This window comes from Enterobacter sp. SENG-6 (genome assembly GCF_001605945.1).
GTDB lineage: Bacteria > Pseudomonadota > Gammaproteobacteria > Enterobacterales > Enterobacteriaceae > Enterobacter > Enterobacter cloacae.
Genome location: NZ_LOMM01000003.1, coordinates 1 through 57,671, shown reverse-complemented (window position 1 = coordinate 57,671; position 57,671 = coordinate 1). Strand labels below are relative to the sequence as shown.

The 57,671-nt window shown below is 52.9% G+C and carries 45 protein-coding genes, 1 rRNA gene and 1 pseudogene (1 of these 47 running past the window's edge); 19 read left to right on the top strand and 28 right to left on the bottom strand.

The window, feature by feature from the left end; translation table 11 throughout:
* The 3 genes from silS to copM all read left to right on the top strand — a co-directional run.
* Positions 1-130: the end of a copper/silver sensor histidine kinase SilS gene (gene silS / locus AX755_RS01835; RefSeq protein ID WP_000555736.1), read on the top strand. Its footprint begins 1,352 nt before the window's first position; the window shows 130 of its 1,482 coding nt (coding positions 1,353-1,482); its start codon lies off the left edge, out of view; its stop codon occupies positions 128-130.
* Between the two features lie 244 nt (positions 131-374).
* Positions 375-806 (top strand): silver-binding protein SilE, encoded by a 432-nt coding sequence (gene silE, locus AX755_RS01830; protein ID WP_000790485.1) that lies wholly within the window; start codon positions 375-377, stop codon positions 804-806.
* Between the two features lie 147 nt (positions 807-953).
* On the top strand, positions 954-1,304 hold the full coding sequence (gene copM / locus AX755_RS01825; protein ID WP_000647571.1) for a CopM family metallochaperone: 351 nt from the start codon (positions 954-956) through the stop codon (positions 1,302-1,304).
* Between the two features lie 168 nt (positions 1,305-1,472).
* Here the strand turns inward: copM and AX755_RS01820 are convergent, their stop codons facing one another.
* The 8 genes from AX755_RS01820 to AX755_RS01780 form a co-directional block, all read right to left on the bottom strand.
* Positions 1,473-3,299, bottom strand: a complete 1,827-nt coding sequence (locus tag AX755_RS01820; RefSeq protein ID WP_062856191.1) for an AAA family ATPase — start codon at positions 3,297-3,299, stop codon at positions 1,473-1,475.
* 563 nt (positions 3,300-3,862) lie between these two features.
* Positions 3,863-4,162 carry a helix-turn-helix domain-containing protein gene (locus tag AX755_RS01810; RefSeq protein WP_001097216.1) on the bottom strand — a complete coding sequence of 100 codons (300 nt, stop codon included), beginning with the start codon at positions 4,160-4,162 and terminating at the stop codon, positions 3,863-3,865.
* Between the two features lie 352 nt (positions 4,163-4,514).
* Positions 4,515-5,441, bottom strand: coding sequence for a hypothetical protein (locus AX755_RS01805; protein WP_062856190.1), 927 nt, complete (start codon positions 5,439-5,441; stop codon positions 4,515-4,517).
* An 11-nt stretch (positions 5,442-5,452) separates the two neighbouring features.
* On the bottom strand, positions 5,453-7,009 hold the full coding sequence (locus AX755_RS01800) for a TnsD family Tn7-like transposition protein (RefSeq protein WP_001324699.1): 1,557 nt from the start codon (positions 7,007-7,009) through the stop codon (positions 5,453-5,455).
* A gap of 40 nt (positions 7,010-7,049) precedes the next feature.
* The gene (locus tag AX755_RS01795; RefSeq protein WP_001049180.1) at positions 7,050-8,498 is read right to left on the bottom strand and encodes an ATP-binding protein; all 1,449 of its coding nucleotides are present in this window, start codon (positions 8,496-8,498) and stop codon (positions 7,050-7,052) included.
* The gene (locus tag AX755_RS01790; RefSeq protein ID WP_000351437.1) at positions 8,498-10,621 is read right to left on the bottom strand and encodes a transposase; all 2,124 of its coding nucleotides are present in this window, start codon (positions 10,619-10,621) and stop codon (positions 8,498-8,500) included. Before AX755_RS01790 ends, AX755_RS01795 begins: the two co-directional genes overlap by 1 nt.
* Positions 10,608-11,450: a TnsA endonuclease N-terminal domain-containing protein gene (locus tag AX755_RS01785; protein ID WP_000090707.1), complete on the bottom strand. Its 843-nt coding sequence runs from the start codon at positions 11,448-11,450 to the stop codon at positions 10,608-10,610. Before AX755_RS01785 ends, AX755_RS01790 begins: the two co-directional genes overlap by 14 nt.
* Positions 11,451-11,592: 142 nt before the next feature.
* Positions 11,593-12,795 carry an NAD(P)/FAD-dependent oxidoreductase gene (locus tag AX755_RS01780; RefSeq protein ID WP_044159598.1) on the bottom strand — a complete coding sequence of 401 codons (1,203 nt, stop codon included), beginning with the start codon at positions 12,793-12,795 and terminating at the stop codon, positions 11,593-11,595.
* Positions 12,796-13,023: 228 nt separating this feature from the next.
* Here AX755_RS01780 and pitA point away from each other — a divergent pair, with 228 nt between their 5' ends.
* From pitA to AX755_RS01765, 3 genes are all read left to right on the top strand, one after another.
* Positions 13,024-14,523 (top strand): inorganic phosphate transporter PitA, encoded by a 1,500-nt coding sequence (gene pitA, locus AX755_RS01775; protein ID WP_013099193.1) that lies wholly within the window; start codon positions 13,024-13,026, stop codon positions 14,521-14,523.
* Between the two features lie 175 nt (positions 14,524-14,698).
* Positions 14,699-15,088 (top strand): polymorphic toxin type 44 domain-containing protein, encoded by a 390-nt coding sequence (locus AX755_RS01770; protein WP_048972534.1) that lies wholly within the window; start codon positions 14,699-14,701, stop codon positions 15,086-15,088.
* Positions 15,066-15,473 (top strand): hypothetical protein, encoded by a 408-nt coding sequence (locus AX755_RS01765; RefSeq protein ID WP_062856189.1) that lies wholly within the window; start codon positions 15,066-15,068, stop codon positions 15,471-15,473. The genes AX755_RS01770 and AX755_RS01765 overlap by 23 nt, the downstream gene beginning before the upstream one ends.
* 43 nt (positions 15,474-15,516) lie before the next feature.
* Here the strand turns inward: AX755_RS01765 and uspB are convergent, their stop codons facing one another.
* The gene (gene uspB / locus AX755_RS01760) at positions 15,517-15,852 is read right to left on the bottom strand and encodes a universal stress protein UspB (protein ID WP_003861224.1); all 336 of its coding nucleotides are present in this window, start codon (positions 15,850-15,852) and stop codon (positions 15,517-15,519) included.
* Between the two features lie 282 nt (positions 15,853-16,134).
* Here uspB and uspA point away from each other — a divergent pair, with 282 nt between their 5' ends.
* On the top strand, positions 16,135-16,572 hold the full coding sequence (gene uspA, locus AX755_RS01755) for a universal stress protein UspA (protein ID WP_003861223.1): 438 nt from the start codon (positions 16,135-16,137) through the stop codon (positions 16,570-16,572).
* 91 nt (positions 16,573-16,663) lie between these two features.
* Here uspA and rsmJ read toward each other — a convergent pair whose 3' ends face one another.
* On the bottom strand, positions 16,664-17,416 hold the full coding sequence (rsmJ, locus tag AX755_RS01750; RefSeq protein ID WP_044159163.1) for a 16S rRNA (guanine(1516)-N(2))-methyltransferase RsmJ: 753 nt from the start codon (positions 17,414-17,416) through the stop codon (positions 16,664-16,666).
* Positions 17,417-17,423: 7 nt separating this feature from the next.
* Positions 17,424-19,466, bottom strand: coding sequence for an oligopeptidase A (gene prlC / locus AX755_RS01745; RefSeq protein WP_013099196.1), 2,043 nt, complete (start codon positions 19,464-19,466; stop codon positions 17,424-17,426).
* A 213-nt stretch (positions 19,467-19,679) separates the two neighbouring features.
* Here prlC and AX755_RS01740 point away from each other — a divergent pair, with 213 nt between their 5' ends.
* The 3 genes from AX755_RS01740 (at position 19,680) to AX755_RS01730 (ending at position 23,779) form a co-directional block, all read left to right on the top strand.
* Positions 19,680-20,522 (top strand): 23S rRNA (adenine(2030)-N(6))-methyltransferase RlmJ, encoded by an 843-nt coding sequence (locus tag AX755_RS01740; protein ID WP_029883697.1) that lies wholly within the window; start codon positions 19,680-19,682, stop codon positions 20,520-20,522.
* A 71-nt stretch (positions 20,523-20,593) separates the two neighbouring features.
* Positions 20,594-21,946 carry a glutathione-disulfide reductase gene (gene gorA, locus AX755_RS01735; RefSeq protein WP_020687710.1) on the top strand — a complete coding sequence of 451 codons (1,353 nt, stop codon included), beginning with the start codon at positions 20,594-20,596 and terminating at the stop codon, positions 21,944-21,946.
* Between the two features lie 183 nt (positions 21,947-22,129).
* Positions 22,130-23,779, top strand: coding sequence for an alpha,alpha-trehalase (locus AX755_RS01730; RefSeq protein WP_013099199.1), 1,650 nt, complete (start codon positions 22,130-22,132; stop codon positions 23,777-23,779).
* A gap of 58 nt (positions 23,780-23,837) precedes the next feature.
* On the opposite strand, the gene AX755_RS01725 is transcribed toward AX755_RS01730, so the two are convergent.
* Complete coding sequence (locus AX755_RS01725) at positions 23,838-25,427, bottom strand: STY4199 family HEPN domain-containing protein (protein ID WP_013099200.1); 1,590 nt, start codon at positions 25,425-25,427, stop codon at positions 23,838-23,840.
* Positions 25,428-25,575: 148 nt separating this feature from the next.
* Between AX755_RS01725 and AX755_RS01720 the strand changes: the two genes are divergently transcribed.
* Together AX755_RS01720 and AX755_RS01715 are read left to right on the top strand one after the other, a co-directional pair.
* Positions 25,576-26,115 (top strand): GNAT family N-acetyltransferase, encoded by a 540-nt coding sequence (locus tag AX755_RS01720; protein WP_013099201.1) that lies wholly within the window; start codon positions 25,576-25,578, stop codon positions 26,113-26,115.
* Positions 26,116-26,186: 71 nt separating this feature from the next.
* Positions 26,187-26,513: a lysozyme gene (locus tag AX755_RS01715; protein WP_013099202.1), complete on the top strand. Its 327-nt coding sequence runs from the start codon at positions 26,187-26,189 to the stop codon at positions 26,511-26,513.
* Here the strand turns inward: AX755_RS01715 and AX755_RS01710 are convergent.
* Together AX755_RS01710 and AX755_RS01705 are read right to left on the bottom strand one after the other, a co-directional pair.
* Entirely contained in the window at positions 26,492-27,094 is a 603-nt protein-coding gene (locus AX755_RS01710) for a helix-turn-helix transcriptional regulator (protein WP_038420781.1), read from the bottom strand. The genes AX755_RS01715 and AX755_RS01710 overlap by 22 nt on opposite strands.
* A 173-nt stretch (positions 27,095-27,267) precedes the next feature.
* Positions 27,268-28,026, bottom strand: a complete 759-nt coding sequence (locus AX755_RS01705) for an SDR family NAD(P)-dependent oxidoreductase (RefSeq protein ID WP_062856188.1) — start codon at positions 28,024-28,026, stop codon at positions 27,268-27,270.
* 119 nt (positions 28,027-28,145) lie between these two features.
* Between AX755_RS01705 and AX755_RS01700 the strand changes: the two genes are divergently transcribed.
* The 3 genes from AX755_RS01700 (at position 28,146) to AX755_RS01690 (ending at position 31,707) form a co-directional block, all read left to right on the top strand.
* Positions 28,146-29,045 (top strand): LysR family transcriptional regulator, encoded by a 900-nt coding sequence (locus AX755_RS01700; protein WP_020686106.1) that lies wholly within the window; start codon positions 28,146-28,148, stop codon positions 29,043-29,045.
* A 50-nt stretch (positions 29,046-29,095) separates the two neighbouring features.
* Positions 29,096-30,121 carry an inner membrane protein YhjD gene (gene yhjD / locus AX755_RS01695; protein ID WP_013099206.1) on the top strand — a complete coding sequence of 342 codons (1,026 nt, stop codon included), beginning with the start codon at positions 29,096-29,098 and terminating at the stop codon, positions 30,119-30,121.
* 263 nt (positions 30,122-30,384) lie between these two features.
* The gene (locus tag AX755_RS01690; protein WP_013099207.1) at positions 30,385-31,707 is read left to right on the top strand and encodes an MFS transporter; all 1,323 of its coding nucleotides are present in this window, start codon (positions 30,385-30,387) and stop codon (positions 31,705-31,707) included.
* Positions 31,708-31,800: 93 nt separating this feature from the next.
* Here the strand turns inward: AX755_RS01690 and AX755_RS01685 are convergent, their stop codons facing one another.
* Both AX755_RS01685 and pdeH read right to left on the bottom strand, forming a co-directional pair.
* Complete coding sequence (locus AX755_RS01685) at positions 31,801-33,843, bottom strand: AsmA family protein (protein ID WP_058679116.1); 2,043 nt, start codon at positions 33,841-33,843, stop codon at positions 31,801-31,803.
* Positions 33,844-33,909: 66 nt separating this feature from the next.
* Positions 33,910-34,683: a cyclic-guanylate-specific phosphodiesterase gene (pdeH, locus tag AX755_RS01680; RefSeq protein ID WP_013099209.1), complete on the bottom strand. Its 774-nt coding sequence runs from the start codon at positions 34,681-34,683 to the stop codon at positions 33,910-33,912.
* 229 nt (positions 34,684-34,912) lie between these two features.
* Here pdeH and AX755_RS01675 point away from each other — a divergent pair, with 229 nt between their 5' ends.
* Positions 34,913-35,842 (top strand): sugar kinase, encoded by a 930-nt coding sequence (locus AX755_RS01675; RefSeq protein ID WP_013099211.1) that lies wholly within the window; start codon positions 34,913-34,915, stop codon positions 35,840-35,842.
* Positions 35,843-35,904: 62 nt separating this feature from the next.
* On the opposite strand, the gene AX755_RS01670 is transcribed toward AX755_RS01675, so the two are convergent.
* The 9 genes from AX755_RS01670 to bcsR all read right to left on the bottom strand — a co-directional run bounded on the left by AX755_RS01670 (position 35,905) and on the right by bcsR (position 51,769).
* The gene (locus tag AX755_RS01670; protein WP_023620051.1) at positions 35,905-37,398 is read right to left on the bottom strand and encodes a M16 family metallopeptidase; all 1,494 of its coding nucleotides are present in this window, start codon (positions 37,396-37,398) and stop codon (positions 35,905-35,907) included.
* Between the two features lie 226 nt (positions 37,399-37,624).
* Positions 37,625-38,911, bottom strand: a complete 1,287-nt coding sequence (locus AX755_RS01665) for a dicarboxylate/amino acid:cation symporter (protein WP_013099213.1) — start codon at positions 38,909-38,911, stop codon at positions 37,625-37,627.
* 159 nt (positions 38,912-39,070) lie between these two features.
* Positions 39,071-41,077: a biofilm formation regulator HmsP gene (gene hmsP, locus AX755_RS01660; protein WP_013099214.1), complete on the bottom strand. Its 2,007-nt coding sequence runs from the start codon at positions 41,075-41,077 to the stop codon at positions 39,071-39,073.
* Between the two features lie 119 nt (positions 41,078-41,196).
* Positions 41,197-44,679, bottom strand: a complete 3,483-nt coding sequence (gene bcsC / locus AX755_RS01655; protein WP_062856187.1) for a cellulose synthase complex outer membrane protein BcsC — start codon at positions 44,677-44,679, stop codon at positions 41,197-41,199.
* The gene (bcsZ, locus tag AX755_RS01650) at positions 44,661-45,764 is read right to left on the bottom strand and encodes a cellulose synthase complex periplasmic endoglucanase BcsZ (RefSeq protein WP_062856186.1); all 1,104 of its coding nucleotides are present in this window, start codon (positions 45,762-45,764) and stop codon (positions 44,661-44,663) included. The genes bcsC and bcsZ overlap by 19 nt, the downstream gene beginning before the upstream one ends.
* A gap of 6 nt (positions 45,765-45,770) precedes the next feature.
* Positions 45,771-48,194 carry a cellulose biosynthesis cyclic di-GMP-binding regulatory protein BcsB gene (bcsB, locus tag AX755_RS01645; RefSeq protein WP_062856185.1) on the bottom strand — a complete coding sequence of 808 codons (2,424 nt, stop codon included), beginning with the start codon at positions 48,192-48,194 and terminating at the stop codon, positions 45,771-45,773.
* A gap of 10 nt (positions 48,195-48,204) precedes the next feature.
* Entirely contained in the window at positions 48,205-50,820 is a 2,616-nt protein-coding gene (bcsA, locus tag AX755_RS01640; protein WP_029883686.1) for a UDP-forming cellulose synthase catalytic subunit, read from the bottom strand.
* The gene (gene bcsQ, locus AX755_RS01635; protein WP_013099219.1) at positions 50,817-51,569 is read right to left on the bottom strand and encodes a cellulose biosynthesis protein BcsQ; all 753 of its coding nucleotides are present in this window, start codon (positions 51,567-51,569) and stop codon (positions 50,817-50,819) included. Before bcsQ ends, bcsA begins: the two co-directional genes overlap by 4 nt.
* An 11-nt stretch (positions 51,570-51,580) precedes the next feature.
* Positions 51,581-51,769 (bottom strand): cellulose biosynthesis protein BcsR, encoded by a 189-nt coding sequence (gene bcsR / locus AX755_RS01630; RefSeq protein ID WP_013099220.1) that lies wholly within the window; start codon positions 51,767-51,769, stop codon positions 51,581-51,583.
* 173 nt (positions 51,770-51,942) lie between these two features.
* Between bcsR and bcsE the strand changes: the two are divergent.
* The 3 genes and pseudogenes from bcsE (at position 51,943) to bcsG (ending at position 55,368) form a co-directional block, all read left to right on the top strand.
* Positions 51,943-53,505: pseudogene (gene bcsE / locus AX755_RS01625) on the top strand (cellulose biosynthesis c-di-GMP-binding protein BcsE).
* Complete coding sequence (gene bcsF, locus AX755_RS01620; RefSeq protein ID WP_028027931.1) at positions 53,499-53,696, top strand: cellulose biosynthesis protein BcsF; 198 nt, start codon at positions 53,499-53,501, stop codon at positions 53,694-53,696. The pseudogene bcsE and the gene bcsF overlap by 7 nt, the downstream one beginning before the upstream one ends.
* A complete protein-coding gene (gene bcsG / locus AX755_RS01615; RefSeq protein WP_013099223.1) occupies positions 53,689-55,368 on the top strand; it encodes a cellulose biosynthesis protein BcsG in 1,680 nt (559 codons plus the stop codon). The genes bcsF and bcsG overlap by 8 nt, the downstream gene beginning before the upstream one ends.
* Positions 55,369-55,483: 115 nt before the next feature.
* On the opposite strand, the gene birA is transcribed toward bcsG, so the two are convergent.
* The 3 genes from birA to rrf all read right to left on the bottom strand — a co-directional run.
* Entirely contained in the window at positions 55,484-56,446 is a 963-nt protein-coding gene (gene birA, locus AX755_RS01610; RefSeq protein ID WP_013099224.1) for a bifunctional biotin--[acetyl-CoA-carboxylase] ligase/biotin operon repressor BirA, read from the bottom strand.
* On the bottom strand, positions 56,443-57,471 hold the full coding sequence (murB, locus tag AX755_RS01605) for a UDP-N-acetylmuramate dehydrogenase (protein WP_062856184.1): 1,029 nt from the start codon (positions 57,469-57,471) through the stop codon (positions 56,443-56,445). The genes birA and murB overlap by 4 nt, the downstream gene beginning before the upstream one ends.
* A 126-nt stretch (positions 57,472-57,597) precedes the next feature.
* A 5S ribosomal RNA gene (gene rrf / locus AX755_RS25990) occupies positions 57,598-57,671 on the bottom strand; the annotation flags it as partial.

Genomic DNA, 57,671 nt, shown 5'->3' with positions numbered 1-57,671 from the left:
GATTGTGAAGTCAATCGTGGAAGCACATCACGGAAGAGTGCAGGTGGAATCGGACGTACACTCAACGCGTTTTATCTTATCCGTGCCCAGACTGGAGAAAATGATTCCGGACACCCAGTGCTGGGAATAAAGATTTAAATGACAAAGATGTCATTAGCCTGTCATGCAGCAAACAGAAGCCATTCGATATAATTAGTGCAACTTATCAGGAAGGCTGGATTGCTTTATCAATATCCGGCGTCAGTGGACGCCAGGAAATGAATATCCAGTCCCCTCCCGGAGAAATAAACACTTCCGAACCTGTTTCAGTTATGGAACTGAAAACACCGGTTGTACTCCCCCGGACATCACTAATTAAGAAATGGAGAGTTATCATGAAAAATATCGTATTAGCATCCTTGCTGGGCTTTGGCTTAATTTCTTCGGCCTGGGCCACTGAAACCGTGAATATCCATGAGCGGGTCAACAATGCACAGGCACCTGCTCACCAGATGCAGTCTGCTGCGGCTCCTGTCGGGATCCAGGGGACTGCACCTCGTATGGCCGGTATGGACCAGCATGAACAGGCCATTATTGCTCATGAAACCATGACGAACGGGTCGGCGGATGCGCACCAGAAAATGGTGGAAAGTCATCAGAGGATGATGGGAAGTCAGACCGTTTCCCCTACCGGGCCGTCGAAGTCATTAGCGGCAATGAATGAGCATGAAAGAGCTGCAGTTGCCCATGAATTTATGAATAACGGTCAGTCTGGCCCACATCAGGCCATGGCCGAAGCGCATCGTCGCATGCTCAGTGCAGGCTGACGGCGAGGGAAGTATCTGTGCTGTCCTTATTTCCTTGATAGATTTTTCCGTAACCGGATATATGGCAACATCTTTGCCCCCTACAGGGGGCATTTTTATCAGATTCTGCTACAGTTAACGGGCATCAACGCTAAAAGGATATTTTTTATGAAAGCCAGAAACACTTTATTTGCAGTATTAATGTTATCCCTGCCAGCGATTTCAGCAGAACATTCAGAAATGAAAATGACTGATATGTCTACCTCGGCTTCGTCACAGGAATATATGGCTGGCATGAAAGACATGCATGACAAAATGATGGCTGCCGTAAATGAGTCCGATCCCGACAAGGCTTTTGCGAAAGGCATGGTAGCGCACCATGAAGGGGCAATAGCAATGGCTGAGACCGAGCTCAAATACGGAAAAGATCCGAAAATGAGAAAGCTCGCGCAGGACATCATTAAAGCTCAAAAAGGTGAAATTGAGCAGATGAATAAATGGCTTGATAGTCAAAAGTAAACATTGTAGAAATGTCACGACAAGCGTGATTTTACATCGTTCCTGGGCGCGGGAGTCGGTTAATCTTTATATAATTCAAACCCGATTAATTTCGGGTTTTTACTACTCTGTACTCCGGTCCTTTGTTGAGGACCGGAATATATGCACCTGAGATGCTTATTTAATACATTATCTCGTCATGGATACAATGTCGCTCAGGATCTCAACCAGCTCGCTTCTCTCCTGCGTTCCGTCATGATAGGTTGATCTTGAGATGATTCTTTCTGATGTCATCTGAGGCCAGAATTTATCTAGTACATTATCGGGTTTCATTCCCACAGCCCGGCCGATTATTTTTTTAGCGTCACAGGTGTCCGTAAACGTGACGGCTACACCAGTAATTTCCTCGATAAGATCCGGGCACAGATAGTTTTCTATCTCACGTTTGCGCGTAGCGAAAAATACCTTACCGGCCTCCTCTACTTCTTTTTTACGCTTCTGGATGGACAGAACCTGTGCAGGGTCTCCCCCAATATCGGAGTCCAGAAATACGCACCAGGGAAGCCCCAGATCTTTGGCCAGATTCAATGTAACCCAGTGTTTGACGCTACCACACCCTCCTATGAGGACTGGCACTATTTTCACGTCCTCCAGAGAGGCTGGCAGCGCACCTGACTGTTTTAATGAACTGGCCGCATGCCTCAGGAAAGTAACATCCGACTTTCCCTCTACCAGAACAATCCCCTGCGCCCTTTCCATACCGGTCTCTGGCAGCACCCCCAGGCTTTCAGTGGCTTCCTTCAGCACTGCGTCATCCGGCATTTTTACTACGGGTTCACCCGCCTCATTTCGGGTAACATAACGTACGCCTTCGACAGGGATTAATCCGGCCAGCGCCGGGACATGGGTGGTGACGATAATCTGACGGTGCGGCTGGCCTGCCAGTGCCAGTAACGCTTTCATCAGCATCATCTGATAGTTCGGATGCTGTGACGTTTCAGGCTCCTCTATGGCATAAATCACATTTCTGGGCGTCCCCGCGACATTCTTTTCAGCCTCAGCCCGAAAAAAATTCAACAGGATAAGCCTCCTTATCCCGCTGCCGCGCTTATTGATGGGGATGCCATTTTCCCCGTCCAGGGTGAAATTGAAGGTCCACTTGGGTTTCTCCTTAAATCGTGGAGTCAGTTCACTGGCGAGTTCGGGGGCCATTTCACGTAATTTATCCAGCGTTCTCTGTGCGACATCCAGGACGCTGTCCTGAATCTCATTTTCCAGCGCTGTAATTTTGTCCTGCAGCGCAGCCTGAGCGTCTTTTACGGCCTGCTGTAAGGGGTTTTTAGCTTCGGAATCCCCGTCGCTGCTTTCCCTGTCGGCTTTGAAAATCGCATACGTGGGCAGCAAATCGAGGATCTTACCCCATAATGATTTTGTGTCGGTTCCGAACTCTTTATCGACATCCAGCATAATTTCCGAACAGGTATAGGGGGCTGCGGCTTCCCTGATGGCCTGACGCCATAACGATGCAGTGCGTTTATCCGCCACATTTTTTTCAACTTCTTTTCCCACCGCCTTGAGCTCAGAAATTTTCATGCCCAGTAAATTTCTCAGGGGCTCCTCATCCGGGTGGATGCAGCGGATGCAGGTCTGCTCCGGTTTTCCTGAGGTCGTTGCTTTAAACGTTTTGACGATTTCAAAATTGCCGTCCTCATTCAGCAGATGTTCTGAGGCGAGCGTGGTCTGCACCCTGTCGTCGATCATGATAAAATCGGGCAGGTCATCAAATTCACAGGCTATTTCAAAACGGCCGACCCCTTCTCTTAGGCTGAAACAGTTCATGTCATTCTTGTCAGCCTTCATTCCTTCTGTTTCAAAAAAAATAGCCAGCGCTTCCAGAAGCGTTGATTTCCCAAAGTCATTACGACCGACAATACCCGTCATGCTTTCATCAATAATGATTTCAGTAGAGTTTCTGTAGCCTCTGAAGTTTTTCAGTTTTAATTTTCTGAGCCGCATATGAAGTCCTGTGTGTAAGAAAGCGTTTTGCTGCAACCTGAATACAAAATATATTTTCAAATGCCTGCCAACAAGCAGGGATAACCGTTATTCAGAATATCTTAACGACATTTCGGGATTATGATCTGGTCGCGCTTTCAGAACTTTACTGCCCCTCAAAACACCGGAAACTAACTTGTGGTTGGTTACATGGCAAAGTTAAAACTCCAGAATCACGGGTAATGATTTCAATGCTTATTATATTTTTTGGAATTGACTCATGAGCTTTATAATTTAAATGATAATAATAACCATTCTTTTATGCGTAATATTTGCTACTGACACTGATGAATTTAAAAGAAGATAGATTTTCATTTACGGATTATTTCCTAAATTCATCGATAATGTGATCGACATAAAATTTTCACTGAAGAATGAAGAGATAATTTAAGGCCGAGCGAAATAGCTCAAAATGGTGTATTTAACATAACAGAAGAAATGAAAGGCTCTATCGCAACCTGATACTTCAGGCCGCTAAGGGGTTAATCTTGTTGAAGAAAAATTAGACCGGGAAGCGCCAGGCGTCACCATTTCTCCCGCCTGGCTGGAAGTGAAGAATAATTGTGCATAGCTCCGTATTCGGGCTTTGCATCTGACAATGGTTCCCTGGATGAAAGTACGATCTCCACTCCAAGGACGCTGAACACCCTAAACAAACGCTCAAAACCCGCACTTGCAGGGTTGGCCTCTAGTCGGGCATAAGTTTGCTGTGTTATACCCAAACGTTCAGAAACATCTTTTTGCGTCAGTCCATTGGCTTTGCGAAAGCCGATTAAAACAGGACGTAACTGATTCAAAGTCTTCAAAGCGTATTGAGTGTTCATAAGTGACCTTCCGTATCGACGAGTTAACAAGCATAACGCAGGGATTTACAGCATATAGGCTGTAATGCTCATTAACAGACTATAGGCTGTAATACGAATCCTGCCAAGATGCGGCATCTTTCAAATACAAGGCCGTATTGGGTAAGCAGTACACCGTTATATAGCACCCCTTGCCCCTTTGCTGGAGAGGGACCCACGTGATCGCAGGTCTTTTAGACGTTGTTGCTAACCGGCATCATACACAGGTGGTAACCCCCAGGGAAACTCTATGAGTGATAATTTATTCCTGCCCCAGTCAAAATATAAAACCTTATCTAACTAGCTTTCTTAGTATTTTATAAATGAAGTGAAATTAGCGAAGAAGTTTTACATAGTAAAGTGAGCAAAAATATTTACCATTCAACTGGCAAAATTTACAATCTGCAGCCCTTAGCCTGAGAAAATGCACATTAACAGAATAATCATCAAGTCCGATAGAGGCATAACTTACGTCCTCAAAAATATCAGAAATAAATGAGTTGAAATTACAAAAATTAACTTCACTTAACATCTTGAACACCGCAGAAATATATCTATCATGCATTATCTTGACTTCGATAACCTTAGATAAACTTGAATGCGACTTACATTTGAAGAGATCAAAGAGAAAGTAAATCAGCATATTTTTATTGTCCGAAATCCATTTTAAAATTTTATTACGTGCACATGGTAATATATACACTGGATTTTTGAAAGGGTTTGAAACGTCAACCACAAGGGAACAATAACCATGAGGATTTATTCCACTTATAATTAAGTCACTAAGTCCTTTCACTGCATTCAAATAGTTATCAAAACAAACCTCATATAAACTGGTACTATGAACTGCACATTTAGATTCAAACAACCATCTATGACGCAGATAACCAATGCCTTTAGAGTGTATATCTTCAACAATACATTTGTGACAGTAACGAATGTTTGAGATGTTTACCAATGGATATGAATTAGTTATGTGAAAATTTTTCCGACAGGCATCTTCAACAGCGTTAAAATACCCGTAAACACCAGAAGATAACGACACTATATTGGAAGTTAGTATATAACCATTTCTAGTGGCAAGAATGTCATATATATCCTGCAAGCTATGCAATTTGTACATATCAATCAGTTCGAAACGAGGAAAGGCATCGTACCTTAGTGCGCCATGCTTTGATATTATGTTCCTGCAATTGGATAAGTTATACATTATCTGTGAACGCAGAAGAAAACTGTGCCACAATTCATTTTCGTAAACCATATAACTCCCTCTTATTTAATTAGTTCCATTTTTCTGAGAAGTATCATTGTCATTGGTAGTTTATCTCTGTATTTCAAAAGCCAGCCATGCCCTCCCAGTAAAGCATCTAGACTTGTAAGTGACATCGAGTACTGCCCCTGAGATAAAACATCATTTATTAATGATGATGAGATAATATCTCTCTCGCTCCAGTCTACTCTTTTATTTTTATAGCATCGTATTGTTTTAGGAAGACAGGAATTAAGCCAGTCACATTCATGTTTATTTAGCCAATAGAAACTTGCATAACAACTTTCTTTGACTAACTTTCGTGTTATAGAAACGGATTGATTATGTATAAATCTTAATATTTTCTGCTTATGACGCCGTCTTAAAGAATCTTTTTTACATTTTTTACGCCATGAGCATAAACCGTAACAAGATGAAATTACAGAGGATACAGCTCCTTCCGATAATGAGTTTTTCTCAGCTATGGATGCCAGACTAAACCCCCTTACAGCCATAGACTTGATAAGCAATTCAGTGAATATATTAATTTTTGTGTTTCGCTTAAACGCCCTCAGGTATTTTTTATAAATAAGTGTTTTAATGTAACATCTGCTGCGACTAAATTCCTTCCCAAGGTTGCTAACACTAGTATTATTTTCAACTATATGAAAACTGTATTTCTTATGACTTTTAAAGATTTCTTTCTTTTTATTAGTACGACTTCCTGCATACGTTGGCCAGCAAGTATTTAACAAACAATAACAAAGCAAAAGATGCTTTGTGGGATGCTGACAACATTTGTCTTTGAGTATAGGCTCCCAGTAATGATAATCAGTTAGGGATGTTGGTATAAGTCCCGATGAACCCTCCCCAAATAACTGGCACTTAGCATAAACATGTGCGTAGAATACATTTTTCTTTAAATTTCCATCCAATGATAATAAATTCAACTTTTTAAGTACATCCATGTAATTGGGGTGTGTAATATCTTTTCTTCTGATTATATTTAGGGACTCATAACAAAACTTAGCAAAATCGAAGTCTATCTCATTGCTAAGTTGTTCTGTATACGAAACAGGAGGCATCAGTCCAATACGTATGTGCGGTGAAGAAGGGACATGGATGCTTTCAAGCGCTACCGGATGCCGATGGCAGGTTGTAACCCCATGAAGCTGATGCGCCAGATGCCAATAAGTAACACCATAATGAAAAGTATCTTCACGAGCGCAAACCGGGCAAAACTTCAATAGTGTGCGCTGCCCTAGTGAAAAATTACTAAGGCGGCACAATCGATTAAGCCTGGCAGGGGTCGTGTTGAAATCCATAATTTCATTACGACTGATTGGTAGTGCCCAGGCAAAAAGAGGGAGTAAAGTCTGTTCATGCCAGAGCTGATCTGCACTTTCGGATGTATGAAGAGAAATAGCCTTTAATCCTGAATTGAGAATTGGATGGACGTTCATATCAGGTTTGTTGAAAATGATCGTTAACAGAGAAGATGGGGACATACCGTACACGGTAGTTGTCCGACAAAACCGGCTGAACAAGGATTCATCAGGCAAAACAGGCAACATTCTCATTTCCCACACCTCTCTTTGACCGTTACGAACTGTTACCTCATTACAATTTATTAAGTGGATCTATATTTATAAGCCCGCAACGCTGAAGAGCATCGTAGGTATTTTTCTTTTCAGCTGTTCTGTTGATAACAAGATCGTGGTCAAGAGACAGTATTTTCTCGTCGAAATTGCGCAAAACCTCGTCTATTTTTCCTACGAATTCCTTGTGCTGTGGCCTGTCTATATCCCCAGGGATCAAAGACTTTAGGGACTTCTCTGCCATGATTTTAGCCGAAGCATCACCCTCATTAGATGCAGAGAGCCATTTAGCTTCCTCATCTTCAGTCGCGGCCCCCGGGAGTGGAGTATCCTTATATTCCTCCGTATGACTCACGAGTACCGGTACAGAGGCCGACAAGACTGCGCCAGTGATGATTTCATTGCCGCTACCGATAACCTTTAATTGTGCCCCCCGATAAATCATCTGAGCCAATCCAATATTGCCTTTAGATAAAATGAATAATTTTTCGTTTAACTCATCATTTAATGGAGTTTCAACATTTGTCCATTGTAATGGCCATAAATAATGAATAAACGATTGCCAGTCTTGTGAATCGTATCTAACATTCTTAATTTTCATGTAACCACCAGACTCTGCCCGCCTGGCAATTCTCATTTTCTTTGTCAGCGTCTCGTCAAAAGGATGATTTCCACAAAAAACCATAGATACCCCCATGGAATCTACAATTTCATGTAAAAAATCAATCAACTTACTCTCACCCCCGGTTCTTGAAAATTTAAGCCTCTGCATTTCATCAATAACAAGGATACCCAAAAATGATGATTTAATTCTTTGTGCAATCTGGCGAGCCAGAGCACCATTTCTAATCTCAGGTGTAGTTCGTTCAATACCAATTGCATCATCTAATTTTTGTAAAATCTCTTCACAAAGGTCTCTCACACTTGAATTGTATGGACAATTAATCTTTACCCATACAATTTGCTTACTGAAGCCGGGAAAAACTCCTTTATAGCTGCTGTGTTCTATAATCTGAGGGAAATGATCCATGACTTGCTCAATCATGGTAGTTTTTCCAGAACCACTCATTCCAACTATCGTAATAGTTTCAGCCTGGGATTTAAAATATCCACTTTCTGGCTCAATATCAGGACGCTCATTTCCATAGTAATGAAGATATTGAATTGTTCCGCTTTTTAAAGGATTACGAGCTGCATAGCTTTCCCTAAGTGCCCGTAAGATCATCTTATAAGCCTGGATAAGATTGGTTTGAGGGCAACGGAATTTCTTTATACGTTCGACATACTGCTCTCTAACATTCGCCGGGGCAGTCCAGCGGATTTTTTCGTCAATTTCGGGGAAATAACTCATTTCCAGAAGTACTTCATCTTCCGTAAGCGCTTCAGGAAGTGCTTCAATTAAGGGATTGCCACGATACTCAGGTAACTCCTGTTCTTTATATATCGCTGAAACGCGCCGTATAAGATTCATTATTCTGCGTCCTCAGTCTTCTTCTTACCTTTTAACCATCTTTGTTTCTCCTCCCGGCCAGGCAAAAGCAGAACATTACTGGATGAAGGAAGTAGGGGTTCAGATCTTCCATTAGCAACATGAGTTCGCCCTAATGAATCAAGTTCATTTTTCCTGTTCTTTTTAATATCTTTACCATGTACCCGGCGAGATTCGTATATTTCATTTAATCTTTCGTTACCTTTCCTGTTAAATTCATCTTTATTATTGATATTGCTGAGCGAATCCAGAGTAAATAAATTAATTTCTTTTTGAGTATCTACCCAATCAGCCATTACATCTGTATCAAGATGAGCTTTCCCTTTAAATACATCTCTTTTCTTAAGTAGGTAATGTTTTTTGAAAATGCTATTTTTGTCAAATCTTACATATATATAATCTACGCAATTGTCATCTATTCTTGCTTCACAAGTGGTTCTTCCAAATACTCTGACACCTGATGCAATTTCAGGATCACATTCATAAAAAAGATTATTGTACTGAATCCCACCGGCGGTAATGTTAGCGTTCACAGGGATTAACAATCGTGCGATCACTTCGTCGGCCCCAACGGCTCTTGCGCTGAATCTCCCGTGCTTTAAGCTTATCATCCAACTATTTTTTGGTGATATTACGAGATCATTTTCAATCAGTAAGGGATTGATATAAGCCAGTTCCTCATACGTTCTCTGATTATGTGCAAGTATCTCCCGAATCAGTAAAGACGTGACCTCCTGAATCGTTAAACAAGCCCTGGATTGCGGTGTTGGCTCTCCTTTAACAATCTTTCCCCTTCGTGTTGTTCCAATAAGCCTATGAATAACCTCATCATTCAGAATGCCGAAACAGCGTTCAACAATGCTTTTTCTGTCGCCTCTACCGACTGGCGCAAACTCAAGTTTTGTCAGGGGGGTCATCTCTTCCTGAGGTTTAAGACCAATCATCTCCCCGTTGTCACACATCAATGTTAATGGAATGTGAGAACAAGGCCAATCATCATCAGTAATAGAGATTCCAAATAATCTACAATATTCTTTTTTTGGCATAAAGCAATTTGCTAACGCTTGTCGGGCGGCTCGCCATGAAGCATGGTATAAAGAAACATGAAGGCCAACAATCATTCTTGTTGCACGATCCACCACTGTATAAATAGTAGGACGCCCAATGACTTTTCGTCTGTTTAAACTCGAAATAAGATGTACATCAGCGACAGTTGAGTCTATTTCGAAAACATCACCCGGCAAAACAGTTGTATTAGCCACACTACCTAAAAGCGCCCGCATTTTGAGGTCTATTTCTTTTTTCGTGTTCTTCTTATTTATCGAGAAATCTTTAGTGAAGAGTTTTTTATTCCAGTATGAAAATTGTTTTAAAGAAGGAACATATGGAGCTCTATTTTCTAGGTTTGCTGTTTTAATTTCATCCCTAAAATACAAATCAATATGTCTCTCTAATGTTTTCTTTATCGTATCTCCGTTAACTTTATAATGATACGTAATGAGAGATTTTCTAATATTATTTATATCTCTTTCATTAAGAATGAAAACACGTGATCGTTCATTAGGTAATGCTCTGTTTTTTTTGGAATTCCCAAGTTTAATTTCATGTTTGATTCTACTTTTCCCAGCGGCGCCACAGTTCGAGAATGCGGGTAGCAATGCATAAATATCCTGCCCATGTCGCCAATACAACGCCAGAAGCGTTCTGATAGTATATTGTGATATTTTTTTATTTCTTGAGTAATCCATTAAAAGGTGCGACTTTTTATGTAATGCATAGTCGAACAGAAACATTCTGTCATCTACAAGATCTTTAATGATATTGTAATTTTCATCTCGCCTTCCTCTGTCTTTATCTGTTAATTCTTTCTCATCTACTAACATATATGAAGGATATATATAATCTTTACAAGTTATGCTATTTGATTCAATATAATATTTAAACATTGAAAATGAGAAAGGGATTGGCTTACCCGTTCTTTCTGATTTTATTTTAAACAAAATTAACAAATCGACCTTTCTGTCAAAATCCAAAACACGGTAAAGTCCCTCTGCAAGCAAATCAGTGCCTTGAGAGAGCCAGACTGAATTCCTAATAATATCCATTTGCGTTCAGTCCTATATAGTGGTCATTGGAAATTATCTTTATCAGACCGGTTTCGAGTATTGGATATGATAAATCAACATTTATCATTTTTAATCCAATCATTGCCTGCAATAACATCATCGCTTCTTGTGCATCTACCCCAAAGATTGATGAAATCATTGCACGTAGCCCTACTATGGGATAAACATCTGGTTTAAGCTTCCATAGGATTTTATCAAGAGGATATTTATCATAAAATTCAGAACCATCTCTTAATACAGAAGTAGCCCAGCAAATGTTTTTACCGACGACGTTATTGAGTTCCGAGCCAACATAAATTTGAAACTCAACATCAATCAACTGCCAAAACATCCTCTCTATTTCAAGTTTTTGGGCTTCGCGTTCAGGTATGCTCTCGTTATGTTTTACTGCTATAGCTTTGTATCGAAGTCCGCCTTCAGGAGTTCTCAAGGTCAGTAAAAAATCGGTTGTCATAACATTCAGAACTTCGACAGGTACTCCTCTTACTCCCCTCACCATAGGATGTTGAAAATGTAGATGATTTGCTATTTGTTGGGTAAGCCGGAGAGGAAAGAGTGGGAATTGTTCCCGGATATCAATCACCGAGTCATTAAACTCAGCCAGATAGAAAAAGTTACTTTCGACAGAAGAAAGGAGATGATGGTTTCGAAACGTCTTAAGGCCAAAGACTATCGAACGGTTTCCACGGGATTTAACGTCCTGAGCTCTAAGCCAAGGCTGATAACTTTGGCCATAGCCCACTCCTATGCCGTCACCTAGCGCATTTTCATAATCCAAATAGGATTTGAGACGCCTACCCCTAGCCATGATCGTACCCTAAAAACGACATTGATACGTACCTATATGTGCATTTTATAGTCTCCAACCCTATAACCACACATTCAGTAAGTATACAACATTAGCGTCGTTTTTTGAGAATGGTTACAACTTTAGTGCTTTGTGTACAACTTTATTGTCCTCGGACATCTGCCAGCGCCTGCGCACACGCCCAGGCACTGGCCCACGCCCACTGGAAGTTATACCCGCCGAGCCAGCCGGTCACATCCATCACTTCACCGATGAAGTAGAGGCCCGGCACGTTGCGCGCTTCCATCGTGCGCGAGGAGAGCTCATTCGTGTCGACACCGCCCAGCGTGACCTCCGCTGTGCGGTAGCCTTCGGTGCCGTTGGGCTGCACGCGCCAGTTTGTCAGGGTCTCTACCAGCGTCTCCTGCTCGCGGCTGTTAAGCTGCTTAAGGGAAACATCCGGGATCTGCCCTAACCCCTGCAAACACTCTACCAGACGCTTCGGCAACTGCATCGCGAGGGTATTTTTCAGGCTCTGATTCGGGTGCGCCGCACGCTGTTCATTGAGGAACGCATCCAGATCGCACTCCGGCAGCAGGTTAACCGTGACGAACTCGCCCGGCTGCCAGTAGCTGGAGATTTGTAGCACCGCCGGGCCGGAGAGGCCGCGGTGGGTAAAGAGCAAGTTTTCGCGGAACACCGTTCCGTCTTCGGCGGTAATAACGGAAGGAACAGAAACGCCAGAAAGCGTCTGAAGCTGTTCCAGAAGCGGTTTGTGCAGAGTAAAAGGAACCAGTCCCGCACGCGTTGGCAGCACTTTCAGGCCAAACTGCTCGGCAATTTTATAGCCGAACGGCGAGGCGCCCAGTCCCGGCATCGACAGACCGCCGCTGGCAATGACCAGGTTATCGGCGCTGACGCTTTCGCCGTTGAGCTGCAGCGTATAGCCCTGCTCGTCGCGGGATACGTCCAGCACCTCTGTACGCAGGCGCATTACCACGCCGCCCTTCTCGCACTCGGCCACCAGCATATCGACAATCTGCTGCGCGGAGTCGTCGCAGAACAGCTGTCCCAGCGTCTTCTCATGCCACGCGATACCGTGCTTACCCACAAGATCGATAAAATCCCACTGGGTATAACGCGCCAGCGCAGATTTACAAAAATGGCGGTTCTGGCTCAGATAGGCCGCAGGTTCGACATACAGGTTCGTAAAGTTGCAGCGCCCGCCGCCAGACATCAGGATCTTGCGCCCAGGCTTTTTACCGTTATCCAGCAGCAGCACGCGACGACCCGCCTGTCCGGCCATCGCCGCACAAAACATACCCGCCGCACCGGCGCCAATTACCACGGCATCAAACCTTTCCACGTCAAAACCCTCTTTGTTCACTGCCGCGGATTGTAAAGTTTCCTCTGTGGTCACACCAGCGTAAAAAGATATTACAAAGCCATTTCATTGAAATTTAAAGAATATCCTTTCAGGCACTTTTCCCAAATCAGGTGGTATGTCAAAAAAAGTCTATATTTCACTTTGCCCGCCGCGCATTTGTCCTGGATAATGCGCCGCGTTCATGTCCTCAAAATGGCGTAACGTCCTATGCTACATTTGTTTGCCGGCCTGGATTTACATACCGGGCTTTTATTATTGCTTGCTCTGGTTTTTGTACTGTTTTACGAAGCGATCAACGGCTTCCACGACACTGCAAACGCAGTAGCAACGGTTATCTACACTCGCGCAATGCGATCGCAACTGGCGGTCGTTATGGCGGCGGTATTTAACTTTTTTGGTGTCCTTCTGGGCGGACTGAGCGTTGCGTATGCCATTGTGCATATGCTGCCAACGGATCTGCTGCTTAACGTAAGTTCTGGCCATGGCCTCGCTATGGTGTTCTCAATGCTGCTTGCTGCAATTATCTGGAACCTCGGTACCTGGTATTTCGGCCTGCCTGCATCCAGTTCTCACACCCTCATCGGCGCCATTATCGGTATCGGGTTAACCAACGCCCTGATGACCGGCACCTCGGTTGTTGATGCGCTTAACCTGCCTAAAGTACTGGGTATTTTCGGTTCTCTGATCATCTCCCCTATCGTTGGTCTGGTGGTTGCGGGTGGATTGATTTTCATCCTGCGTCGCTACTGGAGCAACACGAAAAAACGTGCGCGTATCCACCTGACGCCAGCAGAGCGTGAGAAGAAAGACGGCAAGAAAAAGCCACCATTCTGGACGCGTATCGCCCTGATCATTTCCGCCATCGGCGTGGCCTTCTCTCACGGCGCGAACGACGGGCAGAAAGGCATCGGTCTGGTGATGCTGGTTCTGATTGGCGTTGCACCGGCGGGCTTCGTGGTTAACATGAATGCCTCCGGTTATGAAATCACCCGTACCCGTGATGCGGTCAATAACGTTGAAACCTATTTCCAGCAGCACCCTGAACTGCTGAAAAAAGCGACCGGCGTTGACCAGCTGATCCCGTCTCCTGAAGCGGGTGCGACCACCGCGCCGGGCGAGTTCCACTGCCACCCGGCAAACGCGATTAACGCGCTGGAACGTGCGAAAGGCATGCTGGGCGATATCGAAAGCTACGACAAACTGGCCGTTGAGCAACGTGGTCAGCTGCGTCGCATTATGCTCTGCATCTCTGACGTGACCGACAAAGTCGCGAAGCTGCCAGACGTGAATGCTGACGACAAGCGTCTGCTGAAGAAACTGAAAAGCGATATGCTCAACACCATTGAGTACGCGCCAATCTGGATCATCATGGCTGTCGCGCTGGCACTGGGTATCGGTACGATGATTGGCTGGCGTCGTGTGGCAACCACCATCGGCGAGAAGATCGGTAAGAAAGGCATGACCTATGCGCAGGGCATGTCCGCGCAGATGACGGCGGCGGTCTCTATCGGTCTGGCAAGCTACACCGGTATGCCGGTCTCCACCACCCACGTACTCTCTTCGTCCGTGGCAGGTACCATGATTGTTGATGGCGGCGGTCTGCAACGCAAAACCGTGACCAACATTCTGATGGCCTGGGTGTTTACGCTTCCGGCGTCTATCCTGCTCTCGGGTGGGTTGTACTGGATTGCGCTGAAGCTGATTTAATCGGCTGAAGGCGACAAAAAAGCGGGTCAGGAAACTGACCCGCTTTTTTTATGGCTGCTATTTGTCATGAGGTATTAGATAACATGAGGATTTTCTGAACATTTTTTGCTCAAGTTCAAAACACAAAAAAAACTATCATGGCGACCAGAAGAAACATCCAGACAAAGGAGAATGTATGGCTTCTGTCCCTATTTCAGGACCGGGTTCAATCGTTATAGCGAACAATATGCGTGAGGCACGCCTTAATGGAATGTCACGCAATATGGCCACGCCCTCAACGTATTATTGGTTCTATCAAAAAGTCCGAAATGGCGGGCCCTGGGATTATAAAAAATTCGACCCATATTTTGCTGCATTTGGTAACTTCAACTTCGGAGCCGCCGGTACTGCGGCAGGTATCCCTGCAACCATCCTTCTTATGGGGGCAGGCTGGGCTCAAGGCCGGGCAGGTACCTCAAAACCGAAATGGGGAAAATGGTACGAAAAGCCGCCTTACGGAGACGACCCAACGGACCAACGCAACATCAGAGAAGGAATCGAGTATGCCATTCAAAACGGCTATTAAATGGACTCATCGCCTTGTTACCGTTTCGCTTCTGGCTCTGGTCATTGGATTTCTCTGGTTAAACCATCAGCCCAATCAGCGAAAAAGCGATGAGCTACAGCGCGTTTATAAATTATCCGATAGCGTCTGGCTCTATATGACCGTGAACAATCAGGGTGGCACAACCGTACCAACAATCTACCGTTACTACCTCTCGGGGGCGCTCTCAGGGAAAGATACTGACATTATCCATCAGCTTGCTATGAAGTATCCGATCATCGAAGGTACAGGCACGATTACCTCAGCCAGTATTGATACAAGCGGGGAAGTGAAAATTGCCTATAGCGGGAAGGTTATTTCGATTGAGAACAATATCACCGATCTCCGGTTCTCAGTTAAGCCCTGAGCCAGATGAAAGAAGGCGGGGCTTACCCCGCCTGCTGTAATACTCAGTGCCAAATCATTAAGGCAATCATACTGACGACGACCAGACCACACAGGGCGCTGGTCAAGATGAACTGGCGACGCAGGCGCTCGCAGCGGCGGATAAACTCTTCATCGTGATGATCCCGGTAGCGCTGGTAGTAGATATACCCGACCAGGCGCATCTGTTTGCTGGGCTGTCCATGCGAGGTGAAGAACCCTCCACCGTCCACATACTGATAAAGCAACGGATCGCAACCACGAAGTACCACTAACAGCGCACGTAACGATGAGAAGTAGCGCGCCATATTCACTATGCAAACTACGCATAACGCCCAAAACAATGCGACGGTGCTAATCATACATCCTCCCCGGCGTCCGCCCACGAAGCAAGGCTTCTGAGCTACCGCACCCCAATGCCCTGACAGACAGTTCAGTGAAAGAATGACCAAAAGTCGATCCGGTTCGCGTTTTAATATCCGAACGGTTCATTAAATAGTGTAGGAGATCCGTTAATTTTTTTGCCACAAGGTTAATCGTTATCAACACCAAAGCTTGAAAAATATGTTTAACTGGGCCGTAATGAAAGCATCAGACGACGGCTTTCTGTTTAGTCATCGATAACTTAAGGAAGGAGTAACACTATGGCTTACAAACACATTCTCATCGCGGTAGACCTCTCCCCGGAGAGCAAAGTGCTGGTTGATAAAGCAGTATCCATGGCACGCCCTTACAACGCGAAAGTTTCGCTGATTCACGTTGATGTGAATTACTCCGACCTTTATACCGGTCTGATCGACGTGAATCTCGGCGATATGCAAAAACGCATCTCCGAAGAGACACACCACGCCCTGAGCGAGTTGTCCACCAACGCAGGTTACCCGATCACTGAAACCTTAAGCGGTAGCGGCGATCTGGGCCAGGTGCTGGTCGATGCGATTAAGAAATACGATATGGACCTGGTGGTTTGCGGTCATCACCAGGACTTCTGGAGCAAGCTGATGTCCTCAGCGCGTCAGCTGATCAACACCGTTCACGTGGATATGCTGATTGTTCCGCTGCGTGACGAAGAAGACGAGTAAGTGCAAAAAAGCCCGGTGGCGCTAACGCTTACCGGGCCTACAAATGGCACTGAACGTAGGCCGGGTAAGGCGAAGCCGCCACCCGGCTTTTTTATTCCGGCGTACCCGAATAAATATCAAACCGGTGCCCTTTGGTGGTCACCGCGTTGGTCGTCGCAACGTCCGCCAGCGGCGGCGCGTAGTCCGGGCGTTTCACCACCACCCGCTTCGTTGCAAGCTGACGGGCAGGCTCAAGCAGGCCGTCCGCATCCAGATCCGGCCCCACCAGCGACTGAAACACCCGCATCTCTTTTTTCACCAGCGCGCTTTTCTGCTTATGCGGGAACATCGGATCGAGATAGACCACCTGCGGGCGCGGGGTGATATCGGTCAACGCCGTCAGGCTGGAGGCGTGGATCAGCTGTAAACGTTCCTGCAACCACGGGCCGATTTCCGGGTCCGCGTAACCACGAGTCAGGCCGTCATCCAGCAACGCGGCCACCACCGGGTTGCGCTCCAGCATCCGCACGCGGCAGCCGACAGACGCCAGCACAAACGCATCGCGCCCCAACCCCGCCGTGGCATCCACCACGTCCGGAAGATAGCTCCCTTTGATGCCGACGGCTTTGGCAACAGCCTCACCGCGGCCGCCGCCAAACTTGCGCCGGTGCGCCATCGCGCCCCCGACAAAATCGACAAAAATCCCGCCGAGTTTCGGTTCGTCGCGTTTACGTAATTCGAGATGCTCTGGCGTCATCACCAGCGCCATCAGGTTGTCATCATCATGCTCCAGCCCCCATCGGGCGGCCAGAACAGATAAGGCGCCGTCTCCGGCGCCTGTTTCATCCACTAAGCAGATCTTCACGTAGCAATCAGCCTTTGATCCCGTAATGCTCAAGCATCGCATCCAGCTGCGGCTCGCGGCCACGGAAGCGTTTGAACAGCTCCATCGGCTCTTCTGAGCCGCCGCGGGTCAGGATGTTATCGAGGAACGACTGACCGGTTTCACGGTTGAAAATCCCCTCTTCTTCGAAGCGAGAGAAAGCATCCGCCGCCAGGACATCGGCCCACAGGTAGCTGTAATAACCTGCCGCATAGCCGCCCGCGAAGATGTGGCTGAACGCGTGCGGGAAGCGGCCCCAGGTTGGCCCTGGAATAACCGCGACCTGCTTTTTAATCTCGGCCAGGGTTTCGAGGATTTTTGCCCCCTGCTCCGGGCTAAACTCGGCGTGCAGGCGGAAGTCGAACAGGCCGAACTCCAGCTGGCGCAGAATAAACATTGCCGCCTGGTAGTTCTTGGCTGCCAGCATTTTATCCAGCAGTTCTTTCGGCAGTGGTTCACCGGTCTCGTAATGGCCGGAGATAAACGCCAGCGCGTCCGGCTCCCAGCACCAGTTTTCCATAAACTGGCTCGGCAGCTCGACCGCATCCCACGGCACACCGCTAATACCGGCCACGCCTGCGGTTTCAATGCGGGTCAGCATATGGTGCAGACCGTGACCGAACTCATGGAACAGGGTGATCACTTCGTCGTGGGTGAACAGCGCCGGCTTGCCGTTGACCGGGCGGTTGAAGTTACAGGTCAAGTAAGCGACCGGCTTCTGCAGGGAACCGTCGGCTTTACGCATCTGGCCGACGCAGTCATCCATCCACGCCCCGCCACGCTTGTTCTCACGCGCGTAGAGATCGAGGTAGAAGCTGCCGCGCAGTTCGTTTTTCTCGTCATACAGCTCGAAGAAGCGCACGTCCGGGTGCCAGACGTCGATATCAGTACGCTCTTTGGCGGTGATGCCGTAGATGCGTTTCACCACTTCGAACAGGCCGTTAACGGCTTTGTTTTCGGGGAAGTACGGGCGCAGCTGCTCGTCGCTGATGCTGTAGAGGTGCTGCTTCTGTTTTTCGCTGTAATACGCGATGTCCCACGGCTGCAGCTCATCCACGCCGAACTCCGCTTTGGCGAAGGCGCGCAGCTGGGCCAGCTCTTTTTCACCCTGAGGACGGGCGCGTTTCGCCAGATCGGTCAGGAAATCGAGCACCTGCTGCGGGTTCTCGGCCATTTTGGTGGCGAGGGATTTGTCCGCGTAGCTGTCAAAGCCCAGCAGCTGTGCCAGCTCGTGACGCAGGGCGAGAATTTCCGCCATCACCGGGCTGTTATCCCACTTACCGGCATTCGGCCCCTGATCGGAGGCGCGGGTGCTGTAGGCGCGGTACATCTCTTCACGCAATGCCTGGTTGTCGCAGTAGGTCATCACCGGCAGATAGCTTGGGATATCCAGCGTTAACAGGAAACCTTCCTGCTCTTTCGCTTCGGCCTGGGCTTTTGCCGCCGCCAGTGCGCTTTCCGGCATACCCGCCAGCTCTGCTTCGTCGGTAATCAGCTTCGTCCAGCCCATGGTGGCGTCGAGCACGTTGTTGCTGTACTGGTTACCCAGCTCAGACAGGCGCGCCGCGATTTCGCCGTAGCGAACCTGCTTCTCTTTTGGCAGGCCAATTCCGGAAAGCTCGAAATCACGCAGGGCGTTATCGACGGATTTTTTCTGTGCGGTGTTCAGTTCGGCATAGTGGTCGCCGTCGCGCAGATCGCGATACGCCTTGTAGAGCCCTTCGTGCTGGCCGACCCAGGTGCTGTACTCGGAGAGCAGCGGCAGGGTTTGTTCGTAGGCTTCACGCAGCTCCGGGCTGTTTTTTACCGAGTTAAGGTGGCTTACCGGGGAGAAGATACGCCCCAGCACGTCATCCACTTCGGCCAGCGGCTGACACAGATTTTCCCAGGTGTACGGCCCACCCTGCGCGACCACGCTTTCTACCGCCGCGCGGCAGTTGTCCAGCGCTTGCGTAACGGCTGGAACCACATGCTCAGGGAGGATTTTAGAAAACGGTGGCAACGAAAAAGGCGTCAGTAATGGATTGGTCATAAACGCTGTCCTGTTGAATTTGATGAATGAAGCGCGCATCCGGCGCTATGCATATGGTTCAGTAATGGGGTTAAGTGTAGAGGATTTCAATGCCGGGCGTTGCGCTTTCGCGGCCGTGGAAACTTTTCTGTATACTGTGGCGATACGCTCTATTTTTGCCCGCTGGCGCTACGCTTATCGGGCCTACGTTGACTACCCGGAACACATTCATCCATGCTCAGTTATCGCCACAGCTTTCACGCAGGCAACCACGCCGACGTCCTCAAACACACCGTTCAGAGCCTGATCATCGAATCACTCAAAGAGAAAGAGAAGCCGTTTCTTTATCTGGACACCCACGCGGGCGCGGGCCGCTATCAGCTGAGCGGCGAACACGCCGAGCGTACCGGTGAATATCTCGAAGGGATCGCCCGTATCTGGCAGCAGGACGATCTGCCTGCCGAGCTGGAACCGTACATTGGTGTGGTGAATCATTTCAACCGCAACGGCCAGCTGCGCTACTACCCGGGCTCGCCATTGATTGCCCGTCAGCTGCTGCGTGAGCAGGACAGCCTGCAGTTGACCGAGCTGCACCCAAGCGATTTCCCGCTGCTGCGTTCTGAGTTCCAGAAAGACAGCCGCGCCCGCGTGGACAAAGCCGATGGCTACCTGCAACTGAAAGCCAAACTGCCGCCGGTCTCCCGTCGCGGCCTGGTGCTGATCGACCCGCCATACGAAATCAAAACCGACTATCAGGCGGTGGTCACCGGCATTAACGAAGGTTACAAACGTTTTGCGACCGGCACCTACGCCCTGTGGTACCCGGTGGTTCTGCGCGCGCAGATCAAGCGCATGATCAAAGATCTGGAAGCGACCGGCATCCGCAAAATCCTGCAGATTGAGCTGGCCGTCCGTCCGGACAGCGACCAGCGCGGCATGACCGCCTCCGGCATGATTGTCATTAACCCGCCATGGAAGCTCGAAGCGCAGATGAACAACGTTCTGCCGTGGCTGCATAAAACGCTGGTACCTGCCGGGACAGGTCACGCCACCGTCAGCTGGATTGTGCCAGAGTAATCGCAGCCATCGGTGGAAACTATTGATTTCAGGTATACAATCGCGGCAATTCACGATTAAGGATAAAAGCTATGACTAAGCATTATGACTACATCGCAATCGGCGGCGGTAGCGGCGGCATCGCCTCCATCAACCGTGCGGCCATGTATGGCCAGAAGTGTGCGCTGATTGAAGCCAAAGCGCTGGGCGGCACCTGCGTCAACGTGGGTTGTGTACCGAAAAAGGTGATGTGGCATGCGGCGCAAATCCGTGAAGCCATCCATATGTATGGCCCGGATTACGGCTTTGACACCACCATCAACCACTTCGACTGGGAGAAGCTGATCGCCAGCCGTACGGCCTACATCGACCGCATTCACACCTCGTACGATAACGTGCTGGGTAAGAACAACGTAGATGTGATCCACGGCTTCGCCCGCTTTGTGGACGCGAAAACGATCGAAGTGAACGGGGAGACGATCACTGCCGATCATATCCTGATCGCTACCGGCGGCCGTCCGAGCCACCCGAACATCCCGGGTGCCGAATACGGCATCGACTCCGACGGTTTCTTCGAGCTGCCAGCCCTGCCAGAGCGCGTTGCGGTGGTGGGCGCGGGTTACATCGCGGTCGAGCTGGCCGGTGTGATTAACGGTCTGGGCGCTGAAGCGCACCTGTTCGTGCGTAAACATGCGCCGCTGCGCAGCTTTGATCCGCTGATCGTCGACACCTTAGTAGAAGTGATGAACACCGAAGGTCCAACCCTGCATACCAACGCCGTGCCAAAAGCGGTGATTAAAAATGCAGACGGCAGCCTGACCCTGGAACTGGAAGATGGTCGCAGCCAGACCGTCGACTGCCTGATCTGGGCGATTGGCCGTGAACCGGCGAATGACAACTTCAACCTGGCCGTAACCGGCGTGAAAACCGATGAAAAAGGCTATATCGTCGTCGATAAATTCCAGAACACCAGCGTGCCAGGCATTTACGCGGTGGGCGATAACACCGGTGCCGTTGAACTGACCCCGGTGGCCGTTGCGGCGGGGCGTCGCCTTTCCGAGCGTCTGTTCAACAACAAGCCGGATGAGCACCTGGATTACAGCAACATCCCGACCGTGGTCTTCAGCCACCCGCCTATCGGCACCGTCGGTTTAACCGAGCCGCAGGCGCGCGAGCAGTATGGTGACGATCAGGTGAAAGTGTATAAATCTGCGTTTACCGCAATGTATACCGCCGTCACCTCGCACCGTCAGCCGTGCCGCATGAAGCTGGTCTGCGTGGGTCCGGAAGAGAAGATTGTCGGTATCCACGGCATTGGCTTTGGCATGGACGAGATCCTGCAGGGCTTTGCGGTGGCGCTGAAGATGGGCGCGACGAAGAAAGACTTCGATAACACCGTGGCGATCCACCCGACCGCGGCCGAAGAGTTTGTGACCATGCGCTAGTGCTGATGCCCCTCCACTGAGGGGCATTCTTTTTTACATTCACAAATCGTTGCAAAACGAATGCTCCGAAAAGAGTGATCTACCGCACATATTCCTCCCCATCTACCGAAGCGAATGTCTACGCTTATAAGACGCCCGGATAAACCTGTCTTCAAGAACACCTAACCGGAGGTCCTTATCATTATGTTCAACCAGAAACTACAGGCTAACGAGAACATCGCGTTCGAGATCGCAGAAGAGCTGCGCTACGAGACCGATCCCTGCGAGTTGAAACTGGATGAGATGATTGAGGCGGAGCCGGAGCCAGAAATGATCGAGGGGCTACCCGCCTCCGATGCCCTGACCCCCGCTGACCGTTACCTTGAGCTGTTCGAACATGTGCAGTCAACAAGGCTGTTTGCGGATAGCAAAACCTTTCCCGACTGCGCGCCGAAGATGGATCCGCTGGATATTTTGATCCGCTATCGTAAGGTGCGACGCCACCGGGATTTCGACCTGCGCCAGTTCGTGGAGAATCACTTCTGGCTGCCCGAGACCTATAGCACAGAGTATGTGTCCGACCCGGGGCTGTCGCTTAAAGAGCATATCGACAGCCTGTGGCCCGTGCTGACGCGCGAGCCGCAGGACCATATCCCCTGGTCTTCCCTGCTGGCCCTGCCGCAGGCCTATATCGTCCCCGGCGGACGATTCAGTGAGACCTACTACTGGGATTCCTACTTCTCGATGCTGGGGCTGGCCGAGAGCGGCCGTAACGATCTGCTGAAGTGTATGGCGGATAACTTCGCGTGGCTGATCGAGCGTTACGGTCATATCCCGAACGGCAACCGAACCTACTACCTCAGCCGCTCCCAGCCGCCGGTCTTTGCCCTGATGGTTGAGCTGTTTGAAGAGGACGGGGTGCGCGGTGCGAAGCGCTACCTTGAGCACCTCAAAATGGAGCACGCCTTCTGGATGGACGGCGCGGAGTCGCTACTGCTGAATCAGGCCTATCGCAGCGCGGTGCGTATGCCGGATGGCTCATTGCTGAACCGCTACTGGGATGACCGTGACACTCCGCGCGACGAATCGTGGATTGAGGACGTGGAGACGGCCCGCCATTCCGGTCGACCACCCAATGAGGTGTATCGCGATCTGCGTGCAGGGGCGGCCTCCGGCTGGGATTACTCCTCCCGCTGGCTGCGCGAACCGGGCCGACTGGCCAGCATTCGCACCACGCAGTTTATCCCTATCGACCTGAACGCCTTCCTGTTCAAGCTGGAAAGCGCTATCGCCAATATCTCGGCGTCGAAAGGAGATAAGGAGACGGCTGACCTGTTCCGCCAGAAAGCCAGCGATCGCCGGGCAGCGGTGAACCGCTACCTGTGGGATGAAGAGAATGGCTGCTACCGCGATTACGACTGGCGTCGGGAAAATATGGCGCTGTTCTCTGCGGCGAGCATTGTGCCGCTGTATGTCGGAATGGCGACCCATGAGCAGGCAGAACGCTTGTCTGATGCGGTTAAATCACGTCTGCTCACTCCGGGCGGTATCCTGGCGACTGAGTACGAAACCGGCGAGCAATGGGATAAACCCAATGGCTGGGCACCGCTGCAGTGGATGGCCATTCAGGGCTTCAAGCAGTACGGCAACGACTCGCTGGGCGATGAGATCGCCTGGAGTTGGCTGCACACGGTGAATCATTTTTATAAGACTCACCATAAGCTGATTGAGAAGTATCACATCGCCAGCAGTACCCCACGCGAAGGGGGCGGCGGTGAGTATCCATTGCAGGATGGCTTTGGCTGGACGAATGGCGTGGTGCGGCGGTTGATTGGGTTGTATGGGGAGCCTTGAGTGGGGTGCGGTCTGGTGCCCTCACCCCGCCCTCTCCCACAGGGAGAGGGCGTTACGATCAGCGGATCACCTCATAAATGGCAGACTGAATAGCCTGCCATTTTTTCGTGCTGGCATTCGGCTGTGACTCGGCGCGGCGCGTCGCCATATCCAAATCGTGCTGCTGGCGTTTCACCACGGCCGGGACGGTACAAAACGCTTTCAGGTACTGTTTACGCAGGGATGTCAGCGATTCGCCATTCGCCATGGCATGGGTGAGCGTATTGATAAACCGGCGGCACGGCTTCTCTTCCACCATGTGCTGTCGGTAGCGCAACATCAGCTCCAGCACGTCGTCATGGTTGGATGACATCGCCTCTTCCGTCCATGAGAGCTTCCAGTCCATTCCACCCTGCAAAAAGAGCTGCGCAATGCGGGTGTCGTTGCGGTTGATGGCCGAGCGGAAATTATTTTCGTCCCAGGTAATGCCCATGCGCGTCAGCGTCTCCCGCGAGGAGGGCGTTTCCCGCATCTCCTGCGGCGCAGGCGTTTCGGTGGCGGCCACTGCAGTCTCTGCTGGCGCGCTGCTGGTCACCAGCCAGAATCCTCCCACAACAATCGCAATGACCATCACGCCCACTGCGCCCCATAACACGCCGGAGATGAGCTGCTCGCGTTGTTCTGGCGTTCGCGGGGCGCGCTGGGTCGGTTTTTCGATGGTGTCACGTACTTCAAATAAATCCCCGCCGGTGACCCGATCCCTTTTCTGTGCTTTTTCCCAGAAAGCGTGCAGTTCGCTGGCATCCACCGCCATTATCCCGGCCGGGTTGACGCGGGTTCGCCCCTCTTCAAACGCACGCTGAACGGGCCGGGTGATTTGGGTGTAGTAGTTGTCGAGTAGCTGGATTTGCGCCGAGGTTAACGCTTTCTGAACGGTAAGGTTGTTGCGGATCTGGCGGATGTCATCAAGGAAGGTTTGCAGCGTTTTGCGCGGCTCCACCAGCAGCGTCAGCATGGACGGATCGCTGAACAGCGACGCGTAGTAGCGGCTGTACTCTTTTTTATCCACCAGCATCTGGGCCAGCTCGCTGAACATCATGCCGCTTAGCACATCGTTGATGTCGCCAAGCTTCAGCCAGCGCCGCACGCGGTCAGCGTTAAAGAGGGTCTTCAGGTGGTTGTTCAGACGGACCTGATCGGGCCACGCCTGCTGGATAAGCCCTTTAATCATCAGTTCAATTGCACGCACCTGCTTGTGCGCCTGCTGCTGTTCAAGATCGCTGCCCGGCGCCAGCTCGGTACTGTAGGTGAGAAGAGGCTGTTGCAGACGAAGATGTTCCAGCGCGGTGACAAACCGCATTGCCGCAATAAGCTGATTTTCACTGACATCCTGCCCGCTTTCATACTGCGGTACGCGCTGCTGCAACAGGCGCAGTTGCAGGGTAAATTCTGACATCTCGGCATCGTTCAGGTTGAGCTTCTTCGCCACGGCCCCCCATCCGCCCAGGCCTAAACGGGCGCTATCCAGCTGCTCCAGAAACCAGCGTGGATCTTTTCCCTCAGAAACATGTACATTCAGGAGAAGCAATATTTCCACAGAGGCCTGACGAATGACCGCCAGACAGTGTTCAAACTGTTCGCGGTTATGGTGTGATGTGCTGAGCGTCATTGTTTTCCTTAAAAGACCACGAAGACATCCAAAAGGGGCCCGGAACGGCCGTTTTTCTTTTTATTTATACGCGCTTAACCATACCTGACTTTCTGTTGAAATAAAGTGACAGTCCTAAAATCATTTATATTGTTTCAGGAGAATCTGAATGCCTCAGCTAACCACCTCGCGTCTTATCTGCTCGCCGTTACAGGAAGATGACTGGCCCTTTTTTCTGGCGCTACAGCAAGACCCGGATGTGATGCGCTTTGTCGCGCAGGATCGCACTGTGGCGGACATTCGTGAGGCCTTCGACTCCCGACTGACGCCATGGACGCCCGGCTGCATGCACTGGCTCTGCCTCGTGGTTCGCGATAACGCCAGCCAGACTCCGCTGGGGGTGACCGGCTACCAACACCACGAAGCAGATTGCGCCGAAGTCGGTTTCCTTTTCGCCCCCGCGGCCCAGGGAAAAGGCTACGGCTTTGAATCCCTGCAGGCACTCTGTGATTATGCCTTCCACCAGGGGGGGATCCGCCGCCTCACCGCCACCGTCACGGCAGGGAATATCGCCTCCCGGCGTCTGCTGGAAAAAGCCCGCTTCCGGCTGGAGGGGGAGCTGCGTGAGAGCTATTACCTTGGCGGCCGCTGGCATAATGACTGGCTATTCGGTTTATTACAGCGCGACTATCTGGAAAATATCAGCTGAGCAACGGCCATTTGGCGGATATGTCTCGTGCCGTATTTCCTCTACAGTAGTGTCTGAAAGAGGAAAATACCATGTTGAAGCTATCTTCTGCTGCCGTTGAATTAATTAAAAAACAGCAAGGGCTGTCTCTGGAAAAATACCGTGATGAGCACGGTACTGAGGTTATTGGGTATGGTCACGTTATTCAGCAATGGGAGAAGTTCCATGGTCTTATTACCGTTGCTGAAGCAGAGCGCTTGTTAGATAACGATATTCAGATTTATGAGACGTTAATTCAGGAAAATATCGCCCAGCCATTAACGCAACACCAGCACGATGCGCTGGTGTTGTTAATGTTCAGTTTTAGTGACACACCGTGTCCGATAAACGCCATCGCTCAGGCGGTGAGCCGGGTATAGCACATTGCCGCCTGCGTGCGATTTTTCACATCCAGCCGCCGGAAAAGTGACTCCAGATGGGCCTTTACCGTTGCCGCACTGATATTGAGCGTGCGGCCAATCTCTTTATTAGACTCCCCGGCGGCCAGTAACTTGAGCACTTCACGCTGGCGCTCGCTTAAGGATAACAACGCCTGGTGTGACGCCTGTTGCGCAAGCCATTCGCCGGGAAAACAGACCATCCCCCGGGAGACCGAATCCAGCACTGCGGCAAACCGCTCGGGACTGGCATTACGGGGAATAATCGCCTTCACGTTGCGCTGAAACATCTGTTCAGCCCATCGGGTCTCTTTTTTCGTCAGCACCATCACGACACGTATCGCAGGGAAACGCGTGATAATGTCTTTTAGAAAGCTGATGCCCTCATTCTGAATTAATGCGCCGTCAATCATGACGATAGCGGATGGCGACGCAGACAACTGCGCCCATAATTCATCTGCCTGACGGGTTCCTGTCATATTTATTTCAGGAATTAACGTCTGCAAACTGTTTATCGCTCCATGAATAAATATCGACTGCCTGTCAAACATGATTACTCGCATCGTTTTTCTCCCTCTGAGAATAGCGAGGGGGGATTGTATAGAGGCGTTATTTGAGAAAAAACTCAATGAACGGAGAGGTTACAAATTCATCGCCGTTCTTTATATCTGCCCGTATCTGGACACATCTCTTTTAAGGATTTCCTTAAGGGGTTCCGTCCCCTTAAGGAGGCGTATTACAGGAACATCCCACCAGACACTTCAATACGTTGCGCATTCATCCAGCCCAGTTTGTCGCTGAGCAGCGCGGCGATGGCATCACCAATATCATCCGGCAGGCCAACACGCCCCAGCGCGGTTTGCGACGCAAGCAACTGATTAAGGTGCGCGTCATCGCGTACGCGTCCGCCGCCAAAATCGGTTTCAATTGCCCCCGGCGCGATGATATTGACGGAGATCCCACGTGCGCCCAGCTCTTTGGCCTGATAGCGGGTCAGTACTTCCATCGCCCCTTTCATGGCCGCATAGGTCGCGGAGCCTGGCTGTGTAAAACGTGCCAGCCCGCTGGAGACGTTGAGGATCCGTCCGCCATCTTTCAGCAACGGCAGCAGGCGCTGGGTCAGGAAAAACGGCCCTTTTAAATGTACATTCATTACCTCATCGAACTGCGCTTCTGTCGTCTCGGTATAGGGGGCGTATAAACCCGTTCCGGCATTGTTCAATAAATAATCAAAGGTATCACGCTGCCAGACGGTTCGGAGGGTTTCCTGCAACTGTTGAGCAAAATGTTCGAAACGGGTGATATCTCCGACGTTAAGCTGTAATGCCGCCGCGTTTACCCCTTTTTCCTGAATTTCTTGCACAACATCCAGCGCATCCTGCTGATTGTGATGATAAGTCAGGACAATACCTGTTCCCTCTGCTGCCAGCTTCAGGGCCGCGTTTTTACCCAAACCACGGCTACCACCGGTCACTAAAGCGATACGTTCAGTCATAAGAAACCTCATTTCGGTTGTCAGGGAGATTGAGAAAGAGCTTATTAGCTGATAGAAGATCAATAAAGATGTGACAGAACGCTTCACTGTTTCATTTACAACAACAATGAGCGCTACCGATGGATAAAATTAACGCAATGCAGTTGTTTGTTCGGGTCGCGGAGCTGGAGAGTTTTTCCCGCGCAGCGGAGACGTTGACCCTGCCAAGAGGCAGCGTGTCGCGGCAGATTCAGGCGCTGGAAAACCGCCTGGGCACCCAACTGCTGCACCGCACCACGCGCCGCGTCAGCCTCACGCAGGACGGCATGGTCTATTACGAACGGGCAAAAGATCTGCTGGCGAACCTTGATGAACTGGACGGTATGTTTCAGCACGATCCCTCCAGTATCAGCGGGCGGCTACGCGTCGATATGCCGGTGGGAGTTGCACGAAATTTAGTCATCCCCAAACTGCCTGCGTTTTTGCAGCAGTATCCGGGTATTGAACTGGAGCTCAGCAGCAGCGATCGTCTGGTGGATGTGATCCGCGAGGGGTTCGACTGCGTGGTGCGCGTCGGCACCCTGAAAGATTCCGGGCTTATCGCCCGCCCGCTGGGCAAGCTTACGGTTATCAACTGCGCCAGCCCGGATTATCTGACGCGGTTTGGTTATCCGGAAACGCTGGACGATTTGGCCTCACATGCGGTAATCCACTACGCCGCGATGCTGGGCACGCGCCCGCAGGGCTTTGAGTTTTATAACGGCAGTGCGACCCAGTGGGTTAAAACGGGCGGCGTCTTAACGGTCAACAGTACCGAGACGTACCATGCCGCCTGCATCGCCGGGCTGGGTATTATCCAGGTTCCCCGCGTGGGCGTTCGTGATTCTCTGCGCACGAAAAAGCTGATTGAAGTTCTGCCGCAATACCGGGCTGAACCCATGCCGGTTTCCCTGATTTATCCCCACCGCCGTAACCTCTCCCGCCGGGTACACCTGTTTATGGAGTGGCTTACGGAAATCACAAAAGCTTACGTGGATTAGTCGCAAGCTATAATTCAATGACATCCAGCTCAACGAAAAGGAAAAAACGCGTGACGCCGGAAAATAACCCGCAACGACCGACTCAACAATTAGATTACGATCCCATCAAGAAGATGGAGACCGGGCCCGAAGAGCCCAGCACACCCGGCAAAGCCAGCAAAGCGCTGGGGACGGTCACTACGCTGGCAGAGAGAGTTCAGCAGATCCCCATGATTGCGCACCTGATACGCGCCGCGGAACGTTTCAACGACCGGATGGGAAATCAGTTTGGTGCAGCGATTACCTATTTTTCCTTTTTGTCGATGATCCCGATCCTGATGGTCTCGTTCGCGGCGGCCGGTTTTGTGCTCGCGTCTCATCCGACGCTGCTGCAGGATATTTTCAATAAGATCCTGAATAACGTCAGTGACCCGACCCTCGCCACCACGCTAAAAAGCACCATCAATACTGCCGTGCAGCAGCGCACCACGGTGGGTATTGTCGGTTTGCTGATTGCGCTCTATTCCGGTGTGAACTGGATGGGTAACCTGCGCGAGGCCATTCGCGCCCAGTCGCGCGAGGTATGGGAGCGTAAGCCTCAGGATCAGGAGAAAATTTGGGTTAAGTATTTCCGCGATTTTGTTTCGCTGATTGGTCTGCTGGTGGCGCTGGTCGTCACGCTCTCCATCACCTCGGTCGCCGGTTCCGCGCAGCAGATGATTATCTCCGCGCTCTATCTTGATTACATCGACTGGCTCAAGCCTGCGTGGCGCGGCATCGGGCTGGCGATTTCCATTTTCGCCAACTACCTGCTGTTCTTCTGGATCTTCTGGCGCTTGCCGCGTCATCGTCCGCGCAAAAAAGCGCTGATCCGCGGAACACTGCTCGCGGCAATAGGCTTTGAGGTTATTAAGATCGTTATGACTTATACCCTGCCGTCACTGGTGAAATCCCCTTCTGGCGCCGCGTTTGGCTCCGTTCTGGGGCTGATGGCGTTCTTCTACTTCTTCGCCCGCCTGACGCTGTTCTGCGCGGCGTGGATTGCTACCGCCGAATACAAAGGCGACACGCGCATGCCGGGGAAAACCCACCGCTAATTCCCCCTTTCGGGCTGAAAGTTTCAGCCCGATTCATCATTTCAGCATATATATCCAGTCCGTAACTTTTATTTAACTGAAAACCAGTTATATCCACTGATATTTAAAATCTGTGAAGCATTTCATGGAAGTGTTTTGGCTGGTCTGAACATTATCCGCTTTTTGTTGCTTTTATCACCGGTTCGCGGCTTTGTTACAGATTGAAATGTCGCTTTTGCTGTGCGTAATATGGCCTTTCGTCCGACATAAAATAAGAAAATATTATGCAAGCAACCGCCACAACACTCGATTCCGGGAGCGAAAACGTTCCGGTCAACTCACGCAATAAAGTTGTCGTCGCCTCGCTGATTGGCACCGCCATCGAGTTCTTCGACTTTTACATTTACGCCACCGCAGCGGTCATCGTCTTTCCGCATATTTTCTTCCCGCAGGGCGACCCGACGGCGGCCACGCTACAGTCTCTGGCAACCTTTGCTATCGCCTTCGTCGCGCGTCCGATTGGCTCTGCGCTGTTTGGTCATTTTGGCGATCGCATCGGGCGTAAAGTGACGCTTGTGGCCTCGTTGCTGACGATGGGTATTTCTACCGTCGCCATCGGCCTGCTGCCCACCTACGAGACCATTGGCATTCTGGCACCGGTGCTGCTGGCGCTGGCGCGTTTTGGTCAGGGTCTGGGTCTGGGCGGTGAATGGGGCGGCGCGGCACTGCTGGCGACCGAGAACGCCCCGGCGCGTAAACGGGCGCTGTATGGCTCCTTCCCGCAGCTTGGCGCACCGATTGGCTTCTTCTTTGCGAACGGCACCTTCCTGCTGCTCTCCTGGTTGCTGACCGATGAACAGTTTATGAGCTGGGGCTGGCGTATTCCGTTCGTCTTCTCGGCCGTACTGGTGCTGATTGGTCTGTATGTTCGCGTTTCTCTGCACGAAACGCCGGTGTTCGCGAAAGTGGCGGCGGCAAAAAAACAGGTAAAAGTGCCGCTGGGCACGCTGCTGACCAAACATGTCCGCGTGACCGTGCTGGGCACCTTTATCATGCTGGCTACCTATACGCTGTTCTATATCATGACCGTCTACTCCATGACGTTCAGCACCGCTGCCGCGCCGGTTGGGCTGGGTCTGCCGCGTAACGAAGTGCTGTGGATGCTGATGATGGCGGTGATTGGGTTTGGCGTCATGGTGCCGATTGCCGGCCTGCTGGCGGATAAATTTGGCCGTCGCTCCAGCATGATCACCATCACGACGCTTATCATTCTGTTCGCCCTGTTTGTCTTCCCGCCGCTGTTAGGCTCGGGCAGCCCGGCGCTGGTGATGGCGTATCTGTTGATTGGTCTGAGCCTGATGGGATTAACCTTCGGCCCGATGGGCGCGCTGCTGCCGGAGCTGTTCCCGACGGAAGTGCGTTATACCGGCGCGTCGTTCTCCTATAACGTCTCGTCTATTCTGGGAGCGTCCGTTGCGCCGTATATCGCTACCTGGCTGCAGGCAAATTATGGCCTGTTCTACGTGGGCGTGTATCTGGCGGCCATGGCGGCACTGACGCTGATTGCGCTGCTGCTGACGCACGAGACTAAGCATCAGGCGCTTTAAGCTAATGCCGGGTGGCGCTGCGCTTACCCGGCCTACATTTGAATCGTAGACCGGGTAAGGCGTAGCCGCCACCCGGCAACAACAGACCGCACCTTACCTCTTCATCTGTGACAAAATCGTCCGGCACTGATTGGCTTCCCCTTCTGATGGCGAAATCAACGCCAGCAGCGCCGCGGCTGGCGTGACCAGCGTCGCGAGCGCTGCCGCCACCGCACCGCGTGCAATTAGCGGCCCGGGTTTTACCCCCGCCTGCGGATTTTTGAAGGTGCCGCGCACGTAGAGCGGCGAGCGCAGGGTGATGATACGGATCCCTTTGCTTTCCGGGTCGATGGTTAAATCAAGCTGCTCAGAGGCCATGCTGGCGGTTCCGGTCACGTTGATTACCGCGTTTTCCGTGTCGAAGGCAAAAATCTGCGGCCGCGCCACGCCGTTAACCAGATCCAGATTCGCCGCCGCGCAGTTCACCCGCACCTCATCGTCACCAAAGATCTGCCCGATGATGTAGTTCCCGACGTTCAGCCCCAGGATTTCCATCAGGTTGCGGCTCACCAGCCCGTCGTTCATCAGTAGCTTGAGGTTGCCGTTACTGCTCCCGAGCAGCGCCGCCACGGAGTTCCCCACCCCGCGAATGTCCGCGTCACCGTTCATTTCACCGAGGGTCTTCTGCATCAGCTCCACGTTGGGCATCAGCTCTTTCAGCTTAAGCCTGCGCGCCTGTATATCAGCCCGACCCTGCATCGGCTTTTTATCGCCTTCAAGATGAATGTTCGAGGAGATGGTTCCGCCCGCCATGCCAAACTTCAGCGGCTGCAGACGCAGGTCGGCATTTTTAAGCAGAATATGGGTTGAGAGGTTGCTGATCGGCAGCGTGCTGCCGTGCTCGATTTTTCGCCCTTTGAAGCGCACATCCGCATCCATTACATCCCACTTGTCGGTTTCAAAGCGATCGTAGGGCAGCACTTTCCCCGCGGGCTGAAGGTCTTTTTTGACCTCTTTCGACTTCGTGCCTTTGCCGGAATCAACGCCGATCAGAGGGCCCAGATCGGCAAGCCTCAGCTGGCGGGACTCCACATCCCCTTCCAGTTTCGGACGCGGTTTGCCAGTGGTGTAGGTCAGCGTACCGTGGATATCGCTGTCGCCGATACGGCCGTTGAAATCCCGATAGTCAAAGACAGACGATTTTTCCGTATCGAGTTTGGCCACCAGATGCCCGTCCGTCTCAAACGGCGGCGTATCCGGCAGCAGCACGCCGGTGAGTTCGTAGAGCTCCCCCAGCGAATCTCCGGCAAACTTGAGCTGCAAATCAACCCCGCCCATGTTCATTGGATCGTTGACCGTGCCGGTAAAGGCGACTCGCGTGTTGCCGGAGCGGAAGTCCGCCTGCACCGGGAACGGGGTGCCAGCGCTTCGCAGCGCCAGCATGCCGCCAATTTTACCGGTGCCGGTCAGTGGCTGTCCGTTGTAGCGCCCGGTGGCCCGCAGGCCGAAAACGTAATCGCCCGCGCTGGCGTTATCCCCTTTCGCTTTGGTGCCGGTCACTTCACTGAACGGCAGCGGCTTACCCAGCGGATCGACCAGGATCTCCACGTCGGCCTTGCTGACTTTATCGTCGATGGCGATCCGCCCGCGATCGAACAGAATGTTATCGAGACGGAATGACCACGAAGAGGGCTGGGCATTGGGATCTTTCTCGCCGCTGCTGGCGAGGTTAAAGGTCCAGTTATTGTTTTTTTCCGAGAGACGGATCAGGCGTGCATCGGGCTGCTGAAGCTTGATCCACGGCAGGTAGACGGTTTTTGTCAGAAGCGCTAACGGCGCCAGCGTGGCTTCAACCCGCGGAAGATGCACCATGGTGACGGCAGGAATATCCGGCGGATTGCCCAGAACGATGTCGTCGGCGTGAACGTGCGGCCAGGGGATCCAGCTTCGCCAGCCGGTCTCTTCTTTCTGACGTTCCCAGACCACGCCCAAATCACCGCGTATCGCGAAGGGGCGGTTCAGTTCAGTTGAGACTTTCTGGTTGATGGTCGGCTTAAGACGGTTCCAGTCGAATGTCGCAATAATGATGATAGCGACCACGATCAACAACAAGAAAATCCCTGCTGTCCAGGAGATTACCCTGGTTGTTTTAGTCATTTTGATCCCCTTTTCCTGATGACCTGTCCTGTAAAACTATAGTCCAGACAAAGGGAAACGGGCGGTTCAGAGGTTGGTTATCACACCGTCGAGGGTATCCATGGGCACCGGACGTGAGAGGTAATAGCCTTGCGCGGCGGCGGCGGGTGAGTTTTGCACATCGCGCCACTCTTCCAGCGTTTCCACACCTTCCACAATGACGCCTTTGCAATAGCGGTTCATCAGCTGTAATAACAGCGTAAACAGATTCCGCCCTTCCGGGGTCTGGCGCAACATAATGAACAGATCGCGGGCCACTTTGATGTAGTCGTAACGCACTTCGCTGAGGGCGGAGAAGTTCGCCATGCCGGTGCCAAAGTCATCCAGCCACAGGGGGCCAAATTCACACATCGAGGCAAAGGAGGATTCCTGCGGCAGGCGGACATGCTCCACCAGTTCAAAGCGCATCCACGGCAGGGTGGCGATAAGCTCCTGCAACTTCGCGTTCTGGCGCAGCGCCAGCAGGGTTGGGCCATCCACGTTGACCGAGGCCAGAATATCGTGCTGTTCGAAAAAGGCCTTTTTCGTTTCCAGCATGCGCAACTGCTCTTCCAGCACGTCCAGGCGCTGGCGCACGGCGACTTCGGCAAAATAGCGGTCCGGCGCGATACGCTGTGAAGGGTTAGAGGGGTGTGTAACGACCGTCAATATTTCAATCGCCATCAGTCGACCGTCGGTACGATAGATCGGCTGGTAGGTATACACACGCTCACATTGCAGCCAGTAGCGATGCTCCTGCAAGTTCTCAATACTTGCCTCAGGCGTAGTGCTCAGCCGCTGGATAACCTGCTCTGACTTCATTTCAGATGTCCTGTTGTTGGGATGGCCTTTCTGGACTCGTCACTGGGTTATCGGCGCGATAATTGAGAACTTTATGTTCAATTCACCGGGAAAATGAAATTAAGATGACAGAAATGAACAGGAACACGCGCTGGTTCAAAAAAAATAATGGAACGATGTTTTAATATAGTTGACCTGATAATTCACACAGCGCACACTGCTTTTAAATACTCTGTTCAGGTTCATGATTATGTCCAAAAAAATTGCCGTTATTGGCGAATGCATGATTGAGCTGTCACAAAAAGGCGCGGACGTTAGCCGCGGTTTTGGTGGCGATACCTTAAACACCTCCGTGTATATTGCCCGTCAGGTGCCGCCGGAGGCCCTCACCGTGAACTACGTCACCGCACTGGGTACGGACAGTTTCAGCCAGCAAATGCTGGACGCCTGGCAGAGCGAACACATTGATACCTCGCTGATTCAGCGCATGGAAAACCGCCTGCCGGGTTTGTATTACATTGAAACCGATGATACCGGCGAGCGCACCTTCTACTACTGGCGAAACGAAGCTGCGGCCAAATACTGGCTGGAAAGCGACGACGCAGCCGCCATTTGCGAAACGCTGGCGACGTTTGATTATCTCTATCTGAGCGGGATTAGCCTCGCCATCTTAAGCCCGACCAGTCGTGAAAAGCTGCTATCGCTGCTGCGCGAATGCCGCGCCAATGGCGGGAAGGTCATTTTTGATAACAACTACCGTCCGCGCCTGTGGGCCAGTCGTGAAGAGACGCAGCAGGTTTACCAGCAGATGCTGCAGTGCACCGACATCGCGTTCCTGACGCTCGACGACGAAGATGCCCTGTGGGGCGAGAAACCTGTTGATGAGGTTATTGCGCGCACCCAGGCCGCTGGCGTGAGCGAAGTGGTGATTAAGCGCGGCGCGGCATCGTGCCTGGTGGCCGTAGCAGGTGAGGCGGTGATTGACGTCCCGGCGGTGAAACTGGCGAAGGACAAAGTGGTGGATACTACGGCAGCGGGAGATTCCTTCAGCGCGGGCTATCTGGCGGTGCGCCTGACGGGCGGCACGCCTGAAGCGGCTGCACAGCGCGGGCACCTGACGGCCAGCACGGTGATTCAGTATCGCGGGGCGATTATTCCGCGTGAGGCGATGCCTGCTTAAATAAGGTGCGGGCTGGTGCCCTCACCCTGACCCTCTCCCACCGGGAGAGGGAATTTTTTAGATTACTGCCCCTGTGGAATATCCGTCGCGTCCTGATGCAGATCATCAGACGTTGCCGCCTGTGGAGGTTGCGGCGCGGCGGTCATGATTGAATCCCATGTCGCCTGCAGCTCCTTCATGTTGTATTCCGGCTCGCCTTTCGGCTGCAGAAGGACTAATCCCATATCCTGCGACAGCTGCTGACGTAAATCCTGATTTAACATATCGACGGTCAGCCCATTCAGGAAGTCCTGACGGAGCTTCTGGTACTGTTCCGGCGCGATGTCCACCACCTGATTCTGCAAGGAGCGAATACGCTGGCTGATCAGGATATCCGTATCGGCGCGGGCATAGGTGGCAAACAGCTTCTGCAGTTCCAGCTTTTTCTGCGCGACCAGCGCGTTGAACTCTTCTTCAGACAGGCCCTCTTTGCGCACTTTTGCCAGCTCTTTCGCCACCACGCCCAGATTGGCATTCAGCTTATCGCCAGGCGATTCGATATTAATGGCGCACTGGGCGCGCTGGAACAGCACCCGGCAGTCGAAGCCCAGCGCAATGTTCTTCACGCTGTTCTTACTGAGGCTCTGCTGAACGTGCCAGAACAACGCCTCACGCGTCAGATCCGCACGCCAGTAGCGTAACAGCGCGGCGGATTCTCGGATAGGCTGCCAGGCTGTATCCCACATCATGGAGAGCCGGTCCTGACGCACGGCATCAGTGGAGATGCTGACTGGCTCCGTCCGCAGCGGGGAGAGCGTCGGGACAGGAGCAGGCGTTTCACGCTTGCCTTTCAGCTCGCCGAAGGCTTTGTTGATTTGCTCAACCACCGCGCGGCTATCCACATTCCCGACCACGATCAGCGTCATCGCGTCCGGGGTGTACCATTTCTGATAGAACGATTTTACCTGTTCGGCATCGACCGGCTGTTTCAGCGGCTCTGCCGGATCGTGCCCAAGCAGCGCTGAGCCTTTCAGGCGATAACGCCACCAGCCCTCTTTGGTATCCGCAGGCCAGGTCGCCACCATATCGCTGTTGCTCAGCGCATAGTTAACGGTTTCCGGCGTGATCGCCAGATTGCCAGTGGCATCGGAGAGATACGTAAGGGCTTCTTTGAGCAGATCGTTACGGTTATTCGGCAGGCTCAGGTTAAACATGGTGTAGTCATACGAGACGACGGCTGGCGGCAATGGACGCTTCGGGTCAATGCCCTGCTGCCAGAGCGAACGCACCTGAACAGCCTGTAAACTGCCGCTCTGGGTGAGCGCCAGTCGGGGAATAAAATGGCTAAAGCCGGTCTGCTGGGTGCTTTCAGTGAGGGAGCCGGTATTCACAGACAGACGGATCTCAATACGATCGCTGGGACGCTGCGGCGTGGCTAACACCTGCCACTGAAAACCATTCGCCAGAGTCCCTTGTTGCCATGCCGGGTCTGGCTGGAGCGCATCTGCCTGCACATAACTGGCTGCTGCCATCATCAGCAAACCGCCGGTTAAGAGTCGAATTTTTGTGCCCTGCATGTGAACCCCTGATCAACATTCCTGGTTAAAAAGAGTGTCTCGCGACGCGCTTCACTCTAAAAGATGACGATGAAAACACGTCGATTAGACCGCGCGTTCGGCAAAACGTCACGGTGAGAAGTGCAATATACCCAAAAAAAATCTTGTCGAATTATGACAGGTACGAACAGTCATTATGCGCAGGAGCCCGCATTCCGACAAGGGAATGCGGGAATTTAGCGGAAAATCAGGAGGATAAACCCGGGTTTTTGCTATCAGAAGAGCGATTATTCAGCGTATCGTCGAGCTTTTTGTGATCCAGCTCTTTAACCCATTTTGCCACCACAACCGTAGCCACGCCGTTACCCACCAGGTTGGTTAACGCACGCGCTTCAGACATAAAGCGGTCAATACCGAGAATCAACGCCAGACCGGCCACCGGCAGATGTCCCACAGCGGAAATGGTCGCCGCCAGCACGATAAAGCCACTGCCCGTTACGCCCGCAGCCCCTTTCGACGAGAGCAGCAGCACCACCAGCAGGGTGATCTGATGGAAGATATCCATATGGCTGTTGGTTGCCTGTGCAATAAACACTGCCGCCATGGTCAGGTATATCGAGGTACCGTCGAGGTTAAAGGAGTACCCTGTCGGGATCACCAGCCCCACCACCGATTTACGACAACCCAGCTTCTCCATTTTATCGAGCATGCGCGGCAGCGCCGACTCAGAGGAGGAGGTTCCCAGCACAATCAGCAGCTCTTCGCGGATATAGCGGATAAATTTGAAGATGCTGAAACCGGCCGCGCGGGCAATCGAACCCAGCACCACCACCACAAACAGAATACAGGTGATATAGAAGCAGATAATCAGCTGGCCGAGCTGTACCAGCGTGCCGACGCCGTATTTACCGATGGTGAACGCCATTGCCCCGAAGGCACCAATCGGCGCCAGGCGCATGATCATATTGATGATGCCAAAGATGACCTGCGAGAAGCTTTCAATGACGTTAAAGATCAGCTGGCCTTTGCTGCCCAGACGATGCAGGGCAAAACCAAACATGACGGCGAACAGCAGCACCTGCAGAATGTTTCCGCTGGCAAACGCCCCGATCACACTGCCGGGAATGACGTCCAGCAGGAAGGCGACCACGCCCTGATCTTTCGCCTGCTCAGCGTAAACCGCCACCGCTTTGGCATCCAGCGTCGACGGGTCGACGTTCATGCCAGCGCCAGGCTGCACCACGTTAACAATGATCAGACCGATAATCAGTGCCAGGGTGCTGACCACTTCGAAATAAAGCAGCGCCACTGCACCGGTACGCCCTACCGCCTTCATGCTTTCCATGCCAGCGATACCGGTCACCACCGTACAGAAGATCACCGGGGCGATGACCATTTTAATGAGCTTAACGAACGCGTCGCCAAGCGGTTTCATTTGCGCACCCAGTTCCGGGTAGTAGTGACCCAGTAAAATACCGATTGCGATGGCTGTCAGGACCTGGAAATAAAGACTTTTGAAGAGTGAGGTTTTCATAAAATGTCCTTGGGAAGAAAAACCACAGGCTTTGTAAGGTTATGGTTAACCTGCGGCTCTAAAATAACACCCGCATAACAGGACAGAAATAAACTCAGTTCAAATTTGAAACACAAATGTTAAGAACTTTGAGCTGGCTCGCACAAGCCAGCAACAAAATTACACTTTTGCGTTATTGCCAGCGCCGGAAAGGTACCGTTGTTCAAAGACATCCGACGGGACGGCACGGGCAAAGAGGAAGCCCTGGCCTTTCCCGACACCCGCCTCAGCCAGCCAGCGGCGCTGCGCTTCCGTCTCGATACCCTCAGCAATCAGATTCAGGTTGAGACTACGCGCCATCTGAATAATGGCTTGCACCATGCTGCTGTCTTCCGGCAGCCCATCGACAAACGCTTTGTCGATTTTCAGGACATCCACCGGCAGCGTTTTCATGTGCTGAAGCTGACGCAGTCCGGCATAGCCCATGCCAAAATCATCCAGCGCGATGCGGATACCGGCGTTGCGCAGCGGTTTGAGGATCGCGACCGCCTCATTCGGGTCGTCAATACGACGGCTTTCCGTCACTTCCAGAATCAGCGTATCCGGCTGGATCCGGTAGCGATTGATGAGCTCCAGCATCTCCGAGACCATAGTGGGATGCATCAACTGCAGGGCAGAGAGATTGACCGACAGCGGCAGGTTGACACCACGCTCCTGCCAGGCGGCAAGCTGGCGGCATGACTCCTCAAGCACCCAGTAGCCCACCGTGACCATCAGACCACAGGACTCAATACGTTCGATTAACCCTTCCGGCAGCTCCCAGCTGCCATCCGGCTGCTGCACGCGCAACAGCGCTTCCGCGCTTTCCACTTCACCCGTCAGCAAATTGACCTGCGGCTGGAGCCAGAGGGCAAACTGGTGGTTATCCAGCGCGGTGAGGATGTCGCTCTCTTCCGTCAGACGCTGCTGCGCCTTTTCCATCTGATCCGGGTCGAAGAACTGGATCTGGTTTTTCCCTTTGCGACGGGCGGTGAATGCCGCCGAGAAGGCGCGACGATAGAGCTGCTCCGCGGTCAGATCGCCATAGAACATGGCAATTCCGATACTGGCGCTGGGGCGAAGCTGAATACCCTGAATGGGCAGCCGCTCATTAATGACAGTGAGTACTTGCTGACCTAATGTGATCGCATGCCACGGCTCTTTCACGCCGTTCGCAATCACCACCAGGTCATAACCGCTGACCTGGGTCAGCACCATGCGTGGGGCAAGCACCGATTTAACCTTTTCGACCAGCGTCAGCAACAGCATTTCACGCTGGCTCTCCTTGAGCACCCCAGCGGTATCCTGCAGGGTTTCACAGGCGATGACCATCAGCGCCGTGGTCTGCTGGCGCGCCACGGTCTGCTCCAGCATCGCCATCAGGAACGCTTTATTAGGCAGCTCCGACACCGGGAAACGGGTGGCGCTACTGTTCAGTTCATCCTGCTGACGCTGAATGCGCTGCTGGTTGAGGTTGTAGCTGCGCACCAGCATGCCGATCTCATCGTCATGATGCAGGCGGGGGAGCTCAAGCTGATGACCCATCTGCTCCTGGGGAGAAAGCGCGTTCAGCTCCCGGGCGATACGCCGCAGCGGGTGGACAATCAGCCGGTTAATGCACCAGGTCAGCGCCACGCTCAGTATCAGCGTCATAAGTAAGCAAGTGGTCACTAACGTGATAAACCAGCTCATGACGAATTTATACATGCGGTACGAGTCCGCCTGCAGAACAAGATAGGCCAGCGGCTGCGGATTCGCAGGGCGTTCAAGCGAGTAGATGGGGAGCGAAATTTGTACCGGCAGTTCAAACAGGCGCATCACCATCATCGGGACGGGACGTTCCGGGATAAAACTCATCCGCAGCGCCTGGAACTGGTTCGGCAGCACCACGTCTGCGCGGCTGACAACGCCCGCAGGCTGAATACGTTTTAAAATGGTTTCCGCTTCGGGAATATCGCCTTTCAGAATAGAAGCCGAAAGCGGGCCACGCACCGAGCGGGCAATACTTTCTAATTGCGAAGCCGTGTTATAGCGATTCTGCTGCACGGAATGAAACAGCAAAATGACGCAAAATAGCAGTACAAACAGCAAGGTGACAGCAGAAACCATCGCCATCTGTTTGATCGTTAAGGAACGGCTGACACGCAAAATGACTCTCCACAGAACTCGAAGCGCAGGGCGCACCAGGGTGTAAACCTGGCGCGCCTGAGTATACCCGATCGCCGCACTTTTAAGAGAGACTTACAAATGGATTAAGTAAAATCCGATTACCAGTCCGCGTAGGGAATGAGCGGCTGTGGCGGTAAGTCCATATCACCCTGCCAGCCTGCGGCGGAGTAGCGTACATAGAGCAGCGCATGGCTTGGGGTATAGTCTTTCGCTTCCTGAATATCCACGCCAAGACCCACAAACCAGTTGGACGTGACCCGGCGCTCGACAATGGCCCGCGCGGTATAACCGGTGCCTGAGGAGCTGCTGCCGGTTTCCATCGCCCCCCTGTCGGTGTAACGGCCTGGCTCATCGACGGGAATGAGTCCCTGAAGGGGATAGCGCAGCACATCGTTGGTTTTTGAGTGAGACCATGAGACAGACCCGCCCAGCTCCCAGGACCAGTTCTCCGTGCGTTTACGCCAGGTGACCGGCAGCGCAAAGGAGACATATTCCTGCGGGCTATAATAGCCGCCCTGACCCAGGGTATAGCCGCTCAGATCTTTATCGTAGTGCCAGAGCATGTTAGAGACACCGACAGTCAGGCGCTCGTTGTTTTTATTAATCAGCTTGTAGTAGTAACCGGTCATCCAGCGGACACGCCAGTTATCCTCTACATTTTTCCCGGTCAGCGATTCCGTGTTCAGGCTTGACCAGATGCCGTTCGCCTCGCCTTTATCGTAGCTGATGCTCACGCCACCGCCGGTGGCGCGCACGCCGCCCCAGGTGGTGCCGGTATTGGTGTCTTTTTGCCCGGCAAAGGCCAGCAGAGAGCTGGAGATCGGGCGACGGTGGGCGTTAATGGTGTAGCCGATAGGACCGAGATCGTTGCTATAGCTCACCCCGCCGACCACATCCACCACGTCAAAGCCCATTGGCGTGGTGCCGATATCCCATGCCCAGGTTTTATTCTGCCAGCCCACGGCCACGCTTGCGCCGTTTGAAGTCTGACTGGTGTTGCCGCGACATGGCGTTTCGGCACAGGTCCCCCATTTGGGATCGTAGGTGCCGTTGTTAGTGGCAAACGAACCGGCATCCATATTGACCAGATCGCTGCGGAAGAACATCCGTCCATCAGAGAGCGGCGCATCCACCTGCAGCATGGTGGTGTGGGCTTTCAGGTCGGAGTAGCCGCCGGTACCGCTGGAGCCCCAGTAGTCGTGCTGCAGCGTAACGTTAACATCCTGCTGGCGATACAAATCACCGGCATCGCTACGCACGCCGCGCTTCAGCCAGTCATCTTTTTCGTCGTTACGCGTCAGGCGCGTAAAGGTGTCATTGTCTGCCGGACGGGTGGTGGTGATGCCAGAGGAGACCATGGCATCTTTATAGGTCTCCAGCGCCTGCTGAGGCTGGCCATTTTGCGTCTGAAAACGTGCCGCATCACGCAGCACCAGCGCGTTTTCCATTGACGCAGGCTGTGATTTTGCCTGCGGAATGATGCTGTTGAACGTCTTTTCTGCGGCAGCAGAATCACCCAGCCCCGCCTGCGCCATCGCGATGCGGCGCTGCATGTTGAGCGACAACGGCTGGCCATTTTGCGTCGCAGGCAGTTTCGCCAGTTCGGCACGCGCAGCGTCTTTGTCGCCCTGCGCACTGTAGATTTCGGTCAGGCCGAGGATCGCATCTTCGTTTTGTGGCTCGCGCTGCAACACGCCGCTGTATGCCGTTTTTGCTGCACTGAGATCGCCCCGCTGCTGCGCCCAGTCCGCCAGGGTTAAATCGATACGGGTAGATGCAGGTTGTTGACGAAGAAGATTTTCCGCCTCCTGCTCTTTGCCGCTGTCGCGCAGGCGATTGGCGGTTTCGAGCACCTGATTACTTTGCAGGCGGTCGGCAAGCTCCTGAATATTGCTGTTCCACTGGCTGCGCGGCAGCGTCTCCAGATGGGCCAGCGCGGCACGATCCTGGTCGTTACCGGAAAGATAGAGCCCGTTGGCATACACCTGATCCGGGTCGGTCGGTTTCTGGCTGGCAAGCTGACGCATCAGGGTATCTGCCTGACTGCGCTGGCCTGCGCCGTAGAGATCGCGCGACAGGCGATAGGTGATCCACACGTCGCCTGGAGAGAGCGCCAGACGACGACGCTGAACCTCGGCGGCCTGGGCGTATTTGCCCTGGTTCTCCAGCTGCTCGGCCTGGGCGGAGAGTTGTTCGTTGGTCAGGCTACGTTCAATATCATCAATGCTGCGACGCTGGCTGGCGGAGAGCGACTGGATAAACTGCGAGGCTTTCTCCGGTGACTGTGCGCGATAAATATTGGCCAGTCCGCGGACCGCGTTACTGTTGCCGCTGTCCATGCGTAATGCCTGGCGATAATAGCGCTCGGCGGCGTCGTTATCTTTACGTGCCGCTGCGGCATCACCCAGCCCCAGCACCGCATAACTGTCGCTATTGTCGATAGTGCGCGCCTGCTGATAATAGCGCTCCGCCTGTGCGGGGTTATTCGCTTTCAGCGCCGCATCCCCCTGCTGGATCAGCAGCCAGTAACGGTTCACCTTCAGCAAGCTGTCCCATTTGCCGCGGTTATCGCTCTGCGGATCGAGGGCGATCGCCTTTTCAAACTGTGCCACCGCGCGAGCACGATCGCCTTTCTGGGAGTATGCCTGGCCCAGCGCGCCAATGGCTTCGCTGTCGGCATGGTTTGCGCTGACCGCCTTTTGCAGTTCCGCCACCGCCTTATCACCCTGTCCGGCATCCACTGCCGCCAGGCCTTGTGCTTTCGCACGGAAAGTTGGATCGGCGAGCTGTTTTTGCTGCGCTTCAAGCTGTGAACGCGCTGCGGTTACGTTCTCACCGTCACTGAATACGCTCAGGTACTTTTGCAGCGCGGAGACGCTGGCATTGCTGACAGGCTGGTCTTTGATCTGCGCATACCACATATCCGACGCCTGGCTGCGGCCATTACTGGATTTGGCCATCTCCTGCAGCACCGCAAAGCCTTCATCACGGCGCCCGGTCTGGAACAGCAGCTGAGCCAGCGTCGACTGCAGCTGCGTATTGCCAGGGCTGCTGCTGTTGATCTTTTTCAGCTGGTTAATGGCCGCATTGCGGCGGGCGGGATCTTTCGCCACCACATTCCAGTATTCTGTTGCCACGTCGCCGCCCGGCGGGTTGCCGTCGAACAGCTTGTCATAGGCGGCAATCGCTTCCTGGGTATGGCCTGTCGTGGCGAGTAAGCGAGCCTGTTGTAACTGCTGGCGGCCATCCGGCGTGGAAAGCAGCATCGTGTTGCGCGAGGACTGGTACGCGCTGGAACCGGGGGCGATCCCTTTCAGTCTATCCAGCTCTTTTTGTGCGCCGGCGTTGTCGCCCTGACGAAGCAGATAGCGAAAACGTGCCGCAATAACGTCAGGGTTGTTCGGGTCGATCAGCTCAAGACGATAGAGCGACTGACGCACCAAATCTTCACGCTGCGTCGATTCCCCCAGGCGCACCTGTTCCAGCAGCTGTTGCTGCTGTGGAGAGTTGACGGCCTGAGCCAGCGGCATCAGCGCCAGGCCAAGCGATAAACTGAGTAGATTTACTGTGAACTTGCGCATTCCTGGCCCCAATCCGGTATTAATTCACCTTTTGTGGTGAAACGAAAACGATGCTGATCCCATCCTTGTCCAAAGAGAGTCAGTACATAACTGTAGTAAGCATTATTATCAGGAAAGTGGTCAGCCACGCGCTGGCGCTGGACGGCCTGCGCATCACGCTGTTGTAAAAAAGGCAGCATGGCGGCAGAGAAGCCGACCGGGCCATTGCCCGTGCGTGCTCCACTCACCACATTCACTTTTTCCGGTGGTACACCCTGTTTTGTTGTGGTGGCGGCCATCGGCCTGAAGCGCGCCAGCAGCCGGGCTTTTTGAGGATCGTTATCGTTCATCATCCCCACCCAGAGATAGACGCGGATGGCGTCATATCCCCCCACCAGCGGCGGCTCCTGCTGTAACCGCCAGCCTTTGTTTTTCTGGTATTGCACCCAGTCCGGCGAAAAACCTTTCGGCGCACTCTCCTGCAGCAAGCGCAGATTGGTCTCACGCAGGGTGGTCCACGGGGCGCCAAAACGCGTGAAGTAGCTTGCGAGCTGTGGAGGAAGATAGCTGGGATTAAAACGCCAGGCGTTCTCATCGACAAAGCCAACTTTACCGGGCAGCAGCATCAGACCGAGGCCAGGTACTTTCACCACTTCTTCGCGGGCGATACGCTCGAGTAGCGCCTTGCCCGTACGGGTATAGTCAGCGTCTTTCCATAACCGCCCCGCTTCAAGCAGGGACCAGGCGATCCAGATATCGGCATCCGAGGCGGAATTGGTATCGATAACCGCCCAGGTGTCTTTGTCTTTTTGCCCCCATAACCAGGCGGGGAGCGTGTCGTCGAGATGCCCCCCGGCAAGGTTATCCCGCGTCCATGCCAGCACTTTGTCGAACGCTTTACGGTCATTCGCGGCGAGGGCAAAGAACAGCGCGTAGCTTTGCCCTTCCGAGGTAGTGATTTTACGCGTGTCGCTGGGATCAATGACCCGCCCGCCCTCGCTGATGTAATCCTGTTTAAATTTCTCCCAGGCAGGCCAGGTACAGGCGGCGCGCAGAGGCACCGCCGCCAGCATCAACGCAATGACACACCAGCGAAAGGCTTTCATCACATCTTACTCATGATCCGGATTCAGGCGACGACGGCTGATGATACGCAGCAGACGCCACAGCACCCAGGCCAGCAGCACCACGCTGACGGCGGCCAGGATAGCGAGCAGAATCGGATGGTTAGAGAGCGCATACCACAGACGTTCGAACCATGGCAGATGCCCTACATAGTACACATCGCCTACGCGCAGGCTGTTCACGCCCGACTCACGGATCACCGACACAGAGCCGAACATCGCGGCACGTTTACCGCTGTCGTTCATCGCACTGTTGAGCAGTTCGTAGCCACGCGGGCTGTCTGCGAGCAGGGCAATCACGCTACGCTGATCGTTGTACGGTGACTGGAAGCCGACCACGGCCGCCATCGCCCCCTGAGACGTGACAGCCGTCTGCGCGCTGGCTTTACGATCGTTGATATCCGGCATGATGCTCGGGAACTCGGTCTGACGCAGCGGCGTGTTAACCCAGGACTGGGCTGCCTGAACCAGCAGATCGATACGCTTCTCATCCTTCAGCTTATCCGGGATGGAACCGATCACCATGATGTCCGCATCTTTGTCCTGAATTTGAGCGCCATCATCCGTCAGGGTAACGTTAATCGCCGGCAGGCCCGTTTGCGCGCCTACGGTCGCCATGGTGTCCAGCAGAGTCGTCACCTGCCCTTCATTTGGCACTTTTGGCATCACAACAATGGATTCAGACAGGTCCGCCATACGGCTGAACGGGAAGCCCGCGTTAGCAAACGCCCGCAGATCCGGCATGGCGAGGAAGTGATAGTACTTCGAGAAGTCGATGGTCGATTCATCGCCAATCACGACGTGGTTCTGCACCGGCTGGAAGGTGATGCAGTTGTCCACCGAACCGCCCGGCATTGGATTCATGTACTGGAAATCAAAGCGCAGCTGGTTTACCGCCCCGAGCTTCAGCGCCGGGATGGAGACATCGGTTTTACCATCCAGCAGCCCCTGCAGTACCGGCAAACGCAGCAGCAGACGGTTCGTTTCCTGATTACTCACCAGATTAAACGACTGCAGGAACTGATTATTCAGGCTGATATCCATGCGCGAACTGTCTTTGGTTGACGGCGCGGTGTAACGATAGTTCATGTTCATATCGATACCGGTGGTGCGCAGCAGATACAGGTCCGGCGGCAGGTTCAGCGACAGGCTGACAGGAGACGGCTCAATCCCTGTCGACTGCAGCTGCTCTTCATAGGTTTTCAGCTCGCCGAAGGTGACGGCGCGGTCGGTACGTACCCAGTTTGGCGCATCATAAGGTTTACGTGCCAGCAGCGGCTTGACCTCATCGACAATTACGCTGCTGCCGCGGAACAGGATATTCCCCTGCGCAATCGCTTTTGCCGCCTGCACCAGGTCTTTCTCATCACGCCCGAAAACCACCAGCAGCTTCACATACGGGTTATCCGGGTGGCTTATCATCTCAATGGTCGGCGCTTTGACATCCGGGTGCTCACGCAGGAAAGCAGGACGCTTCGCGTTGGTCGCAAAGATGATGGCATTTCTGTCAGGGATCTTGTCATACATAACCGGGAAGTTCTGCCCGCGCCAGCCGGAACGGGAGCCGAACCAGGAGGCCACGATGGTCGCTGCCAGTTGCTCCGTGACGTCCGGTGAGGACGCAAAGACCATCGGCAGGTTTAACGGGCGATTATCACGCGGATCGAAGAACGGCACCGGGAACGCGGAGAGATCGTTTTTCAGCGCCAGCGACTGGTAGGTCATCTGCAGCGATGAGTTACGCCCGACATCCATCCACAGCGTGTTGCTGGCCGGGTTTTCGCAGACGTCACGGTAATGGCCCACGAATTCCAGACGGATACGGTTAAAGTCGGTGATAAACAGCGGGTTGATCGGCACCTGAGCCAGGGTTTTCTTGCCCAACTGCTCTTTGGTGACCGGCAGCACGTCCATCAGTTCGTCATTCAGGTAGACCTTCAGCTGAGACTGGGTCGGCAGCAGCGAAGGAGAAGGGGTATATTCCAGGTTCAGCACCGCCTTCGACACAACCTCATCGCTGCGCATACCAAACTCAACGCCGCCTTTAGGATTGACGCCGCGCAGCACCATGCTGCCCGGAGGCGGCGCAATTTGCGCAAAGGTGAGCTTCACGTCCCGCGACGGGGCATTTTCCGTGACAACAGGCGCATTAGCCCCCGGAACACCCGGCATCACCTGTCCCACAACCTGTGCGTCGGCCGGCAGGGTATTTCCCGCTGTCGGCTGGTTGGGAACGACGTTTTCTGTTTGACCGGGCGCCGCGGTGACAACCGGCTCGGTCGCTTGCGACACCACAGGCACCGTAGGAGCTGGCGTGGCCGCGGCGTTATCAGGCGCTGCGTTAGCCATTGTTGCAGGGAGCGTACTCATCCCCATTGCCACTGCACATAACCAGGAAAGTTTTGTTTTCATCGCGTTATCATCATTGTTGAGCCATAACCGGGTCCGCCTGCTTCGCCTCATCCCGCTCAGGACGACGAGGAATGAACGACACGACCCAGGAAACCAGCGAAGTAAGTGACCGGAAAATTATTTTCACCGACGACGGGGCAAATTCTGCAAGGTGACGATAGCCACGGAACCCCAGCTTCAGAATATCCAGCAGGCTTTCCAGAGGTTTATCTTCCGGGAAGCTGTCCTGCCAGAGAGCCCACGTATCCGCGCGGGCAAACGTACACTGCACAAAATCAATATGTTGCTTCCTGGTCAGCGGCATCAGCTGCAGACCCACTTCATTGCCTGCCACACGCACAACCTGTGTCGGGAAGACATACTCCTGCTGGCCACGCTTAAGCAGCAGGTTAACCTTCTGCCCTTCCAGCACCTTCGCCTGTCCGTTGATTTTGATACCCAGACCACCGTCGGAGAAGTCATGAACGGTACAGGAGAAGAGATGACCATCTTCACGGGCTATCGCCGCAGGCATGCTGATTTCAACACGATGCGCGCGACGTACCTGCTTGCTTTCCACCGACACCGCCACTGCGCCGCCAAGGATAATCAGGTTGTAAAATACCCATGCCATACTGACGAACACCGTCAGGATTTCGTTTTCCGGACCGTAGAAGTAGCGCCAGATACCGGCAATTACCCCCACAATGTTCAGCAGCACCAGGAAGATGTACGGACGGGAGATCACCCAGTCGACATACTCCTCTTCCACCAGGCCCCCCTTCGCGGTGACGTTAAACTTGCCTTTATGCGGGTTAATCAGCGCCACCATCGTTGGCGGCGCGATGTACCAGGCCAGCACCGTTTCGTAGATTTCACTCCAGAATGAGTGGCGATACTTGCCCTGAATCTTCGAGTTGGTCAGGCTCGCGTGGATCATGTGCGGCAGAACAAACAGCGCAATCATCAGCGCGGGCGCGTAGATGATATAGGCGTGAAGAAGCAGGAACGCCAGCGGCGCGGTCAGGAAGATCAGCCGCGGAATACCGGATAAGAAGTGGAACATGGCGTTGACGTAGCACAGACGTTGCGCCAGCTTGAGGCCTTTACCCAACAGCGGGTTATCAAGACGGAAAATCTGTACCATCCCGCGCGCCCAGCGAATACGCTGGCCGATATGCGCCGACAGGGATTCCGTCGCCAGACCGGCCGCCTGAGGGATACGCATATAGGCCGAGGTATAGCCGCGACGGTGCAGGCGTAGCGAGGTATGGGCATCTTCAGTGACCGTTTCAACCGCGATGCCGCCAATTTCATCCAGCGGTTTACGGCGGATAACCGCACAGGAACCGCAGAAGAAGGTCGCATCCCACATGTCGTTGCCGTCCTGCACCAGGCCATAGAACAACGTGCCTTCGTTCGGGGTCTTACGGAAACGGCCGAGGTTACGTTCAAACGGATCCGGCGAGAAGAAATGGTGCGGCGTCTGCATCATCGCCAGCGCTTTCTCTTTCAGGAACCAGCCCATCGTCATCTGCAGGAACGAGCGCGTCGGCACGTGGTCGCAGTCAAAGATGGAGACAAACTCCCCTGTCGCATACTTCAGCGCGTTGTTGATGTTCCCGGCTTTGGCATGTTCGTGAGAGGTACGGGCGATATACTCAACGCCCACCTCTTGCGCGAACTCACGGAACGCGGCCCGACCGCCGTCATCCAGGATCCAGATTTTGAGCTTATCTTTGGGCCAGTCGATACCCAGCGCGGCGTAAATGGTATTTTTCACCACGCTCAGATCTTCGTTATAGGTCGGCACAAAGAGATCGACAGTCGGCCACTGCGACGTATCTTTTGGCAGCGGAACCGGCTGGCGGTTGAGCGGCCAGATCACCTGGAAATAGCCCAACACCAGCACAATCCAGGCGTACGTTTCAGCAAACAGCAGCACCAGACCGCATACCAGACTGACCGGATCATCCCAGTTCAGCGTAGAGGTATAACGCCACCAGATATAGCGGCAGGAGACGGTCAGTGATAACACAATCAGCATCAGGGCGGAGAAGCGCCCCGGTATACGCCGCACCAGCAGCGCCACGCCCCACAGCAGGATCAGGAAAGTGAACTGCGCCAGCGGGTTAAAGGGTTGCGTGATACAGACCAGCGCCAGAATGAGCGAGAAGACAACTATCACGCCCAGAATAAAACGCCGTAAACCCGGGTGCAGATGCCCGAGTTCTTTATGGTTATCCAGATGGCTGGTCTTATCGCCCACGCGGTCAGGCAGCCTGTCCAGCCACTGATGATAGCGTTCGCGTAAAAGCTGGACCCGGCTGAAGCTGCGCCAGTGCGGCGTCTTTTTCTCCTGCCGCGGCGACGTAACCACCAGCCAGATGGCCTGAATGATGTACCGCGCCGGATCTAACGGCCGTGGACGGTCAGGATTAATGTGCGGATACAATTCACTGTGTCGCGCACGAATGCGCTGCCAGCGGGGGTGCTCGAGGGGGATGAACATCCAGGCCAGAATCATCCAGAAACAGCCGAACGCGGCGCTAAATGCCGAGGCACCATGCCGGCGATAATGCCGGTAATGGTCGCTTAAACGCGAACTGACCGGTGGGATGAGTAACCAGCTGGCGAGTCGACTCATACCGTACCTCTGGCAGGATCCGCCTCTTGGGCGAAGTGCAGCAGACACCAGTTCGCCAGCGTCAGGATCTCTTCTGCCGCCAGAGAATCGCTGCGATACTCGCCGAGTGGCTGTTTGGAGGCGAGGCATTCCGCCATCCCCTCATCACGATGGATCACAATCGGCAGCAGACGACGCTGGCTTTGCAGCCAGACCTGATACAGATCGTCCTGGATCTGGCTGCCAATGCGTAAATCGTTAATCAGGATATGGCTATTCTGGGGCAACCCCTGCTGATGTAGACGGATATGGCAATTAGCATCGACGTTCACAATGGAGAGCACGTGGTCGCACTGGGCAATCAGCTGTCGGGTCAGCGTGCCGGCACCGTGCGGCAGATCCAGCAGGATCCACTGATAATGGCCTTTTTCTTTGAGGCTCTGCAGCGCGAGTGTGAATTGCGAGAATAAACGCTGATAGGCGGCTTCATTCTCACGCTCTGTCGTGGTCAGTTGACCAAACGGCAGGAGATCGAGCTGGGAGGTGTAACGCAGACCCGCATCACGCCAGTCTTTATCATCAAGCAACGCGCGGGCCCAACCCTCTGTACGGGTAAAGTCGACGTTAAATGACATACGCAGCAAATTGTCGGCGCAGGCGTCAATCACCAGCACCGATTCACCTAAAAGCTGTAATGACCACGCCAGCGCCGCGGTAACGGATGTTGTACCCACTCCACCACGGACGCCCTGTAATCCGAGTATGGCCATCAATGGCTCCCTTATTGTTGTTGGGTAAATTCAGCTAATAACGGCCAACGTTTAATAGCCGCAGCCAACTGTTCCCGCTGGGAAATATCGGTGTAATCTATTTCAGGTAAAGAAAAGGCCTGCGTCAGCGCCAGAAAATCGTTTTGGAATGTGTAACCCAGGGTCGAATCGACTGGGGTTCCGGGTTCGTTATTATCCATTTTTTTCCATCCCTTTGAGTATCGTTTTACTCTCTGAAGTCGCGAGGCTTCCTGCCCTGTGAAATTTCATTTACATGCTAAATCTGATGCTCTTTAATTTCAATGTTAGGTTTATTTCTACGCTTTCGCTAGTAAACTGATATACAGATAAATTAGACGAAAAGAGGGACACCGTGGACTCCATATTTTCTATTGGCATCCAGTCATTATGGGACGAATTGCGCCACATGCCAGTCGGAGGAGTCTGGTGGGTTAATTCGGATCGTAATGAAGATGCTATCAGTCTGGTAAACCAGACAATTGCCGCGCAGGGTAAGGACTCCCGGGTCGCTGTCATTAGTATGGGCGAAGACCCGAAGCAAATTATTACGCTTGAGCGAGACCGCGGTCCACAGACGGTACGCTTGTTTTCCATGCCGTCGGAAGCAGATAGTCTATACTATTTATCCCGCGACATTCAGTGTTCCATCAATCCAGACCGTTTTTTATTGATTCTTAAATGTTCACATAACGCCCTGCAAAATATCCCGACGGAGAAACTGCTGCAGTGGCTGGAAAAAATCAATAAATGGGCAAAATTTTAAAATTGCACGCTGTTGATAATCAATCCCGGCAGTAATAACGACAAGCTGTTCTCACTTTTAATGGCGGAGTATCGCTCGCTATTCGGCCTGGCGAGTCTGCGCGACCAGGCGGGCAGCTATCTCTACGATATTGCATTCTGGTGTAATGAAAAAGGCGTGAGCGCCAGACAGCAACTTACGCTTAAACATATTGACGGCGAGTGGCACCTTGCCCAGCAAGAAGAAACCGTGGTGCAACCGCGCAGCGATGAAAAACGGATCCTGAGCCATATTGCGGTACTGGAGGGGGCGCCCGCGCTGTCTGAAAACTGGTCCCTGTTTGAGTCCAATGAAGCACTTTTTCATGAAGCCCGCACGACGCAGGCGGCAACCCTTGTTTTCTCGCTGATGCAGAACAACCAGATTGAAATGCTGGCACGACAAATTCATACCTTACGTCGTCAACGCGGCAGCGCGTTAAAAATTGTGGTACGCGAAAACAATACCAGCCTGCGTGCCACGGATGAGCGTCTGCTTTTGGGCTGTGGCGCAAACATGGTTATCCCGTGGAATGCCCCTCTGTCACGCTGTCTGACGCTTATCGAAAGTGTCCAGGGGCAGCAGTTCAACCGCCACGTACCGGAAGATATTTCCACGCTGCTTTCCATGACGCAGCCGATGAAACTGCGTGGTTATCAGAAATGGGATACCTTCTGCGATGCCGTTGGCAACATGATGAACAACACGCTGCTTCCTGCAGACGGGAAAGGGGTAATGGTTGCCCTGCGACCTGTACCGGGGATCCGCGTGGAACAGGCGCTCACCTTATGCCGCCCGAACCGTACCGGGGACATCATGACGATTGGCGACAACCGCCTGGTACTGTTTTTGTCTTTTTGTCGGGTGAACGATCTCGATACCGCACTGAACCATATCTTCCCGCTGCCTACCGGGGATATTTTCTCAAACCGTATGATTTGGTTCGAAGACAATCTGATCAGCGCTGAGCTGGTGCAGATGCGTGCCCTCGCGCCTGAAAACTGGGTGAAACCGCTACCTGTCACGAGCGATATCAAACCGATCCTCAATGCACGGCATGACGGCCATGTCTGGCGTCGGGTTCCGGAACCCCTTCGCTTATTAACTGAGAATGGGGAGAACGCACCATCATGAATATCAGCGATATCATTCAACTGGTTGTATTCTGTGCGCTGATCTTTTTCCCGCTTGGTTATTATGCACGCCATTCACTGCGTCGTATTCGCGATACGGCCAGAATGGCGTTTGGCAAACCTCGCTATGTCAAACCAGCCGGAACACTGACACGGGCAACACACGTCAAGGCAGACCGAAAACATGACTAACTCAACTTATACCGCTTCGTCACCATCGCCTCTGTGGCAATACTGGCGCGGCCTTTCCGGCTGGAACTTCTACTTTCTGGTGAAGTTTGGTCTGCTGTGGGCTGGCTATCTGAACTTCCATCCTCTGCTGAACCTGGTGTTTATGGCCTTCCTGCTGATGCCGCTGCCCAATATCAGGCTGCATCGCTTGCGTCATTGGGTTGCCATCCCGCTGGGTTTTGCGCTGTTCTGGCATGATACCTGGCTGCCGGGGCCGGACAGCATCATGAGTCAGGGTTCGCAGGTCGCCGGGTTTAGCGCCAGCTATATCCTCGACCTGACCGAGCGCTTTATTAACTGGCAGATGATTGGCGCGGTCTTTGTGCTGCTGGTTGCCTGGCTGTTTCTGTCACAGTGGATCCGCGTCACGGTGTTTGTCGTTGCCATTATGATTTGGCTGAACGTTCTGACGCTGGCTGGGCCAAGTTTTTCCCTGTGGCCTGCCGGTCAACCGACCAGCACGGTGACCACCACCGGAGGAAGCGCGGCAGCAACCGTTGCCACGGCTGGCGACACGCCGGTGGTGGGCGATATTCCAGCGCAGACCGCACCGCCGACCTCAACCAACCTGAATGCCTGGCTTTCCAGCTTCTACACCGCGGAAGATAAGCGTCAGACTAAATTCCCGGATGCACTCCCGGCGGATGCCCAGCCGTTTGAACTGCTGGTAATTAACATCTGCTCCCTCTCCTGGGCTGACGTTGATGCGGCTGGTTTAATGTCGCACCCGCTGTGGTCGCATTTCGATATCCAGTTTAAAGACTTTAACTCTGCCACCTCGTACAGCGGCCCGGCGGCCATCCGCCTGCTGCGAGCAAGCTGCGGCCAGCCATCGCACAAGAATTTGTATCAGCCCGCTGGCAACCAGTGTTATCTGTTCGATAACCTGGCGAAACTGGGCTTTACGCAGCATCTGATGCTGGGGCATAACGGTCAGTTCGGTAACTTCCTGAAAGAGGTACGTGAAGAAGGGGGTATGCAGGCACCGCTGATGGATCAAACCGGGCTGCCGGTCACGCTGCTGGGCTTCGACGGCTCGCCAGTCTATGACGATACCGCCGTGCTACAGCGCTGGCTGCAGACCATTGAAAAAGACAGCAATCCGCGCAGCGCCACGTTCTATAACACCCTGCCCCTTCACGACGGTAACCATTTCCCGGGCGTGAGCAAAACGGCGGATTACAAAGTGCGTGCGCAGAAGTTCTTTGATGAGCTGGATGCGTTCTTCACTGAGCTGGAAAAATCTGGCCGTAAAGTGATGGTGGTTGTCGTTCCGGAGCACGGTGGGGCGCTGAAAGGCGACAGAATGCAGGTGTCCGGCCTGCGCGATATCCCCAGCCCGTCCATTACCAACGTGCCTGCCGGGATTAAATTCTTTGGTATGAAGGCACCGCATCAGGGCGCACCGATTGAGATCACTCAGCCAGTCAGCTATCTGGCCATCTCTGAGCTCGTGGCCCGCGCGGTCGATGGTAAGCTGTTTGTGGAAGATAGCGTGAACTGGGATCAGCTCACCAGCAATCTGCCGCAAACCGCGGAAGTGTCAGAGAATGCGAATGCGGTTGTCATTCAGTACCAGAACAAACCGTACGTTCGCCTGAACGGCGGAGACTGGGTACCTTATCCGCAGTAAGTTCTCCAGACCCTCTTCCCCTCGGGGAGAGGGAATGATTGTTCCGCGAGCCAGACGAGCATTTTCAGGCTCGCGGAATAATAGCCATCTTCCATCCTCTAGGGCGCATACTTATTTATTCAGCGCTGCGCAGGGAGATCTCACCGCCCACCCAGGGCTTGATGACGCCATCCTGCTCCAGGAGCAGGGCACCCTGTGCATCAATGCCGCGAGAGATACCGTAGATCTCCTTATCACCAATCAGCAGTTTCACCGGTCGGTTGATAAAGTTATCGAGTTTTTCCCAACGAGACAGGAACGATGCCAGCCCTTCCTGTTCAAAGAGAGACAGGGAGGTACGCAGCTCTTTAATCATACGCACGGCAAGCGTGTTGCGATCGATGGTGATCCCCGCTTCCTGCAGGTTGGTCCACGCCTGATTCACCACATCGCTTTGCACATTTCTCATTACCATATTGAGACCGGCACCAATGACAATTTGCGCCGCATCGCCAGTTTTTCCCGTCAGTTCGACCAGGATGCCGGCAAGCTTACGATCGTTCAGGTAAAGGTCGTTTGGCCATTTTACCCGTACTTTATCCGCGCCAAGTTCATGCAGAACTTCCGCCATAACGATACCAATCACCAGACTCAGACCCACTGCGGCGGCAGGCCCCTGCTCAAGACGCCAGTACATGGAAAGATAGAGGTTTGCGCCAAACGGTGAGAACCACTTACGCCCGCGACGGCCGCGCCCGGCCTGCTGGTACTCTGCAACGCAGGCATCCCCTGATTCCAGCTCGCCTATCCGCTCCAGCAGGTACTGGTTTGTCGAATCGATGACCGGCAATACGGCCACGTTACCCTGCCCTATCTGGCTGCGGATGAGTTCTTCATTCAGGAGCTGAATAGGCTCCGGCAGGCTGTAGCCTTTTCCGGGCACGGTGAAGACATCAACCCCCCAGTCGCGGAGGGTCTGAATATGTTTATTAATGGCAGCACGGCTCATGCCTAGCTGCTCGCCTAATTGCTCGCCAGAATGAAACTCACCGTCGGCAAGGATGCCAATCAGGGTTAACGGGATGGTATTGTCCTTCACGCGATAGCCTCCACAGCATTCACTTCACCCGTACGACCAATGAAGCGGACTTCCGGCTCCAGCCAGACGTTAAATTTCTCACCCACTTGCTGACGCACATGGTGCGCCAGTTGCACCACGTCGTCGCTGGTCGCATCGTGTTGATTGATCAGCACCAGTGCCTGCTGACGGTGAACCGCTGCGCCGCCCACGGTAGTACCTTTTAACTGGCACTGATCGATAAGCCACCCTGCGGCCAGCTTCACGCTGCCATCCGCCTGCGGGTAATGCGGGGCAGTAGGCCATTTAGCCAGTAATGCATTCGCATTTTCGCTGCTTATGACCGGGTTTTTGAAGAAACTGCCGGCATTTCCGTTTACTTTGGGATCGGGCAGTTTGGTCATGCGCATATGGCAAACCGAGTCAAACACATCGCGAGGGGTGACGGTTGCTGGATCGAGGCGCGTTAAATCTCCATAGGTCAGCACCGGCTGCCAGGTTTTGGACAGACGCAGGCCCACAGCGACAATGACGTAGCGATCCTGATATTCATGTTTGAAGATGCTGTCACGGTAGCCAAAACGGCACTGCTCTGCCGTTAAACGCTGAGCCGTACCGGTCGCCAGCTCAATGCAGTCGACATAGTCGCACACGTGTTTGAGTTCGATGCCATACGCACCGATATTTTGAATGGGCGATGATCCCGCACAGCCCGGGATGAGAGCCAGGTTTTCCAGTCCCGGCATCCCTTTTTCGAGGGTATATTGCACCAGTTGATGCCAGTTTTCGCCGGCACCTACGCGCAAACGCCAGCTATCGGCGCACTCTTCGACCTCAATTCCCATGATGCGGTTAATAATGACCGTCCCGGCAAAATCATCGAGAAACAGGACATTGCTGCCTTCGCCCAGAATCAGTACGGGTTCGTTGTTTTCTGTTGCGCGTTGCCATGCATCCAGCAGTTGCTGGGCCGTATCGGCGCGTACAATGTGATTAGCATTCCGTTGAATACCAAAGGTATTCCAGGGCTTAAGGGAGTGGTTCATAGGCGCTATCCTGATGCAAAAACGCAGGTAGTTTACCGTATAAGCAGTACGTTGTGGGGGATTAGTTTGTGCAGCGCAGAAACGCAAAAAGGCCATCCTTTCGGATGGCCTCTTCACTTATTTGATGCCTGGCAGTTCCCTACTCTCACATGGGGAGACCCCACACTACCATCGGCGCTACGGCGTTTCACTTCTGAGTT

Coding starts and splice junctions, on each gene's coding strand:
- silE (WP_000790485.1), top strand. CDS start 375: ATGAAAAATATCGTATTAGCATCCTTGCTGGGCTTTGGCTTAATTTCT.
- bcsC (WP_062856187.1), bottom strand. CDS start 44,679: ATGCGCAAGTTCACAGTAAATCTACTCAGTTTATCGCTTGGCCTGGCG.
- AX755_RS01700 (WP_020686106.1), top strand. CDS start 28,146: ATGGATAAAATTAACGCAATGCAGTTGTTTGTTCGGGTCGCGGAGCTG.
- bcsA (WP_029883686.1), bottom strand. CDS start 50,820: ATGAGTCGACTCGCCAGCTGGTTACTCATCCCACCGGTCAGTTCGCGT.
- AX755_RS01730 (WP_013099199.1), top strand. CDS start 22,130: ATGTTCAACCAGAAACTACAGGCTAACGAGAACATCGCGTTCGAGATC.
- AX755_RS01670 (WP_023620051.1), bottom strand. CDS start 37,398: ATGCAGGGCACAAAAATTCGACTCTTAACCGGCGGTTTGCTGATGATG.
- AX755_RS01675 (WP_013099211.1), top strand. CDS start 34,913: ATGTCCAAAAAAATTGCCGTTATTGGCGAATGCATGATTGAGCTGTCA.
- AX755_RS01790 (WP_000351437.1), bottom strand. CDS start 10,621: ATGGATATTATTAGGAATTCAGTCTGGCTCTCTCAAGGCACTGATTTG.
- AX755_RS01725 (WP_013099200.1), bottom strand. CDS start 25,427: ATGACGCTCAGCACATCACACCATAACCGCGAACAGTTTGAACACTGT.
- AX755_RS01715 (WP_013099202.1), top strand. CDS start 26,187: ATGTTGAAGCTATCTTCTGCTGCCGTTGAATTAATTAAAAAACAGCAA.
- bcsR (WP_013099220.1), bottom strand. CDS start 51,769: ATGGATAATAACGAACCCGGAACCCCAGTCGATTCGACCCTGGGTTAC.
- AX755_RS01720 (WP_013099201.1), top strand. CDS start 25,576: ATGCCTCAGCTAACCACCTCGCGTCTTATCTGCTCGCCGTTACAGGAA.
- bcsZ (WP_062856186.1), bottom strand. CDS start 45,764: ATGAAAGCCTTTCGCTGGTGTGTCATTGCGTTGATGCTGGCGGCGGTG.
- bcsQ (WP_013099219.1), bottom strand. CDS start 51,569: ATGGCCATACTCGGATTACAGGGCGTCCGTGGTGGAGTGGGTACAACA.
- bcsG (WP_013099223.1), top strand. CDS start 53,689: ATGACTAACTCAACTTATACCGCTTCGTCACCATCGCCTCTGTGGCAA.
- gorA (WP_020687710.1), top strand. CDS start 20,594: ATGACTAAGCATTATGACTACATCGCAATCGGCGGCGGTAGCGGCGGC.
- prlC (WP_013099196.1), bottom strand. CDS start 19,466: ATGACCAATCCATTACTGACGCCTTTTTCGTTGCCACCGTTTTCTAAA.
- AX755_RS01710 (WP_038420781.1), bottom strand. CDS start 27,094: ATGCGAGTAATCATGTTTGACAGGCAGTCGATATTTATTCATGGAGCG.
- AX755_RS01705 (WP_062856188.1), bottom strand. CDS start 28,026: ATGACTGAACGTATCGCTTTAGTGACCGGTGGTAGCCGTGGTTTGGGT.
- AX755_RS01785 (WP_000090707.1), bottom strand. CDS start 11,450: ATGGCTAGGGGTAGGCGTCTCAAATCCTATTTGGATTATGAAAATGCG.
- AX755_RS01665 (WP_013099213.1), bottom strand. CDS start 38,911: ATGAAAACCTCACTCTTCAAAAGTCTTTATTTCCAGGTCCTGACAGCC.
- AX755_RS01810 (WP_001097216.1), bottom strand. CDS start 4,162: ATGAACACTCAATACGCTTTGAAGACTTTGAATCAGTTACGTCCTGTT.
- pitA (WP_013099193.1), top strand. CDS start 13,024: ATGCTACATTTGTTTGCCGGCCTGGATTTACATACCGGGCTTTTATTA.
- AX755_RS01690 (WP_013099207.1), top strand. CDS start 30,385: ATGCAAGCAACCGCCACAACACTCGATTCCGGGAGCGAAAACGTTCCG.
- AX755_RS01795 (WP_001049180.1), bottom strand. CDS start 8,498: ATGAATCTTATACGGCGCGTTTCAGCGATATATAAAGAACAGGAGTTA.
- AX755_RS01800 (WP_001324699.1), bottom strand. CDS start 7,009: ATGAGAATGTTGCCTGTTTTGCCTGATGAATCCTTGTTCAGCCGGTTT.
- copM (WP_000647571.1), top strand. CDS start 954: ATGAAAGCCAGAAACACTTTATTTGCAGTATTAATGTTATCCCTGCCA.
- pdeH (WP_013099209.1), bottom strand. CDS start 34,683: ATGAAGTCAGAGCAGGTTATCCAGCGGCTGAGCACTACGCCTGAGGCA.
- AX755_RS01820 (WP_062856191.1), bottom strand. CDS start 3,299: ATGCGGCTCAGAAAATTAAAACTGAAAAACTTCAGAGGCTACAGAAAC.
- uspB (WP_003861224.1), bottom strand. CDS start 15,852: ATGATTAGCACCGTCGCATTGTTTTGGGCGTTATGCGTAGTTTGCATA.
- AX755_RS01765 (WP_062856189.1), top strand. CDS start 15,066: ATGCCATTCAAAACGGCTATTAAATGGACTCATCGCCTTGTTACCGTT.
- AX755_RS01740 (WP_029883697.1), top strand. CDS start 19,680: ATGCTCAGTTATCGCCACAGCTTTCACGCAGGCAACCACGCCGACGTC.
- uspA (WP_003861223.1), top strand. CDS start 16,135: ATGGCTTACAAACACATTCTCATCGCGGTAGACCTCTCCCCGGAGAGC.
- AX755_RS01770 (WP_048972534.1), top strand. CDS start 14,699: ATGGCTTCTGTCCCTATTTCAGGACCGGGTTCAATCGTTATAGCGAAC.
- murB (WP_062856184.1), bottom strand. CDS start 57,471: ATGAACCACTCCCTTAAGCCCTGGAATACCTTTGGTATTCAACGGAAT.
- AX755_RS01805 (WP_062856190.1), bottom strand. CDS start 5,441: ATGGTTTACGAAAATGAATTGTGGCACAGTTTTCTTCTGCGTTCACAG.
- bcsB (WP_062856185.1), bottom strand. CDS start 48,194: ATGAAAACAAAACTTTCCTGGTTATGTGCAGTGGCAATGGGGATGAGT.
- AX755_RS01685 (WP_058679116.1), bottom strand. CDS start 33,843: ATGACTAAAACAACCAGGGTAATCTCCTGGACAGCAGGGATTTTCTTG.